Raw genomic sequence first — 55,728 nt, forward strand, 5'->3', positions numbered from 1 at the left:
ATAAGAAACATGAGCATTGCTTTTACGCCCTGGCCGGAGGTCTTTGCCCGGCGTTATCGTGAGCGCGGTTATTGGCTTGATCTGCCCCTGACCGACATCCTCGCCCGCCAGGCTGATAACGACGATATCGCGTTGGTGGATGCGGTCGCCAGCCTCAGCTATCGCCAATTGCACCAGCGGTCGGATCGTCTGGCGGCGGCACTGCTGCGCCGTGGCGTACAACCCGGCGAAACCGCGCTGGTGCAGTTGGGCAACGTGGTTGAATTTTACGTCACCTTCTTTGCCCTGCTGAAAATCGGCGTGGCGCCGGTAAATGCGCTGTTCAGCCATCAGCGCAGCGAGCTGCATGCCTATGCGTCGCAGATCAAGCCGGCAGTGTTGATCGCCGATCGCCTGCACGGTCTGTTCGCCAACGATGATTTCCTGGCCGAGTTCCGTCAGCAGCATCCGTCGCTGCGCGTGGTGGCGTTGCGTAATCAGCCGCACGGCGCGCAGGCGTTGTCGCAGATGCTGGCCGAAGACAGCGCAGGCTTTTGCGCCACGCCGTCTGCCGCCGATCGGGTGGCGTTTTTCCAGCTTTCCGGCGGCAGTACCGGCACGCCGAAACTGATCCCGCGTACTCACAACGATTATTACTACAGCATCCGCCGCAGCGTGGAAATCTGCCATTTTGATCGGCACACGCGCTATCTGTGCGCGCTGCCGGTGGCGCACAACTATCCGATGAGTTCACCCGGCGTGCTGGGGGTGTTGTATGCCGGTGGGGTGGCGGTGTTTGCCGCCGATCCGGATGCGGCCCAGTGCTTCACGCTGATTGAACAGCACCGGATCAACGTTACTGCGCTGGTGCCTCCGGCGGTCACGCTGTGGCTGCAGGCGATCGAAGAGTGGGGCGGCAACCAGCAGTTGACCAGCTTGAAACTGTTGCAGGTTGGCGGCGCCAAACTGGGTGAAACGCTGGCGGCACGCATTCCCGCTGAAATCGGCTGCCAGTTGCAGCAGGTGTTCGGCATGGCGGAAGGGCTGGTTAACTACACTCGACTGGATGACGATCGGCAGCACATTCTTACTACCCAGGGCTGCCCGATGTCGCCCGATGACGAGGTCTGGGTGGCGGACGACGACGGCAATCCGTTGCCGGTTGGGCAGACTGGTCGCCTGATGACGCGCGGCCCTTATACTTTCCGCGGCTACTATCAAAGCCCGCAGCACAATGCCGAAGCCTTCGACGAGAACGGTTTTTACTGTTCCGGCGATCTGATTCGCCTGACCGAAGACGGCTATCTTTGCGTCGAAGGTCGGCAGAAGGACCAGATCAATCGCGGCGGCGAGAAAATTGCCGCCGAAGAAATCGAAAACCTGCTGCTACGTCATCCGGCGGTGATTAACGCCGCGCTGGTTTCCATGCCGGATGCGCTGATGGGCGAGAAAAGTTGCGCCTACGTTATTGCCAGCGAGACGCTTAAGCCGGTGGCGCTGCGGCGCCATCTGCGTGCGCAGGGCGTGGCGGAATTTAAATTGCCAGACCGTTTTGTCCAGGTGGAAAGCCTGCCGCTGACGCCGGTCGGCAAAGTAGACAAAAAACTGCTGCGCCAGCGCCTGGAGGCGCAGCAACCGACTCAGGTCCAGGGAGATTGAACGATGGCCATTCCTAAACTTAATGATTATGCGCTGCCAACGGCAGCTGAAATGCCGGCCAACAAGGTCAACTGGGCGTTCGAACCACAACGCGCCGCGCTGCTGATCCACGATATGCAGCAGTATTTCCTGAATTTTTGGGGCGAGGACAGCGCGCTGATCAAGCAGGTGGTGGACAACATCGCCAACCTGCGTCGCTATTGCAAGGCACAAGGTATTCCAGTGTTTTATACCGCACAACCCAATGAGCAGAGCGCCGAAGATCGCGCATTGTTGAATGACATGTGGGGGCCGGGGCTGAACAAACATCCGGAACAGCAGGCGGTGGTTGCCGCGCTGGCGCCAGACGCTGACGATACCGTATTGGTGAAATGGCGTTACAGCGCCTTCCATCGCTCGCCGCTGCAAGACATTTTGCAGGAGTCAGGCCGCGATCAACTGATTATTTGCGGTGTGTATGCGCACATCGGCTGCCTGACAACGGCAATTGACGCCTTTATGCGCAACATCAAGCCATTTATGGTGGCCGATGGGTTGGCGGACTTTTCCCGCGATGAACACTTAATGGCGCTGCGCTACACTGCCGGTCGCTGCGGGCGGGTGGTGGCTACCGCCGATCTGCTGCCGGGCATCGCCAGCAAGGATGCGCTGCGTCAGCAGATACTGCCGCTATTGGACGAAGACAGTGACGATATGGCCAACGACGAAAACCTGATCGACTATGGTCTGGATTCGGTGCGTATCATGGAACTGGCGACCCGCTGGCGCAAGATCCGCAGCGATATCGATTTTATCGCGCTGGCGAAAAGCCCAACCATCGACAGTTGGTGGGCGTTGCTTTCCGGGGAGAAGGCGTGATGAGCGGGTGGGATTTTAACGGCAAACGGGTGTGGGTAACCGGCGCCGGTGCCGGTATCGGTCTGCAAACCGCGCTGGACTTTGTTGCTGCCGGGGCGGAGGTGGTGGGGTTTGACCTGCGGTTTGATCAGCGGGAGTATCCGTTCCGCTGCGAAGTGCTGGACATTGCCGACGGTGAGGCGGTGGATGGCGTTTGTACCCGCCTGTTGGCAGAGCAAGGGGAGTTGGATGTGTTGGTCAACGGCGCGGGTATTTTGCGTATGGGGCTGACCGATGCAACCAGTTCGGCGGACTGGATGGCATGCCTCAATGTCAATGCCGGCGGAGCGTTTAACATGTTCCGCCATGCATTGCCGGTATTTCGCCGTCAGCGGCGCGGCGCGATCGTCAGCATTGCTTCCAATGCGGCGCATGTACCGCGCGTAGGCATGGCGGCATATTGCGCCTCAAAGGCCGCATTGCGCAGCCTGTGCCAAACCGTGGGTCTGGAAATGGCCGAGTTCGGCGTGCGATCGAACATGGTATCGCCGGGTTCAACCAATACGCCGATGCAGCGCGGCATGTGGCAGGATGAAACCGGCGAGCAGAAGACCATTCAAGGCTTCCCGCAGCAGTTTAAACTCGGTATTCCGCTGGGGAAAATAGCGCAGCCGCAGGAAGTCTCTAACGCGATTCTGTTTCTGGCGTCGGATCTGGCCAGCCATATTACCATGCAGGATATTGTGATTGACGGTGGCGCAACGCTGGCGGCCTGATGCCGGCGTGGTGATGGGATAATCAAGGCGCTGCGTGCAGCGCCTTATTGTTGTCTGGTGTATAAATGAAAAGAAGCGCCTAAAGAGAGCGGTTAGTAGGTCGGCGTTCGAGATTACGCCGAGCTCAAATGCAAAAAAAGCGCCTAAAGGCGCTTTTTTCTTAATTGGTGGGTCGTGCAGGATTCGAACCTGCGACCAATTGATTAAAAGTCAACTGCTCTACCAACTGAGCTAACGACCCGCAGAAGTGGTGGGTGATGACGGGCTCGAACCGCCGACCCCCTCCGTGTAAAGGAGATGCTCTACCAACTGAGCTAATCACCCACTTCAGGACTTCCGGATACTGCATCAGCGAGAGAATGATGGTGGGTGATGACGGGCTCGAACCGCCGACCCCCTCCGTGTAAAGGAGATGCTCTACCAACTGAGCTAATCACCCTCATTTTTCTCACTGCTTAACAAGATGGTGGGCGATGACGGGCTCGAACCGCCGACCCCCTCCGTGTAAAGGAGATGCTCTACCAACTGAGCTAATCGCCCCGTCTTGTTGGAGTCGCATTATAGGGATAGTTGAAAGTGAGTCAACGGTTTTTAAAATGATTTCAATCGTTCGCCGCAAATTTAAACAGGATGCGATATTTATCGCCAGCGCTGCCGTTTCTTTGCTCATTGTTATGTGAAAAACGGCGTAACATTGATGAAATAGCACCGGCTGATGCCGTGTCGGCGTTGAGGAATTAGCACGTGGTGATACAATGTTGCCCACTTTTTTCAATTCCGAGCAATCGTCGGCACCCGCTGACACGCGTTGCGTAATAAGGCAGTGATCCCAATGAAAATCAAAACCCGTTTTGCACCGAGCCCAACCGGCTACCTGCACGTCGGCGGCGCGCGTACTGCGCTTTATTCCTGGCTGTTCAGTCGCCACGCCGGCGGCGAGTTCGTTCTGCGCATCGAAGATACCGATCTGGAGCGTTCCACCCAGGATGCTATCGACGCCATTATGGATGGGATGAACTGGCTGAACCTGGATTGGGATGAAGGCCCGTATTATCAGACCAAACGTTTCGATCGCTACAACGGCGTGATTGACGAGATGCTCGAGCAGGGCACCGCTTACCGTTGCTACTGCTCCAAAGAGCGTTTGGAAGCGCTGCGCGAAAAACAGATGGAAAACGGCGAAAAGCCGCGTTACGACGGTCACTGCCGCGACAGCCAGTGCAGCCACACCGCCGATGAGCCACACGTGGTGCGTTTCCGTAACCCGCAAGATGGTGCGGTGATTTTCGACGATCAAATCCGCGGGCCAATCGAATTCAGCAACCAGGAACTGGATGATTTGATCATCCGGCGTACCGACGGTTCACCGACCTACAATTTCTGCGTGGTGGTCGACGACTGGGATATGGAAATCACTCACGTGATCCGTGGCGAAGACCATATCAATAACACGCCGCGCCAGATCAACATCCTGAAGGCGCTGGGTGCGCCAGTGCCGGAATACGCGCACGTATCGATGATCCTGGGTGATGACGGCAAAAAGCTGTCCAAACGTCACGGCGCGGTCGGCGTAATGCAATACCGCGATGATGGCTACCTGCCTGAAGCGTTGCTGAACTATCTGGTGCGTCTGGGCTGGTCCCATGGCGATCAGGAAATCTTCACCATTGATGAAATGAAGCAGTTCTTCTCGCTGAATGACATCAGCAAGTCCGCCAGCGCCTTCAACACCGAAAAGCTGCAATGGTTAAACCATCACTACATTAACCATATGCCGGCGGAACAGGTGGCAGTGCATCTGGCATGGCACGTTGAACAGCAGGGCATCGAAACGCGCAACGGACCGGAACTGAAGGATATCGTCAAACTGCTGGGCGAGCGTTGCAAGACGCTGAAGGAAATGGCCGCTGCCTGCCGCTATTTCTACGAAGACTTCAGCGAGTTTGATGCCGATGCGGCGAAGAAACATTTGCGGCCGGTGGCTCGCCAGCCGTTGGAAGCGGTGCGCGTCAATCTGGCTGCCATCACCGAATGGACGCCGGAAAATGTGCATAACGCCATTCAGGGCACGGCAGATCAACTGGGTGTTGGCATGGGCAAAGTGGGCATGCCATTACGCGTGGCCGTCACCGGCGCCGGTCAGTCGCCGGGCATGGACGTTACCGTTCATGCCATCGGCCAGGCGCGCAGCCTGAAGCGTATCGATCAGGCACTGGCCTATATTGCCGAGCGCGAAGCACAGGCCTGATAGCCGTATCTGGTGCCAGGCAGCGACTGGGTTGCCTTTTGCTCAGGCCTTTCGGCCGGGTGAGCTGGCAGTAATCAGACGTCTAGCCTGCGATTGCTCGTCCATACACAGCCCCGCGAGGAGATTCGCGGGGTTTTTTTATGCCGGATGATTGCCGAGTTTTTCAGCGCTTCAGGGCGTTTTGTAGCGATAAACGTGCTGATTTGGCGGCTTTTTCAGCGCTTGATCGAGTAATGCAAATTAGCCGTTGACAGGGTTTGCCGGGTTTCATATTATGCGCCCCGTTCACGGCACAAAGTGTTTGTGGAATGGGGCTATAGCTCAGCTGGGAGAGCGCTTGCATGGCATGCAAGAGGTCGACGGTTCGATCCCGTCTAGCTCCACCAACCTTTATCTCAGTAAGGTTGGTTGATACCGTAACGCCGGTTAATGCGTACCACATTTTGTGGGGCTATAGCTCAGCTGGGAGAGCGCTTGCATGGCATGCAAGAGGTCAGCGGTTCGATCCCGCTTAGCTCCACCACCATTTAAAAAGCCGACCTCTGGGTCGGCTTTTTGCTTTTCTGCTGTCTGACTCACGACGCTGGCGGAACGCGATGGCATCACGCGCCATTGCCTGCCGAACGGTTCAGGAATCTCAATCCTCTGCGACAGGCATAAAAAATGCCGCTCAGCGTCAACTGAGCGGCATGGGAGGCTTGACGGTGGGCTAGGCTTAGCCCAGAACCAGGCCGGCGATCGACGCGGACAGAATGCTCACTAGCGTAGAGCCGTACACCAGTTTCAGGCCGAAGCGCGAAACCACGTTGCCCTGATGCTCGTTCAAGCCCTTAATCGCACCGGCAACGATACCGATAGAAGAGAAGTTGGCGAAGGACACCAGGAATACCGACAGAATGCCCAGACTGCGTGGCGACAGTTCAGCCGAGACTTTCTGCAATTCCATCATCGCCACGAATTCGTTGGAAACCAGTTTGGTCGCCATGATGCTGCCAACCTGCAGCGCTTCGTGTTTAGGGATACCCATAATCCAGGCAAATGGATAGAAGAAGTAGCCGAGGATCTCCTGGAAGCTCAGACCGAAGATGGCGCTGAACAGGCCGTTGAGTGCGGCGATCAGGGCGATAAAGCCGATCAGCATTGCGGCAACGATTATTGCAACTTTAAAACCTGCCAGAATATATTCACCCAGCATTTCAAAGAAGCTTTGGCCTTCATGCAGATTGCCGAGGTGCAGTTCTTCTTCGCTACTGGTGTCGTACGGGTTGACCAACGACAGCACGATAAAGGTACTGAACATGTTGAGCACCAGCGCCGCTACCACGAATTTGGCATCCAGCATGGTCATGTAGGCGCCGACGATCGACATGGAGACCGTCGACATCGCGGTTGCCGCCATGGTGTACATGCGCTTTTCCGACATCTTGCCCAGAATGTCTTTATAGGCAATAAAGTTTTCCGACTGACCGAGAATCAGTGAGCTGACGGCGTTGAATGACTCCAGCCTGCCCATACCGTTTACCTTGGACAGGACGGTACCGATGATGCGGATCACAAATGGCAGCACCTTGATGTATTGCAGTATGCCAATCAGCGCAGAAATGAACACGATAGGGCACAGTACCTTCAGGAAGAAGAACGCCAACCCTTTGTCGCCCATACCGCCGAAGACAAAATCAGTCCCTTGTCCTGCAAATCCAAGGAGTTTATCAAACAGGGCGGCGAACCCTTTGACGAAGCCCAGGCCCGCTTCCGAATGCAGGAAAAAGTAGGCCAATAATACTTCGATAACCAATAATTGAATAACATAGCGAATGCGGATGCTTTTGCGATCGCGGCATACCAGCAATGCCAAAATCGTTACCACCACTAACGCCAACGCAAAGTGCGCAATATGGGACATGTTTGCTCCAAATTTGAGGCAGGCTGAATTTCGGTTGTCATTCTATGTAACGCTGCGTTTAAAAACGAGACTTCGATTGCAAATATAGAAACTGAGAGTGGGATTCTTCTTAAAGTAGTCCAGTAAAGCACTCCAAATCAAGATGTTAATAATTTCACCCATTGGTAGCATTTTTGTGCTAATTTGATTTTCAGGCGTACTTCGTTCTGTTTCTGGCCAACGCCAGCGGCAAGAAACTTGTTGAAATAGCTGCGATATGTTCGTAAAGCCTTCGTCGCCGTCTATCACAGGGATAAGCATCACCTCTCTAAATGCAATTGATAATTATTATCATTTTGTTATGATTACGGTAAGCTTAATATGAGTAAGGGCTAAACGATATGTTGAACAGCCGTGCGGTTACTTCTACCTCCACCAACCGCCCGTCCAGGAAGATCAAACTTTCTTTGATGGGCCCGGCGTTTATCGCCGCCATCGGCTATATCGATCCCGGTAACTTTGCCACCAACATCCAATCCGGCGCTTCCTTTGGCTACAAACTGTTGTGGGTAGTGGTGTGGGCCAACATCATGGCGATGTTAATCCAGCTATTGTCTGCCAAGCTCGGCATCGCCACTGGCAAGAACCTGGCCGAACATATCCGCGACCGTTTTCCGCGGCCGGCAGTATGGGCCTATTGGGTTCAGGCGGAAATCATCGCCATGGCTACGGATTTGGCCGAATTTATCGGTGCGGCGATCGGCTTTAAACTGCTGCTCGGCGTCACCCTGCTTGAAGGCGCGGTGCTGACCGGTATCGCCACCTTCCTGATCCTGATGCTGCAAAAACGTGGGCAGAAACCGCTGGAACTGGTGATCGGCGGCCTGCTGCTGTTCGTTGCCGCCGCCTACATCGTCGAGCTGGTATTCTCGCAGCCGCAGTTGAGCGGGCTTATCAAAGGCATGGCCATTCCCGACCTGCCTAACGGCGATGCGGTGTTTCTGGCGGCCGGCGTGCTTGGCGCCACCATTATGCCGCACGTGATCTATCTGCACTCTTCGTTGACGCAAACCGCCGGTAAAAATTCGCAGGCGGAACGTTATGCATCAACCAAGGTAGACGTGGCGATTGCCATGACCATCGCCGGTTTTGTCAACCTGGCGATGATGGCTACCGCCGCTGCGGCATTCCACTTTAGCGGCCATAGCGGCATCGCCGATCTTGATCAAGCCTACCTGACCTTGCAACCGTTGCTGGGGCACGCCGCTGCAACGGTATTCGGTCTTAGCCTGGTGGCGGCGGGACTCTCTTCCACCGTGGTTGGCACGTTGGCGGGGCAGGTGGTCATGCAGGGGTTCGTGCGTTTCTATATTCCACTGTGGGTGCGGCGCGTGGTGACCATGCTGCCGTCGTTTATCGTGATCCTGCTGGGTATGGATGCTACGCGTATCCTGGTGCTCAGCCAGGTGTTGTTGAGCTTTGGTATCGCGTTAGCGTTGGTACCACTGCTGCGTTTCACCGGTAACCGGGAACTGATGGGGGATCTGGTTAACAGTAGATCCATACAGAATATCGGGTGGCTGATCGTATTGATCGTGGTGGGGCTGAATGGCTATCTGCTGGTAAGCAGTCTGTTCTAACCGCTTGGCGCTAGCTGAAAGGGCGCGAAATCGCGCCCTTTTGCATTTAATCGTCGTCGTGGTCGTGATGACGGTGCTTGTGTTTATGATGCTTTTTATAATGGTGCTTATCGTATTTGCGATAGCGACCATCATGGTAATAGTAATTTTTGCGCCAGTAGTCGCCGTCACGCCAGCGATAGCCGTCCCAGTAATATCCCCGGCGGCTGCGTTCGCCCTGATAACGCCCACGGTGGTTTTCCCACCAGTCACGATCGCGCCAGTCATGGCCATCCCAATAATTGCCGCGTCGATCCTGATCGCCTATGCGTAATGAAACGCCGGGCATCAAATCAATGTTGAGGCCTTCGGCCTGCGCCTGTTGCGCCAGTGGGGCTGTGGTTGCCACTAAGATAGCGGCCAGTAGCAGAGGTTTAAACATGCTTTCTCCTGTTGGCGGCTCACCGTGCAAAAATTCCCGTATGCCCGTCACGCGTAGCCTGTGCTCGCTTGATGCCCTGCGGGGAGGTAAACCGGCCTTATAGTTAATCTGTCAGCATGTTATCGCTATCGACGTATAAAGAATCTGAGGGAGATTCTGAAAACCACGCTGTGGCAACGAATTAAGATTTATCTAAAGTAAAATCACACCCCGGCAGGCGTTAGAACGACGGGGTGTAATCGTTTACAGAAGAATGGCGTCGATTGCGGCGATTTCCTGTGGGCTGAAGTTGCGATTGGCCAGCATGCCGACCGCATCTTCTATTTGGCTGGTTTTACTGGCGCCGATCAACACCGAGGTCACACGATCGTTACGCAGCACCCAGGCCAGCGCCATCTGAGACAGCTTTTGTCCACGCTGCTCGGCCAATGCATTGAGACGGCGCACTTTTGCCAGCTTTTCTTCGGTCAGTTGCTCTGGCTGGAGGAACTTGCTGTCGCCGGCAGCCCGCGAATCTTGCGGTATGCCGTGCAAATAGCGGTCGGTCAGCACGCCGCCCGCCAGCGGAGAAAAGGCAATGGACCCCACGCCATGGTCAGCCAGCGTGTCCAGCAGCTCCGCTTCAATACTGCGCTCGAACATTGAGTATCTGGGCTGGTGGATCACACAGGGCGTGCCAAGCTGTTGCAGCAGGGCGAATGCCTCGCGTGCCCGTTCAGCCGGATAATTCGACAGGCCGACATACAGCGCCTTGCCTTGCCGCACCAGTAAATCCAGCGCCGCCATGGTTTCTTCCAGCGGCGTATCGGGATCCGGTCGGTGATGATAAAAGATATCCACATAATCCAGCCCCAGCCGTTGCAGGCTTTGATCGAGGCTGGCGACCAGGTATTTTTTTGAACCCCAGTCGCCATACGGGCCTGGCCACATGGTGTAACCGGCTTTTGATGACACGATCAGTTCATCGCGATAGGCGCGCAGATCGGCATGCAGGATGCGGCCAAAAACCGCTTCGGCAGAGCCGGGGGGCGGCCCGTAGTTATTGGCCAGATCAAAATGGGTAATGCCCAGATCGAACGCGCGGCGCACCAGGTTGCGAGCGTTGTCATACAGCGAGTTATCGCCAAAGTTATGCCATAAGCCCAATGATATCGCTGGCAATTTCAGTCCGCTGCGTCCGCAGCGTCGGTATTCCATGGTGTGATAACGGGAAGCATCTGCCTGATAAACCATATCAATCTCTGCCTTGAAGGGAGGGGGACATGTTTTAGTGTATGCGTTTTCACCACGATTGCCTGCGGTCCGGATCACGTTAACTTGCGCGGAGATAACGTGGATTAATGCTCAGGTCGTGCTGCCTGATGCCGGTGCAACCATGTAAAGTAGGGTTTCCAAGTGGTTATTTGCCATAAAGCTCGAAATTTCGCCGGGATATTCAATACTAAATACTAATATTCCTATCATCGGGCAGGTAAATATCATGAGTAAGAATTATACGGTGGCTAACTATCTTCTCGACCGATTGGCGCAGATGGGTATTCGCCATTTGTTTGGCGTGCCCGGTGATTACAATTTGCAGTTTCTCGATCATGTGATCGATCATCCGCAGGTGACCTGGGTTGGTTGCGCCAACGAGCTTAATGCGGCATATGCAGCGGATGGCTATGCCCGCTGCAAACCCGCTGCCGCGATGCTGACTACTTTTGGCGTGGGTGAACTCAGCGCGATCAACGGCGTTGCCGGCAGTTATGCGGAATATCTGCCGGTGATTCATATTGTCGGCGCCCCCACGCTGCGTTGCCAGCGCAGTGGGGAACTGTTGCATCATTCGCTGGGTGACGGCGATTTTGGCCATTTTGCCCGCATGGCCAAAGAGGTCACCATTGCGCAGGCCAGCCTGACGGCGGCCAATGCCGAAGCAGAAATCGATCGGCTGCTGACCACCGCGCTGTTTGAGCGTCGGCCGGTGTATCTGCTCTTGCCAAGCGATGTGGCGCAGGCTCCGCTGGCTTCACGCCCGGCGCCGTTGATGCTGCGACAGCCCAATCTGTCCGCCGCATCGTTGCAGGCCTTTGTCAAGGCGGCGCGCGTACAGTTGCAAGCCGCACAGCGGGTATCGCTGTTGGCGGATTTTCTCGCCGATCGTTTTGGCGCGCAGCAAGCTCTGAGCCAATGGATGCAGGAAGTTTCAATTCCTCATGCCACGCTGCTAATGGGCAAAAGCGTGTTGGATGAAACCCACGCCGCTTTTACCGGCACCTATGCCGGTGCAGCCAGTGCCCCGCCGGTCAAGCAGTTGATCGAAGGCGCTGATGCGATCATCAGTATCGGTGTGCGTTTAACTGACACCATTACCGCCGGATTTAGCCACAGTTTGCCAGCGGACAAATGCATTGATATCCAACCGTTTGAAGCACGCGTCGGCCAGCAGGTATTCAGTCAGATCCCGATGCGCGATGCGGTGATCGCGCTGCATCAGTTAACGCTGTCGCTGTGTCGGCACTGGACATTACCCGTCATTGCGCGCACGCCATTGCCACAATCGCATGGCGGCGGGCTCGATCAGCATGGTTTCTGGCAGCAGGTGCAGGATTTTCTGCGTCCCGGCGATATCGTGCTGGCGGAACAGGGCACCGCCAGTTTTGGCGCTGCGGCGCTGACGTTGCCACAGGGTTGCCATTTTATCGTGCAGCCGCTGTGGGGCTCGATCGGCTATACCCTGCCGGCGGCGTTTGGCGCGCAGACTGCGGAGCCGGAGCGTCGAGTAATATTGCTGATAGGCGATGGTTCAGCCCAGTTGACGGCTCAGGAGTTGGGGTCGATGCTGCGTGATGGGCAAAAGCCGATCGTCTTCCTGCTGAATAATGATGGTTATACCGTCGAGCGAGCCATTCATGGGCCAGAGCAGCGTTATAACGATATCGCCGCCTGGAACTGGACGTTGTTACCGCAGGCGATGGGCGATGGACAGCGCGTGAAGACGTTGCGCGTTAGTGAACCAGAGTCGTTACGCGCTGCGCTGAGTGAGGTGAACGACTGCGATCGGCTGGCATTCATCGAGGTGATATTGCCGAAGATGGACATCCCGGAACTGCTCGACAGCGTGTCTCGGGCCATTCAGGTGCGTAATGCCGCCGCCTGATCCTCGGCGCTTTCCTGCAGGCGCTCCAGTAGCCAAAACCCCGCCGGTCCCGGTGGGGTAAGACGTGACCACACCGCGTCGACCGAAATGCGCATTGGCCAGCCGCGCAACGGCAACGGCTGCAAACGCTCCTGACCGTACTGCCTGACCAGCCAGTGCGGCAAAATCGCCCAGCCGAAGCCTTGCTCCGCCATTTCCAGCAGCATCAGATAACTTGGCGCCGACCACACGCGTCCCTGCGGTTTGTTGGCATTGGCAGAATAGGTATTGAGATACAGCTGGCGGTCGCTGGCCAATTGTTCCTGCGAAACCGTCTCAAGCTGTGCCAAGGGGTGATCGCGAGCGACAAAAATCCCCATTTCGGTTTGCTCTGGCAGGCGGGCTACCGCGATATCCGGCGGGTAGGCCGGCTGTACCGCCAGCATGCCAAGATGCGCCCGGCCGCTCTGTAACAGCTCCAGTACGTCACCGCCTTCGGCAATCATGCACTCCAGCTCAATGTCCTGATAACGACGCTCAAAATGCCGCATCAAACTGTCGTGATGATTGGGTTGATAAGTGTCGGAAAAGACGATCGTCAAGCGGGGTTCAATGCGATCGGCCAGGCGGATACTTAACGCATCCAACCGTTCGCTGGCGGCGAGGATCTCTTGCACGTGACCCAGCACTTTACGCCCGGCGGCGGTAAGCACCGGCTGACGAGCCTGCCTGTCGAACAGCGTCAGGCCAAGGTCAGCTTCCAGATTGGCGATCGCGGTGCTGATGGTGGACTGGCTTTTGCGCAGCTTGCGCGCAGCGGCGGAAAACGACCCCAGCGCGGCTGCTTCGACAAATGCCTGTAATGCTTCCGGTGAATAATGCATGAAGTATCTATTTTATCGATGGAACCTATTTTTAATCTACGGTAAAAGTCGATGATAATCACCTGACTTTTTCATAAACAATCAATGTCAGGTGATATATGCAATTGCAAAACAAGTCTTTCGCTGAACGCGTGGTGCATGCGGTAGGGTTTGAGGCGATCGCGGTGATGATTTGCGCGCCGATCGGTGCATGGTTGATGAACCGTTCGATGATGCAGGTAGGGGCGCTGGCGGTGATGCTGTCCAGCGTCGCCATGCTGTGGAATATGATTTATAACACCGTCTTTGACCGTCTGTGGCCGGTAAACCGGGTGCTGCGTACTCTGAAGGTGCGTGCATTGCACGCGTTCGGGTTCGAAGCCGGCTTTGTGCTGATTGGCGTGCCGATTGCCGCGTTTATGCTAAACCTGACGCTGGTCCAGGCATTTATGCTGGAACTGGGTTTTTTCCTGTTCTTCCTGCCGTATACCATGGCCTATAACTGGTTGTATGACACTTTGCGTCAGCGTTGGGTCGACACTCGTCTGGCGGTGAAATAAGCTATCGTCAACGCGCTGCCGCGCGGATAAGGTTGGTCACATGTAGCGCGTAGCCGTGAGGAGAAACCAATGAAAGTGCTGGGTTTGCTGGGAGGAATGAGCTGGGAATCCACCATTCCGTACTACCGGATGATCAACGAGCAGGTCAAGCAGCAACTGGGCGGCCTGCATTCAGCCAGGCTGGTGCTGTACAGCGTCGATTTCCATGAGATTGAACGTCTGCAACATCAGGGAGACTGGCAAGGCGCCGGGCAACTGTTGGCGGCGGCGGCAGTCTCGCTGCGTGCTGCTGGCGCAGAAGCCATCGTCATCTGTACCAACACCATGCACAAAGTGGCAGATGTCATTGAGCAGGCCAGCGGCTTACCGCTGATCCACATCGCCGATGCCACCGCATTGCAGGTACGTCAACAAGATATGCGCCGCGTCGGGCTGTTGGGCACGCGCTTTACCATGGAACAGGATTTTTATCGTGGGCGTCTGCAGGCGCGTTTTGGCATCGAGGTGGTGACGCCGGTGTCCGCCGATCGCGACATTATCCACCGTATTATTTACGACGAACTGTGTTTGGGGAAAATCAGCGCCGCTTCGCGTGACGAATACCGGCGGATCATCGGCAATCTGGAGCTTCAGGGCGCACAGGGCATTATCTTCGGCTGTACCGAAATCGGCCTGCTGGTTAATGCACAGGACGCCTCGGTGCCGGTATTCGACACCACGGAAATTCATGCCCGCGCGGCGGCGGATTACGCGCTGGCCTGAGCGCACCTATTCATCGTGCTCGCGCGGCGGGCGCGGCTGCGAGATCAGCATCAGCGGCTTGCCCGCCAGTATCAGCCAGGCGGGCAGCATAACCATGCACAACACCGGCAGCAGATGCAGATCCGGTACCACTGCCGCAGCCATAAACAGGCTGAGCCATCCGTCACGTGAAACCACCAGCACCAGCCCCATAATAGCGCAGGAAACGGTGATGGCCGCCGGCACCGCCGGTACGTGTTGATGCAGCATCAGGCCAAGCGCAACGCCGATAAACACCGCGGGGAAGATCCGTCCGCCGCGAAAACCGCTGGCTGCGGCAATCACCAACGCCGCCAGCTTGGTCAGAGTGACGATCAGCAGCGTGCTGACGGTAACATCGTCGCCGGCCGCCAGACGCTTCATTTCGTCTACCCCTTTGAACAGCGTAACGTCGCCGCCGATCAGTCCCAGCATGCCCAGCAGAAAGCCAGCCAATCCCAGCGCCAATACCGGGTGCTTCAACGAATGGAACATCCGATGCAGATGCGGGAAGCACCATAGCGCCGCCATACCGAGCGCGATGGCGATCAGCGCCACCACTGCGCCGCTGAAGATATCCGCCAGGCGCGTGACGTCATAGGGTGCCAATTGCAGAGAAAAATCGGGGGTGAAGAACAGTTGCGTAGTCACTGCGCCGGCCGCTGCCGCCATTAGCGGGGCGAACAGCCGATCCCACAACGGAACATCGCCGCTGCTGGCCAACATTTGCGAGAAAACCAGCGCCGCCGCCACTGGCGTGCCGAACAGGGCGCCGATAGTGCCGGCCGCCGCCAGGATAATCCAGTCCACCTGCGGGACTTTTGGCAGCAGGCGAGCGCCGAGTGCCGCTGCCAGTGCAATATTGATGGCGGTGATCGGGTTTTCCGGCCCCAGACTGACGCCGCCGGCCAAACCCGCCAGCAACGCCAATAGCAGCCCGGGAATGGCCGACAACGGGATCGGCAAGCCGATCAGCGATTCGGTGGCCGGATCCGGGCCGGCATGGCCGGGCATATAGCGAATAATCAACCCGACGGCAACGCCGGTGAGCGTCAGTACGCCAAGGGTCCACCATGGCGAATGCACATCCACGTTAAGCAGGGCGGGCAGCCGTGACCACAGGGTATTTTGTAGCGCGGCGGCCACTCTCATCACCAGAATAAGCACCAGACTGGCGGCAGAGCCGATAATAATGGCAGGCAGAGCAAAGGTCAGCATTGTCGTGGCGCGCGGATGCAGCATGCAGGGATCCCTTGTCAATAAACCCTGCGTCGCAGGGGGAGATGATTGGGTGCACCAGCCTTCGCTGTGCGCAGCAAGCAGCGTCAGCGGATGGTTATATAGGCTGTTTTCAGGCATTTTGCCAACCCCGGTCGCCGCTGAACAGCCGCCAAGACGCGTTTTTTGCCGCAATTTGTTTCAACGTGCAGGAAAGTCGGCCAAACGGCCTGGCTGAAACGTTTTTTGTGATCAAGATCGCTATTGGCCGGTTAGCGTAACGATGACGATTGTTGTTTTCTCGGCGGGATTTTACAGTGAGTGCAGTTTGCTATTTGCCCTTAAATTTTGCGGAGAAAACACTGATGACCTATGCCCTCGTAGGTGATGTTGGCGGTACCAATGCCCGCCTGGCGCTGTGCACTGTCGCGACGGGTGAAATTACCCAGGCGAAAACCTATTCCGGCCTGGAGTTCGACAGCCTCGAAGCGGTGATTCGCCAATATCTGGTCGAACACCAGGCCGAAGTACAGGATGCCTGCATCGCCATAGCCTGCCCGGTGACCGACGATTGGGTGGCGATGACCAACCATAGCTGGGCGTTTTCCATCAAAGAGATGAAGGCCAATCTGGGGCTGAACCATCTGGAAGTGATCAACGATTTTACCGCAGTCTCAATGGCGATCCCGATGCTGACCGCCGACGACGTGATGCAGTTTGGCGGCGGTCAGGCGCAGCAGGACAAGCCGATTGCGGTGTACGGTGCCGGTACCGGGCTGGGCGTGGCGCACCTGGTACAGGTTGACCGCCGTTGGCTGAGCCTGCCGGGTGAGGGCGGCCATGTCGACTTTGCGCCCAACAGCGAAGAGGAAGACATCATTCTGGAGGTATTGCGTGCCGAAGTGGGCCATGTTTCTGCCGAACGGGTGCTGTCTGGACCGGGGCTGGTCAATTTGTACCGCGCGATCGTCAAGGCGGACGATCGTATGCCGGAAAATCTGGCGCCGAAGGACGTGACCGAGCGCGCGTTAGCCGACAGCTGCACGGATTGCCGCCGCGCGTTGTCGCTGTTTTGCGTGATCCTTGGGCGCTTTGGCGGCAACCTGGCATTGAGTCTTGGCACCTTTGGCGGCGTGTATATCGCCGGCGGTATCGTGCCGCGCTTTATGGAATTTTTCAAAGCGTCCGGCTTCCGTACGGCGTTTGAGGATAAGGGGCGCTTTAAGGACTATGTGCACGACATTCCGGTGTTTATGATCACCCACGCACAGCCGGGGTTGCTGGGTGCTGGCGCTCACCTGCGGCAAACGCTGGGGATGCGTCTGTAGTCACAGGGGCTGACAGGTTCCTCCTGGTGTTATCCTCTATCAGCAAACAGCCGGTCAGCATCACTGACCGGCTGTTTGCTGTTGATATGAATCAGGCGTGTTCTGCTTTTGCCAGCTCCGGCGTTGCGGTGTCGTCGGTTGTTGCTGTTGCCGTCTGCGGCGCGCTGATAAACAGCGTAATCAGCAGCGATACCAGCGACAGTACGCCAATCACCATGAAGGTGGCATGGAAGCCGCCAAAGTATTTGGCGATAAACGAACCGGCCAGCGCACCCAGACCAAAGCCCTGATAGATGATGCCGTAGTTTTTGCTGTGGTTTTTCAGACCGAAGAAGTCGCCGACAATCGCTGGGAAGACGGTAATATTGCCGCCGAAACAGAAGGCAACCGCGCCGACGCACAGGAAGAACAGGGTGTGGCTCAGGGTAAAGAAGCTCAGTGCGACAATCGCCAGCACGGTAACCAACATGGTGAAGCTGATAACGCGCATGCGGCCAACTTTATCCGACAGGGTGCCCAGAATGATGCGGCCTGCGGTGTTAAAGATAGCCACGGCGGAAACGGTGTTGGCGGCGGTAGCCAAATCCATCCCCGCCAATTGCACTCCCATGTCCTTGACGATGCCAATCAGATACAGGCCGCTCATGCAGGCAGAGAAGAAAATCGCGAACAGCAGGTAGGCTTCTTTGGTGGCCAGCATCTGGCGCACGCTGTAATTGTTACCCAGGCCGGCGGCGGTATTGGTCGATGTGCTGGCGGCGGGTTCTTTGAGCAACATTGAGCCGAACACGATCAGCGCCATGACGATCGCACCCCAGTAGAAGAAGGCGGCAGACACGCCAACGTCAGCGATCAACGTGGCGTTGACGTATTTGAACAGCAGGCTGCCGCTGCCGAAAGCGCCGACTGAAATACCGGAAATCAACCCTTTGTTGGCCGGGAACCATTTGATCAGATTCGACAGCGTGGAAATATAGGCAATACCGACCGCGAAACCCACCACGACCCCGGCCAGCAGATAAATCATGTCCAGCGAGCTGACGTGAGCGCTGGCAATCAGACCCAGCCCTACCAGGATGCCGGACGCCAGCGTCAGGTTGCGAATGCCGAAGCGTTCCTGCAATTTACCGGCGAACAGAGTGGCAAACGCCAGAAAGAAACTGGTGATGGAGAAGGTGGTGGCGACATCGGCCAGGCCCCAGTGGAACTTATCGACCAGCGGCTGGTTGAATAAACTCCAGGTGTAGATGGTGCCAAGGCCCATTTGGCAAACGATGGTGCCAAAAACGATGAAGCTGCGATTTACCGGTTTGTTGGTCATGGCCGGTTTCTCCTGTGTGCGTTGCCCGTAAATTTGCGGGTATGCTGTGCTCCCGCGGAATGGGCTTAGTATAAGTCTGGCAATATCCCGGGTTGGCGGATCGGGAATGAGTTGCACCAGCAAAGGAATGAAATGCACCAGGAGATGCTTGAGTTGCCGATTTAGCGCCCAAAAGGGGGTGAAATGCCGCGTTTGTAATGTGATCTACATCAAACATCGCGACGATTTTTGTCGACCAGCACGCTGGCGATAGGGGCTACAGGGGGGATTGGCCGCGGGGAGACCAGCGCAGCGTCGAGGCGGCTGCGCCGGCAAACATCAAAGACGCATCAGTTTGCGGAATTCCTTGACCTTGCTGCGGCTGACCGGAACTTCAAATTCCAGATCGCTCAGCCGCAAAATATAGGTGTTGTTAAACCACGGCACGATTTCGCGGATCTTCGACAGATTGACGCAATAGGAACGGTGGCAACGGAAGAAGTGCTCTTCCGGCAACCTGCTGTAAAATTCGGTAATGTTCATCGGCATCACGAACTCTTCGCGGCGAGTGTAGACGCGCGTCACTTTCTCATCGGCGGCGGCGTAGTAAATCTCGTTAATATCGGTGACGATAATCCGCTCGTCTTTGATCAGATTGATGCTGGAATTGCTGCGCCCGGCCGGCGCTGTCTGTTCCGGCGCCGTTACCGTCGCGGGGCGCTGATGCAAGGCTTCGAGTTTTTGCAGCATGGTAATGATGCGCGCTTCGTGATAGGGCTTGAGAATATAGTCAAAGGCCTCGATCTCAAACGCTTCTACCGCGTGTTCCTTGTAGGCGGTGATGAAAATAATCGAGGGGCGGTGCGCGAATTTGCTGATGTTTTGCGCCAGCAGCACACCGTCGAGCGACGGAATGTTGATGTCGAGGAAAATGGCGTCCACCTGGTGATTCTGCAGGTATTTCAGCACGTCCAGCCCGTCCTCGAAGGTCGCTTCGATGCTGATGTTGCTGTGTTTCTTGATCAGATAATGCAGCTCTTCCTGTGCCAGAAACTCATCTTCGACAATTATGGCTTTCATCAATGTTCCCCGGCCGGTAATACGGCAGCGTCGTGATGCAGCTTGTTGCCGTTTTTAGTGATGACAAACGAAATTTCGGTGCCCGGCTCCAGACGCCGGATCTGCAAGCCTTCACCATACAGCAGCGATACGCGATGATGTACGTTGAGCAGGCCGATATTATGGCCAGGCATTTCGTTGCGCGCCACGCGGTCGATGACCTCCTGACTGATGCCGTTACCGGTATCCTTTACCGAAATCCTGACTCGGTCAGCCAAATCTTTTACCGCGATCACCACCACACCCTTGCCTTTGCAGGGCTGTATGCCGTGCACAATGGCATTTTCCACCAATGGCTGGATCAGCAGGCTGGGGATGCGCACCGCAATATCGTCGTCCACGTCATAAATCACCGTCAGCTTGCTGCCGAAACGCGCCTGCTCGATGGCGATATAATCCTGGATCTGGTGCAGTTCCTTGCGGATATCAATCAGTTCGTCGCTGAGCTCCAGATTGTAACGCAGATAGCGCGACAGGTTGATGATCAACTGACGCGCGATGTCCGGGTTGATGCGAATCGATGACGAAATGGCGTTCAGCGCGTTAAACAGAAAGTGCGGGTTGATCTTGCTTTGCAGTGCGCGCATTTCGGCTTTGTCGGCCATTTGGCGCAGCTGTTCAATGCGTGATACTTCCATTTGGGTCGAGATAATCTGCGATAGCCCGACCGCCATCACCTTCAGCGTGTTGGTGATCTGGTGGGCGTGGCAGTAGTAGATTTTCAACGTGCCGCTGACCTCGCCCTTTTCCCAGAGCGGGATCACCAACTGTGAATGTATCTGCGGCGTCGCCGGGTTCTCCAGGTTGTTTTTTATGATGATCTTGCCGTGGCGCAGGCTTTCACGCGTGACGCGGCTCAGGCTCTCACGGCCAACCGGATAATGTTCTTCGCCAATGCCAACGTAGGCCAGCACGCGTTGGGTATCGGTCATCGCCACCGCATCAGCCTGAATATCGCGGCGGATGATTTCACAGATGGTGGTCAGCGATTCACTGTTGAAATTACGAAAGTACGGCAGCGTTTTACGGGCGATATCCAGCGCCAGCTTGGCCTGCCGCGCGGCGATCACCTCTTTTTCATCTTCGACGCTTTGCACCAGCAGCACGATCAGACCAATACAGACGGTGCCGAGGATCATCGGCAGGGCGATTTTCGCCACGATATCCAGCCCGAGCTCGGTGGGTCTGGCCCACAGCACGATCAACAGCATGGTCAGACTTTCGCACAGCATGCCGCCGAGGATACCCACCCGCCAACGCTGTTGCTTGTTGATCTTCAAGTGAATGTACGCCGCGCAGATACCGGCGATGATGCTGGTGATCAGGCAGGGAACCGAGGTAATGCCGTCGATATCGATCAGATAGCGGTGGGTGCCGGCGATGATGCCGGTGACGATCCCCACCCAGGGGCCGAACAGGATGCCGCCCGCCATGATGGCGATAACGCGCACGTTGACCAGCGATCCTTCGACGTTAATACCGGAATAGGTGCTGAAAATGGCGAACAGCGAAAAGATGGCGGTGACCGCCGCCAGTTCCAGCGGCGTATGGTCCTCTTTTTGCAGCAATTGCCGGAACTGCCGGGTGCGGGTGAGGAAAAACAGGCAAATCAACATCAGCGCGGCGCGATCGAACACCGCTAACAGCATTTCAAAAACTGAGTGCACAACGGGTACTCGCTGCGGCGAAAAGATGCGGCAAGTATATCACAGCGCGGGCGACGCCCAGAACCGCCACGGCCTGTCAGGGCTGAAGCGGCACGTGCCGCAGCGGGTGGATACGCGGCCGGCCGCCAGAGGGGAAAACCGCGCGCCGGCTGGCAGTCAGCGCGCGGGTGCGGTTATTTGAAGCCCAGTTGCGCTCTGCCCAACGGCGTGAGCAATGCCTCGGTTGCCCGACCGACAAAGTCCACCTCGAAATCATCCGGGGCAAAGTCTGGAGGCGTGCGGCCCGCCAGGAAGCTTGGCAACTGGCGTTGCAGATAGGCGTCGTTTTTCTCACAGCCTGGCGCGGCGGCGATGTACATCACGTTGCTGTCGAATTCACCGTTGTGCTGGTTTTCCACCGCATGGATCACGTCACAGTGCCAGAATACCGTATCACCGGGCTCTAAATCGGGAATAGGGGAAATCCCTTGCAGTAAAAGAGGATGCCATTTTTCGGCAATCGACAAGGCACGGCCCGGCGCGGCGTCGCACAGATCGTCGTCGGCGACGTCATCTTGCAGGGCGCGCAGCAAGATATAGGCCATGGCATTGGCGATCGGCACCAGATTCAGCGTGCCGGCATTGGTGCGCTGCGGTGTCAGCGCGGTCCAGCCCTGGAAGGTGCGGAACATCGAACAGACCGCCGGCGAGGCGATTTCACGCACTGCGGTGCGGCCGTCGGCGGCAAACGGATCGTATTGTTGCCAATCGCCGGAAAAAACGTGGCGGTAAACGTAGCGGAAATTTTCATCCAGCCAGCGTTCGATAGTGCCGCTGTCGACGTGCGGCGACAGGCCGAGTGAGGACGAATTGGGTGGGCGGCGGCGCGTGCGATCGGCGTAGGTAACGACGCGCTGCGGATCAAAATGTTGTTTGCCGTTGCTTTCGGTTTCCCACAGGCTGTTGAGGAACACTTGCACCGCATGCATACGTTGATCCTGACGTGCTTCGACCTGCGGCTTCGACCAGTAAATGCCGTAAATTTGCGGTTTACTGGCGGCCAGCTTGCCAAAGTAGTTGTCTTCGGCGGCGTTTTTCAGTCGTTCGACGAAGTTATTGTGCTCGAGATAGTCACCAATGTCGCGGTTCCACCCAGCGGCCTGCTCGCGAGGAAAAACGCCGCGAATGGCGCAGGCGCCGCGTTGCTTGATCAAGGCTATCTGCCGTTGGCTGACGCGCTGTTGCAGAATGTCTTCCGCGTCTAGCTGCGGTACCGGATTCTGCCCGGCGGCCAGTTCACTGCGGATCTGTTCCACCTGTTGGCGGATGTTATCCTCCAGCGTCAGGAAAACCTCGTGATAGTTGGGCAAAGCCTGACGCAATTGCTGTTTGACGTGTTTAATGGCGGTTGGAATATCGTCAATGACCAGTGTTGCCATGATGTTCTCCTCATGTCGCCAGCGACGGCGACAGGTATTGTCGGATACCGGGGTAAAGGGTTATGGTTTTGTTGTTTTGACGTTAACGATTATCTAAATTTAATTGCGGAAAATAAAGGGTTAGCTTTCATTCGTAACTTCCTCTTTTTCGCATTTCGGAGGTGTAGCATGAAACTGGAAACAGAACGGCTGACGCTGCACAGCCTGACTGAAGAGGACTGGCCGCTGTTCTTGCAGCTGTATCGTGATCCACAGGTGATTCGTTATTTGGCCGATCCGCTGGATGAGGCGGAAATCCATGCGCGCTTTGCCGGCCGATTACCGGCCTGGAACAAACACAGCCAACACTGGCTGTGTCTGGTGATGCGTGAAAAGGCCAGCGGCGCTGCGCTGGGGCTGACCGGCTTTCGTGCCGAATGGTTGCCGTTTCAGCAGGCGGAGGTGGGCTTTGCCAGCCTGCCGGCGGGTCAGGGCAAAGGCTACGGTAAGGAATTGCTGCGCAAGCTGATGGACTTTGCGTTCAACGCCTGTGGCTTTCACAAGCTCAACGCCACGGTAACCGAAGGCAACATGGCGTCACGACGTCTGCTGGAAAGCTGTGGTTTTCAGCTTGAAGGCACGCTGCGTGATAATTTCCGTCTGGCAGGGCAATGGTATAACGACTGGCAACTGGGCTTGCTGGCCAGCGAATACGCCGTTGCCAAAAAGTAAAAAAATTGCGCAAGGAGACTCGACAGCCTGTCGGCGCTGCGATATGTTCGTCGTCAGGCCAAAAATTGGCCAGCGTCGCTCGGACGGTCCGGGCGCTAACGTATCTTCGAGGATCCTATGGCTGACAATAACAGTCCACGCCGCTTTACGCGTATTGAACGTCTTCCCCCTTATGTATTCAACATCACCGCCGAATTAAAGATGGCCGCACGCCGTCGCGGCGAGGATATTATCGATTTCAGCATGGGCAACCCCGATGGCCCGACGCCGCCGCACATCGTTGAGAAACTGTGTACCGTGGCGCAGCGTGACGATACCCATGGTTATTCAACGTCGCGCGGCATTCCGCGTCTGCGCCGTGCTATTTCACGCTGGTATGCCGAACGCTATCAGGTGGAAATCGATCCGGAAGACGAAGCCATTGTTACCATTGGCTCGAAAGAGGGGCTGGCGCACCTGATGCTGGCGACGCTCGATCACGGCGATACCGTGCTGGTGCCGAACCCAAGCTATCCGATCCATATTTACGGTGCGGTGATCGCCGGCGCGCAGGTGCGTTCGGTGCCGCTGGTGGAGGGCGGCGACTTCTTTGGCGAGCTGGAACGCGCGATCCGCGAAACCATTCCACGGCCAAAAATGATGATCCTCGGTTTCCCCTCCAACCCGACCGCGCAGTGCGTGGAGCTGGATTTCTTTGAGCGGGTGGTGGAACTGGCGAAGCAGTACAACGTGCTGGTGATCCACGATCTGGCCTACGCCGACATCGTTTATGACGGTTGGAAAGCGCCATCGATCATGCAGGTGCCCGGCGCCAAGGACATTGCGGTGGAGTTCTTTACCCTGTCGAAAAGTTACAACATGGCCGGTTGGCGTATCGGCTTTATGGTCGGCAACCCGGAATTGGTGAGCGCGCTGGCGCGTATCAAGAGTTATCACGACTACGGCACCTTTACGCCACTGCAGGTGGCGGCGATTGCCGCGCTGGAAGGCGATCAGCAATGCGTGCGCGATATTGCCGAACAATATCGTCAGCGTCGCAATGTACTGGTCAAAGGCCTGCACGAAGCGGGCTGGATGGTGGCTAACCCGAAAGCGTCCATGTACGTGTGGGCGAAAATCCCGCAGCCTTATGCGCACCTCGGATCGCTGGAATTTGCCAAGCGCCTGCTGGCGGAGGCCAAAGTCTGCGTATCGCCGGGCATTGGTTTCGGCGACTACGGCGACGATCACGTGCGGTTTGCCCTGATCGAAAATCAGGATCGGATCCGGCAGGCGGTGCGGGGCATCAAAGCGATGTTCCGTGCCGATGGGCTGATTGCGCCATCGGTCAAGGCGGCGAAAAGCGTAGTGAAATAAACCGCCAGGCGGCGGTAAAACAACAAAGGGGCGCATCAGCGCCCCTTTGTCTATGTTCCCGGTACGGTTACCGTTAGGCAACCATCAGCATGAAAGTGCCGACCCATGCAACCAGCATGAATGATACACCCATCAGAAAATATTTCACAAATCACTCCCCTATGGAGTTCCTCGCAAGCCAACGATCCCGATTGTTGTGCTGAGTATTATAAGGAATGCCAATCAGCATCAGCGGGTTGTTTATCAATAACAACAACGGCTTGAATTAGCGGCATCCCGGTCGTCGCGTTTCTCTTGCTGCAGACAGGGCTGCAACCACGACAGGATCGGCGCTAATGTACTCCCAATTCACGCTTGATTTCAATACTGTGTTTTTGATCACACTTTTTGCGCATTATTTAACCACTACTTGCTGTTTTTAAACGCTTTTTATTTTTATCCGCTTTTTTCAACCACAGGCAATAAAGCCCGCAATGCGGGCTTTGTCATGTTTGCAGATTGGGTGGGGAAGGCTTAGGCGACGGCGTTGAGGCCGACTAGCAGCATGACCCAGAAGACAAGGCACGTCAGCAGAATAACGCACCAGATATTACGGCGGCTCCACTCCATTTTGGCCTTAACTACCTTTATTGTTATTGGGTAGCGATTACATCGGCGTAAAACGGAGAATATTTAGCCCGCCGCGAGAATATTTATTTTCCGCTGATTGCGGTTACCGCCAGCCGGACTTCATGGCCCAGCAGGTACAGCGCTTGCTCCAGCGCTTCCACCTTGGAGGCGTAGCTAATATCCAGCAGGCGATCGATCTGCGCCGCGTTGTAACCCAGTTTGCGCGCCAGATCGGCTTTGGAGGTCGTTTGCGCCAGCATGATATTGTGCAGTTCCAGTTTCAGCGCCACCAGCACCGGCAGATGAATGGCGATCTCGTCGAGCCGTGGGGGGGAGGCAGGCGGTAACGGGCGGCGCTCGGCCATTTCGTTGGCGATGGCGATCAGCAGGCTTTCTTGCGCCTCCAGCTCAATGTCATCATGGCTATAGCAAGCCGCCTGCTGCTGTGGGAAATCGCGAAAGGTAATGTGCCAGGCATCGCTTTCGTCGTCGAAGGCGTAGCTGGCAGGGTAATCATGGGTCATGGCGTATCCAAATGGGAAACTGCGGCTGAAAGGACGGTGCGGCGACCGCGTGACATGTTGGCATTAGGGTACAGGAAGTGATGTAACGATGGGAATGGAATTCAGAAAATGCATAAATACATAAGCTATAGTAGGTAACACGATCGGACAAAGGAATGCGAATAATGTCGAAGTGGCATTGGTTATTTAGCCAGTTAACGCGCAAGTTATGGTTCCGTACCTGCTTATTTGCTCTGCTTGCCGTGATTTCGGCATTAGTTTCCATTGTGCTTAAACCGATTATTCCCGCCAGTATCGGTGGGGTGGTTGGAGCCGATGCGGTTGATAATATTCTCAACATATTGGCGTCCAGTATGCTGGCGGTAACCACGTTCTCACTGAATATCATGGTATCAGCATACAGTTCGGCAACCACCAGCGTTACGCCTCGTGCGACACGTTTGGTGATGGAAGACAGCACCACGCAAAACGTACTGGCGACCTTTATAGGCTCCTTCTTATTCAGCCTAGTGGGCATTATTGCACTCAGCATGGGAGCCTATGGAGAGCAGGGCCGTGTGGTTCTCTTTGTGGTGACACTGGCCGTTATCGCTCTGATCATCATCACGCTATTACGCTGGATCCAGCATCTCTCGCTGCTTGGACGCGTTGGTGAAACGACTTCACGGGTAGAAGATGCTACGCGAAAAGCACTTGAAAGCCGTATAAACATACCGTATCTGGGTGCCAATCCCTGGTCTTCACATATTCACCTCCCTCAGGATGCACTGGCGATATATCCGCAGGACATCGGCTATATACAACATATTGATATGCAGATACTTGATGATTACGTTCAGAGTATTGAAGGTGAACTCTATTTAGCATGTCAGACCGGGGCGTTTGTGCATCCGGGGCAACCGGTGGCTTTGCTGTGCTCGTCTCATCGAAACATCGAGACGGAAGCATTCTTGCGCGCCATCACTATCAGTACGGAGCGTTCATTTGATCAAGATCCCCGCTTTGGTTTGTCGGTGTTGGCCGAAATAGCCTCAAGAGCATTGTCCCCAGCGGTTAATGACCCTGGAACAGCAATTGATGTCATTGGCCGTGCCGTGAGGCTGTTAGCGATGTGGGGTGATAAAACGCCACAACGGGAAGAGGTCATCTATCCGAACATCTACGTAAAGCCGATTTTGACCGCAGACCTGTTCGATGACATTTTTAATCCTGTAGCACGTGACGGGGCGGCGCTTATCGAGGTACAACTCCGCTTGGTAAAAGGCCTGTTGGCTCTTTATCAGATCAATAAAGCGATATTTTCCGCTGACGTACACAGATATGTCTTGATAGTAAAAGCATTGGCAGAGAGTCAGATGGTATCTCAAACGGATGGCGATAAACTCAATGAATGGATACGGCAGTCCGGCCTGCTGGCTACAGATAAGAGTGACTAGGGAGCAGTAAACAGCACAATGTTTGGCGCCCGACGCACAGGCTACTGCGGTTGACTCATGAGCGGCATTTTTTATCGCGGGTCGGCGTGAACGTCAGTGATTACCGGTACTCATTCGACGACCTGTAGTTCTCCGGGGCAGCGCTTGCCGTCAATAAATCCCGCTTGCAATTGATGACTGGTATGGGCCAGAAGACCGTTGCCGCAGGCGGTGGCTCAACAGGGGGAGTCGGCGGCAAAGATTGGTAAAGCAGAAAATGGTGTCCCCGACTGGAATCGAACCAGTAACTAGCCCTTAGGAGGGGCTTGTTATATCCGTTTAACTACGGAGACGCCGCGAGCGGGAGTATTATACCCTTTTTTCGTCGCAGAATAAGCGCTTAGCGGTTCGTTTGCTCAATCCCTCACCAATTGGCCATGTTTTTGCCGCTTGGCGAGGGAGGGCGTCAGGGTTTGTTGGCCGGGTCGGCGTCTCGCTGTGCCTTTGCCCGTTCGGCTTCACGCCTGGCTTTGGCTTTGTTGCTCATGTCGTTACGGATCTGCGCGTGGCTGATCAGCGCAAAGATAAACGATCCGCCGATGATGTTGCCCGCCAGCGTCGGGATCGCGAACGGATAGAAAAAATCCTGCCAGGGGAGAGCGCCGCTGAACACCAGATACAGTATCTCCACCGAGCCCACCACAATGTGCGTCAGATCGGCGATGGCGACCAGATAGGTCATCAGCACGATCACCCAGATCTTGGCGGCGCCAGACGACGGAAACATCCAGACCATGGTGGCGATGATCCAGCCGGCCAAAATGCCGTTGGCAAACATTTCTTCGGGACTATTTTGCATTACCTCCTTGGCGAGGTCGGTAAACGCCTGACGCGTGGCGTCGTCGAACAGCGGAAGCTGGATAAACGCTTCAGCGGCCAGCCCGGTGCCAATCAGGTTGCCCAGCAGCACCACGCTCCATAACCGGAACAGGATCAGGAAGTTTTTCGGCGTGGGTTTATGCATGATTGGCAACACCGCGGTGACGGTATTTTCAGTGAACAGCTGCTGGCGCGCCATGATCACGATGACAAAACCGAAGGTGTAACCGATATTCTCGATGAAAAATCGACTGGGATCGTCCGGCAATCGGGCGTGGAAGATGCCCTTGGCCATTAACGACGCCCCCATCGACAGTCCGGCCGCCACCGCTGACCATAACAGCGCCAGCCAATCGCGCTCCAGCTCCTTTTCCCCTTCCATGCGGATTTGCTCATGCACGGCCGCAGCGCGTGACGGCAGTTTTTCCTCATCGACTTCTATTTCTGCCTTGCCCTGTTCCTGTTCTTTGCTTTCGACCTTGACCTCACCTTTGTCGCCGCGTTTCTCATCATCCAATCCGAGATTCGGTTTATCGCTCATCTTCAGTTCCCTCAGGCAGCAAAAATCACGTTGATGATTCAAGCGTAGTTGCCGTTGCGTGCGGCTGAAAGTGACAGTCGCTATTGCAATAAAAAGTAACAAGATTTTAACCGAGGCGTTTTTTTCTACGCATTATTGATCTGGTACAGGATATTACCCCCATTGGAGTAGTTGAGCGGGCTTTGGCAGGCTACGTGCGCTCTGTCGCTTATGCTATGATTCGCATTCCCAACGAAAACTGTCGAGTCACCTGATGCTGGAAGTCAGAAACCTGAGTTGTGTCCGCGATGAACGCGTTCTGTTTAGCGGGCTGAGTTTTTCGCTAAGTTCGGGAGAAATTGTCCAGATTGAAGGTGCCAACGGCGCGGGCAAAACCAGCCTGTTGCATATTCTCGCCGGGTTGGCGCGGCCTGACGGCGGTGAGGTGCTGTGGCGCGGTGAAAGCACGCTGCGCAGCCGCGAACGTTATCACTGGGAGCTGCTGTATCTGGGGCACCATCCCGGCATCAATGCCATGCTGACGCCGTTTGAAAACCTGCGTTTTTATCAGCAGGTACGGCGCGCTACCGACGGCCAGGCTATCTGGCAGGCGCTGGAGCAGGTGGGCTTGGTGGGGTACGAAGACTTGCCGGTTGGGCAGCTTTCTGCCGGTCAGCAACGGCGAGTCGCGCTGGCGCGACTGTGGTTGAGCGACTGCCCGTTGTGGATCCTCGATGAGCCGCTGACGGCTATCGACAAGCAGGGTGTAACTGAATTGATTCGCCTTTTTGATCAACATGCGCAGCAGGGGGGCATGGTATTGTTGACCTCCCATCAGGATGTGGTCGGTACTACCCAGGCGGTAGAGAAAATTCGACTGGTTGATGCGGGCGGGGAGCACGTCTGATGTTTTTGACCCTGGTACGCCGCGAATTGAAAATCGCCTTTCGCAAAGGCGCGGAAATAGTTAACCCGCTGTGGTTCTTTTTGATCGTCATTACGCTGTTTCCGCTGGGCGTTGGCCCCGAACCACAGTTGCTGGCGCGGATTGCCCCGGGGATCATCTGGGTGGCGGCATTGCTGGCTTCGCTGCTGTCGCTGGAAAGGCTGTTTCGTGATGACCTGCTGGATGGTTCACTAGAGCAACTGTTGCTGTTGCCGACGCCGCTGCCGATCGCGGTGTTAGGCAAAGTATGTGCTCACTGGGTAGTGACCGGCCTGCCATTGTTGATTTTGTCGCCCTTGGTGGCGTTACTGCTGTCGCTGGACTTCAATAGTTGGCTGGCGGTGGCCTTGACTTTGTTGTTGGGCACCCCGACGCTCAGCCTGATCGGCGCCATTGGCGTAGGCCTGACCGTGGGCTTGCGTAAGGGAGGAGTGCTGCTCAGCCTGCTGGTGCTGCCGTTATATATTCCGGTGCTGATTTTTGCCACCGGCGCTATTGATGCCGCTGCGATGAACATGCCGATTGACGGTTATCTGGCGATCCTCGGTGCGATACTGGCGGGCAGCATGACGTTGGCGCCTTTTGCCACGGCGGCGGCGCTTCGGGTTAGCGTGCACTAGCCAACCGTATGATGCGCTGAATAACGTCGCCAAGAACGTTGCAGCCAAGATGCTTTTTCACCGCTTTGCCGGCGCAAGGCGGACCGGATTTTCATTTATCGTGAGCAATGACAACAATGTGGAAATGGTTACATCAATTTGCCAGGCCTGAGCGGCTCTACCATGTCTGCGGGCGCTTTGTCCCCTGGCTGGGCATGGCCGGCGCGGCATGTCTGCTGATTGGCTGGGTGTGGGGCTTTGGCTTTGCGCCCAAAGACTATCAGCAGGGCGACAGCTTTCGCATCATGTATATTCACGTACCTGCCGCCATGTGGTCGATGGGCATCTATGCCTCAATGGCGGTGGCGGCATTTATTGGCCTGGTATGGCAGATGAAGATGTCGGACAGCGTGGTGGCGGCGATGGCGCCGGTGGGCGCGGTGTTCACCTTTATTGCCCTGGTCACCGGCTCCGCCTGGGGCAAGCCGATGTGGGGCACCTGGTGGGTCTGGGACGCGCGCCTGACCTCGGAACTGGTGTTGCTGTTCCTTTATATGGGTATCATTGCCCTGTATAACGCCTTTGAAGACCGCCGTCTGGCAGGCCGGGCAGCCGGAATCCTGGTGTTGGTCGGCGTGGTCAATATTCCGATTATCCATTTCTCTGTCGAATGGTGGAACACGCTCCACCAGGGTTCGACCAATATGCAGCAAAGCATCGCACCCAGTATGCGCACCCCGCTGCGCTGGGCGATCCTCGGTTATCTGCTGTTCTTCGTGACCCTGACGCTGATGCGCCTGCGTAACCTGATTCTGCTGCAGGAACGCCACCGTCCATGGGTCGCCAACCTGGTGAACAAGGAGCGTCAGCCATGAGTTATAGCGCATTCGATTCCTGGCAGGCCTTCTTCGCCATGGGCGGCTATGCCTTCTACGTCTGGTTGGCGGTGGCCGCTACCCTGATCCCGTTATTGGCGCTGATGCTGCATACCTGGTGGCAGCGTCGGCAACTGCTGGAGGATGTCAGCCGTCGTCAGGCGCGTGAGCGCCGCATTCGCCAATCGCAACAGCAGCATAACAACGCCATCGCGCCATCCGCCAAGCCGCGGGAGAAATCATTGTGAATCCACGTCGTAAAAGTCGCCTGTATCTGGCGATTGTCGTCCTGATCGGCGTTGCGTTGACCGCAGCGCTGGCGCTGTATGCGCTGCGATCGAATATCGATCTGTTTTATACCCCGAGCGAAATTTTGCAGGGCAAGGGTGAAAACCACCAGAAGCCGGAGGTCGGCCAGCGCCTGCGTATCGGCGGTATGGTGATGCCGGGCTCGGTTAAACGCGATCAGCAAACGCTACAGGTCAGTTTTAAAATCTACGACGCGCGCGGCGCTATCGACGTCACCTACGTCGGCATCTTGCCGGATCTGTTCCGTGAAGGGCAGGGCGTAGTGGCTCAAGGAGTGCTGGCTGCGGGCAACGTGGTGCAAGCTAAAGAGGTGCTGGCGAAGCATGATGAAAAATACACGCCGCCAGAAGTGGCCGACGCGATGAAAGAAAATCACCAGGGCCCGGCTTCGGCCTACGCCGCTCCGCAGGAGGGCAGCAAGTCATGATGCCGGAAATCGGGAGTTTTCTGTTATGTCTGGCGCTGGCGGTATCGCTGCTGCTGAGTATTTATCCACAGTGGGGGGCGTCGCGGCAGGATCGGCGCATGATGGCGGTGGCTCGTCCACTGACCTATGGCATGTTTGTCGCCATCGGTCTGGCGTTCTTCTGCCTGGTTTACGCGTTTGTGGTGAATGACTTTACCGTCGCCTATGTCGCGGCCAACTCCAACAGCCAGTTGCCGGTGTATTACCGCATCGCCGCCACCTGGGGGGCGCACGAAGGTTCACTGCTATTGTGGGTGCTGCTGCTGAGCTGCTGGTCACTGGCGGTGGCACTGTTCAGCCGTTCGATGCCGCAGGATGCGGTGGCGCGCGTGCTGTCGGTGATGGGGATGATTACCGCCGGTTTCCTGCTGTTTATCATCATGACCTCGAACCCCTTCACGCGCACCTTGCCAGACTTCCCGATTGACGGGCGCGACCTCAATCCGCTGTTGCAGGATATCGGGCTGATTTTCCACCCGCCGTTGCTGTATATGGGTTACGTCGGTTTCTCGGTGGCGTTCGCCTTTGCCATTGCCTCGCTGATGGCCGGGCGGCTAGACACCGCCTGGGCACGTTGGTCACGTCCGTGGACTACCGCGGCGTGGGTATTCCTGACCCTCGGTATCGTGCTGGGCTCCGCCTGGGCCTATTACGAACTGGGCTGGGGCGGCTGGTGGTTCTGGGACCCGGTGGAAAACGCCTCGTTCATGCCTTGGCTGGCCGGCACCGCGCTGATTCACTCGCTGGCGGTGACCGAAAAACGCGGCACCTTCAAGGCCTGGACCGTGCTGCTGGCGATTACCGCATTCTCACTCTGCCTGCTGGGCACCTTCCTGGTACGCTCCGGCGTGCTGGTCTCGGTGCATTCGTTCGCATCGGATCCGGCGCGCGGCATGTTTATCCTTGCTTATCTGGTGATCGTTATTGGCGGTTCGCTGCTGCTGTACGCCTTCAAGGGCGGGCAGGTGCGCAGCCGGGTACAGCATGAGACGTTTTCACGCGAGACCTTCCTGCTGGGCAACAACGTATTGCTGATCGCCGCAATGCTGGTGGTGCTGCTCGGTACGTTGTTGCCGTTGGTGCACAAGCAACTGGGGCTAGGCAGTATTTCGATCGGCGAACCGTTCTTCAACACCATGTTCACCTGGCTGATGGCGCCGCTGGCGCTACTGCTGGGGATTGGGCCGTTGGTGCGCTGGCGTCGCGATGAGCCGAGCAAACTGTGGCGCCGCCTGGGCATGGCGCTGCTGGTCACATTGGTGCTGTCGATCGCGCTGCCGTGGTTGCTGCAGGACAGCATCGCCGGCATGACGGTGGTCGGGCTGATCATGGCCATTTGGGTCATCGTGCTGACGTTGATGGAGTTGCATGAGCGCGCCACTCACCGTCACGGTTTCTGGCGCGGTCTGGCGCAGCTTTCCCGCAGCCACTGGGGGATGGTGCTTGGCCATCTCGGGGTGGCGGTGACGGTGATCGGCATCGCCTTCAGCCAGAATTACAGCGTTGAGCGCGATGTGCGCATGAAGGCTGGCGATAGCGTGGACATCCACAACTACCACTTTGTATTCCGCGATGTGTATGACATTCGCGGGCCGAACTACACGGGTGGCGTCGGTATCATCGATGTCACGCGCAACGGCAAGCCGGAAGCCACGCTGCACGCCGAAAAACGCTATTACAGCGTGGCGCGCAGCATGATGACCGAGGCGGCAATTGACGGCGGCTTTAGCCGCGATCTGTATGCCGCACTCGGCGAAGAGCTGGACGATGGCTCATGGGCGGTGCGTCTGTACTACAAACCGTTTGTTCGCTGGATCTGGTTCGGCGGGGTGTTTATGGCGATTGGCGGCCTGCTGTGCATTGTTGATCCACGTTACCGCATGAAGAAGAAATTGGCGCGTGAAGGCAAACGGGAGGCGCAGGCATGAAGCGCAAACTGCTGTTTATTCCTCTGATTCTGTTTCTGCTGCTGGTAGCGGCCTTTATGGTGCAGCTAACGCGCAATGCCGGCGGTGAGGACCCGACTATGTTGGAGTCGGCGCTGATCGGTAAGCCGGTGCCGACCTTTACGTTGGAATCGCTCGAGCAGCCAGGCAAAACCTACGATCAGGCGGTGCTGCGCAACGGCAAACCGATGCTGCTGAACGTATGGGCCACCTGGTGCCCGACCTGCCGCGCCGAACATCAGTATCTCAATACGCTGGCTGCCAAGGGTGTGCGGGTGATTGGCTTGAACTACAAGGACGATCGCGCCAAAGCGGTGACCTGGCTGAACACGCTGGGTAACCCGTATGCGCTCAGCCTGTTCGACGGCAACGGCATGCTGGGCCTGGATCTGGGGGTCTACGGCGCACCTGAGACTTTCCTGATCGACGGCGACGGCATCATTCGCTATCGCCACGCCGGTGACATGAATCAACGCGTTTGGCAGCAGGAAGTGTTGCCGCTGTACCGTAAGTACGGAGGGGACGCATGAGGATTGTGATGCTGATATTGGTCGCGTTATTCAGTTACAGCGCCGCGGCGGCCATTGATACCTACAGATTCAATTCGGTAGAGCAGGAGCAGCAGTATCGCGAGTTGACCGAACAGCTGCGCTGCCCGAAGTGCCAGAACAACAGCATTGCCGATTCCAACGCCATCATCGCGGCGGATATGCGTACCAAAGTGTATGAATTGATGATGCAAGGGCAAAGCAAACAGCAAATCATTGATTATATGGTGGCTCGCTATGGCAATTTCGTCACCTATAAACCGCCGGTGACGCCGGCAACGCTGATCCTGTGGCTAGGGCCGTTGCTGTTTGTGCTGATTGGCGGCGCGGTGGTGATTATGCGCAGCCGTCGTCGGGGCGGCGTCGGGAGCAATGAGCAATTCTCCGAGCAGGAGCAACGGCGTCTGGCGGCGCTGCTGAAAGAGACTGACAGGAAGAAACCCTAATGGCTTTTTGGCTGATTATAATTGCACTACTGATCGGCGCCGCGGCGTTGCTGGTGGTGCCGGCGATGCGGCAGGGCAAGGCGGATGCCGTCACCAGCCGTGATGCCTTGAACGCGGTATTTTATCGCGATCGTCTTGGTGAACTGGAAAGAGACGAGCAACAGGGCGTGGTAGCCGAGCGGCCGGAGCTGGTCAAAGAACTGCAGCAGAATTTGCTGGACGACATTCCCGGCCAGCAAGACGCGCAGACGCGGCCGATTAATCGTTGGGCGCTGGTACCGGGCGTGGTGGTATTAGTGGTGGTGGCGGTTGGTTTTTATCTGAAAACCGGCGGGTTGGCGCAGGTGGCTGCCTGGCACCAGGTCGAAGCGCAGATGCCGGAGTTGCGTGAGCGGGTGGCGAATGAGCGCGCCAAGCCGCTGAGCATGGAAGAGATCGCCCGCCTGGGCTTGGGGCTGCGTACCGCGCTGCAACAGGACGATCGCAATATCCATGACTGGATGATGCTCGGTCGGGTCGGCATGGCGCTGAATAACGCCACCACCGCGACGCAGGCATTTGCTCATGCTTACCGGTTGGATCCGAATAATCTGGAAGTACGGCTCGGTTATGCCGAGGTCTTGACGCGCTCCAGCGATCCGGAGGATAACAAACAGGCGACCGCAATGTTACGCAAGATGATCGCCGAAGATCATACCGATCTGCGCGTACTGAGCCTGCTGGCGTTTAATGCCTTTGAACAGGGTGATTATAAACAGGCGATAGGTGCCTGGCAGGTGATGCTCAAATTGATGCCTGCCGACGATCGACGTGTCGAAGTGTTAAAGCGCAGTATTGAACAAGCAAAAATACAGGCAGGCGAGGAAACTGTTAAACTTGCTGTCAATGTGACGTTGTCTCCAGAGGCAGCGAAGGCATTACCACAACAAGGAACGCTGATTATTTCGGTTACCGACGGCAACAGCCCGGTACCGGTTGCCGTAAAACAATTGCCCCTGAGCCGCTTCCCGCTGTCATTCTCGCTGGATGACAGTAATGCCATGATGCCGGAACGTCTGCTTTCGGCGTTGCAGCAGGTGAAGGTACGCGTACGCATCTCTCACGACGGTCTGGCGACGCCGCAGGCCGGAGACTGGTTTGGTGAAAGCGCCGTGCAGGGCTTTAGCGGTAAAGGGCAGGTTGGCGTTCAGATAGACAAGCAAGTTCCTTGATAAGAAGACTGAACGTATTTGTGTTTATGGAGAAAAGTATGAACTTTCGCCTGACTGGGCTGGCTTTCGCAACGGTATTGCTCGTCGGGTGCGCCAGCACCCCTGAGAATGAACCTCAAGGGCGTTCCGATCCTCTGGAAGGGTTCAACCGCACCATGTTCGATTTTAACTACAACGTACTGGATCCTTATCTGCTGCGTCCAGTGGCGGTCGCCTGGCGTGATTACCTGCCGATGCCGGCGCGTAACGGTCTGAGCAACTTCACGTCGAACCTTGAAGAACCGGCCAGTATGGTCAACGAATTCCTGCGTGGCGAACCGTACCGAGCCATGATTCACTTTAACCGCTTCTTCCTCAATACCCTGCTTGGCATGGGTGGGTTGATTGACGTGGCTGGCATGGCCAACCCGAAACTGGCGCGTGAAGAGCCGCGTCGCTTCGGCAGTACGCTGGGTTATTACGACGTTGGTTACGGCCCTTACGTGCAGTTGCCGGGATACGGCAGTTGGACCCTGCGTGAAGACGGCGGCGAATGGGTTGATAAGCTCTATCCGATGCTGAGCTATCTGACCTTCTGGATGTCGGCCGGTAAATGGGTAGTCGAAGGCATCGAAACGCGTGCTCAGCTGTTGGATTCTGACGGCCTGCTGCGCAACTCTTCCGATCCGTACCTGATGATGCGTGAAGCCTACTTCCAGCGTCACGACTTCCTGGCCAACGGCGGCGTACTCAAGCCGGAAGAAAACCCGAACGCCAAGGCGATTCAGGGCGATCTGGATGAAATCGATTCAGCCAATTGAGTGTCGAACGAATAAAGAAAAACCCGCCGATTGGCGGGTTTTTTATGCCGTTCGCGCCAGCGATCAGAAGGTATAGTTGAAGTTGGCGCCGTACAGCCAGGCCTTGCCTTCGGATTCGAAGGTATATGGGCCTTCCTTGACCGTGACATGCTGGCCGTGCATGTAGGACACGCCGACATCAACCGAGGCATTTTTGTTGAACGCGTAGGTGGTACCGGCGCTCAGCCAGAAGCGGTCCTGATCCGGAATGGAAATCGAGCGGTTCTGTGCTGGAACCGGGCTGTCATCGAAGGCAATACCGGTACGGAAGGTCCAGTTATCATCGTAGTAATAAGTGGTACCCAACGCGATGCGGTAAGCGTCTTTGAAGCCTTCATGTTTTTCGAACAGCGTCTGGCCATTGCTGCCGGTAGCGCGCAGCTCCTGGAACTGGCTCCAACTGGTATAGGCCAGGCTGTAGTGGATAGCCCACTGCGGCGCAACCTTGTTATACCCTGAAATTTCCCACATTTCCGGCAGGTGCAGAGTCAGAGAGCCCGGAATGGTATTGCCGTCGGTACCCCACGGCAGGCCGGTTCTGCCCTGCAGCGGATTGTACTGTGAAGGAATGCTGCTTTTGTAATCGCCGTCGAAGTCGATTTTGATTTCAGAGCGGTAGGTGAGGCTATAACGGTTATTGTCGTCAACTTCGTACAACAGGCCAGCGTTCCAACCGTAGCCCCACTCGTCGCCTTTCAGGTGCGAGATCTGGGTATCGGCCGGCATGCCGAGAGCAGGACCGCTTTCACCGGCGTAACGTTCCAGTTTGGCCTTGGCATAAACCGCGTCAAAACCCAGACCGAAGCTGAAGTGTTGATTCAAGCGGTAGGCGGCACTCAGGTTGAGGTTGACCGTGGTCAGATCGGTTTTACCGCCGTACGGGCCTGCGGTATAACCATCGTTGAATTCGGTTGCCAGGCCATAGTTACTGGTCACGGAACCGCCAACTGCCCATTGATCGTTCAATGGGTGAATATAATGCAGGTTCGGGATCCACTGGGCTGGTGCAATGTTTTTCGAGTTAAGGCTGGCACCGGAAGATGACGTGCCGGAAATATCAACGTCCGGATCGACGAAGATCGCACCGACGGAAAGCGCTGGGCTATCAAACATCATCATGGTAGCAGGGTTGCGGCTTGCCGCCGTGGCATTATCCGCGACTGCGCCTTCGCCAGAGAAAGAACGGCCTAAACCAGATGAAGAGTACTCATTCAGCTGGAATCCTGCGGCATACACGTTTGATGAAATAATTGCCACTGCAGCTGCGAGAGCTGATTTAGTAAATAGGTTTTTCTGGCTCATGACCAAAACCTCATTATGTGTTTATTATTTAAACTATGTTACACAAGGTAACAAGGAGCGCGGGATTGTAGGGTCCGTTATCCATCAGACAAATCAGACCAGTGGCTGAATTATAGGTCTGACCTGTGAAAATGTTGCAACTATGTTTTTCAGATATTTCAAAATTGATATCAAAAAAGAGATCTGCTTAACAAAACACCGACGGTAAATAACAAAATTCTGACGCTTCATTAGCAGGCAACCATTTTCGTTTGTGATTTCCATCGCTTAAAACACCTACTAACAGTAAGTGCTAGTGCTGCGCGCCACGGGGGAGTAAAATAGCCCTCAGATTATTGTGATTATGCGCCCGATCAAATTTGGCACTTTAGGCGGTATTGACGCTGCCCGGTGAGGAGAATTGAACATGTCAGATGCAATAAACAAATGCAGTGCGCAAGAAACGGCAGCCTGCTGCTGTGTGGATGTCGGCACCGTGATGGATAACACCGATTGCACCGCATCCTATAGCCAGGTCTTTACAGATCAACAACAGGCACAACAAGCGCTGGCGGCATTGACCGACAAGGCCCGCGCGGTGGAATCCGATCCCTGTGACATCAACAGTAGCATTAATCCGGTTGACGGCGGCTTCCAACTGGATGTCGACTTTATCTTCTGCTGCCAGGCGGAAACCCTGATCTTCCAGCTTGGCTTGCGTTAAACAGCGCGAGTCGACGTCGCTGCGCGGGTCTGCCGCGCAGCTTTTCCTGCCTCCAGCCTCTCCTGGGTTACCGTTAGAAAGTTGCTCCTGCTCGCAGATTTCACCTCTGCCGGTTTGCCAAATATCAACATCTGGTTAACAATGGCCTCATCAGGTCAGACCTGTTTTGATGGTTGCGCTGACGTCTTTTCCTTCAGGAGCGTTTATGAGTAAGGCACTGCCGCTGGTTACCCGACAGGGTGACCGTATTGCAATTGTAAATGGACTGCGTACCCCCTTCGCCAAGCAGGCGACCGCTTATCACGGTATTCCGGCGGTGGATCTTGGCAAAATGGCGGTAAGTGAATTATTGGCGCGCAGCGGTATTGACCCGGAATTAATCGATCAACTGGTGTTTGGCCAGGTGGTGCAAATGCCGGAAGCGCCAAACATCGCGCGTGAAATCGTGCTGGGTACCGGCATGAGCGTGCACACCGACGCCTACAGCGTTTCCCGTGCCTGCGCCACCAGTTTCCAGGCCATAGCCAACGTGGCGGAAAGCATCGTCGCCGGCAGTATCGGTATTGGTATTGCCGGCGGTGCAGACTCCTCTTCGGTGCTGCCGATAGGCGTCAGCAAAGCGCTGGCGCGCACTCTGGTCGATCTCAACAAAGCGCGTACGCTGTCGCAACGCCTCAAGCTGTTCAGCAAGCTCAGATTCCGCGACCTGCTGCCGGTGCCGCCGGCGGTGGCGGAGTATTCTACCGGCCTGCGCATGGGCGATACCGCCGAGCAGATGGCCAAGTCGCATGCCATCAGCCGTGAGGACCAGGACGCGTTGGCGCATCGTTCGCACCAGTTGGCCGCCAGGGCGTGGGAGCAGGGGCTGCTGCGCGCCGAGGTGATGACCGCCTATGTGCCGCCGTACCAGGCGCACATTGCCGAAGACAACAACGTGCGCAAGGATTCCAGCCTGGCGTCATACGCCCGATTGAAGCCGGCGTTCGATCGCCAGCATGGCAGCGTTACCGCCGCCAATAGCACGCCATTGACCGACGGCGCCGCCGCGGTGCTGATGATGAGTGAATCGCGTGCCAAAGAATTGGGGCTGCAGCCGCTGGGTTATTTGCGCAGTTTTGCCTTTGCCGCCATCGATGTCTGGCAGGATATGCTGCTTGGCCCCTCCTATGCCACGCCGCTGGCGCTCGATCGCGCGGGTATTACCCTGGCGGATCTGGCGTTAATCGATATGCATGAAGCCTTTGCGGCGCAGACGCTGGCCAACCTGAAAATGTTCGCCAGCCGCGAGTTCGCCCAGCAAAAACTGGGGCGCAATGAAGCGATTGGCGTGGTCGATATGGATAAATTCAACGTGCTGGGCGGCTCGATTGCTTACGGGCATCCGTTTGCCGCAACCGGCGCACGCATGATTACCCAGACGCTGTACGAGCTGAAGCGCCGCGGCGGTGGCTTGGGGTTGGCTACCGCCTGTGCGGCCGGCGGTTTGGGCGCAGCGATGGTGGTGGAGGTGGAACAATGAGCGTCACAAATGCCTTGCATGAACAGCGTGCCACGCCGTCGGCTTTTCGGCTGACGCTGCGACCGGACCATATTGGTGTGATCACCATCGACGTCCCGGACGAAAAGGTGAATACGCTGAAGGCGGAATTTGTCGATCAGGTCAATGAGGTGCTGAACAAGGCGCAGCAATATGCCGCACTGGAGGGGCTGGTGATCGTGTCAGGCAAGCCGGATTCGTTCATTGCCGGCGCAGATATCACCATGATCGCCGCGTGCAGCAACGCCAAGGAGGCGGAGGATCTGGCGCGCAAAGGTCAAAGTACGCTGGCGAAAATTGCCGCATTCCCGGTGCCGGTGGTGGCGGCCATTCACGGCGCCTGTCTCGGCGGTGGCCTGGAACTGGCGTTGGCATGCCACAGCCGTGTCTGTTCGTTGGACGACAAAACCGCGCTGGGTCTGCCGGAAGTGCAACTGGGGCTGCTGCCCGGCTCTGGTGGTACTCAGCGTTTACCGCGGTTGATTGGCGCCAGCAAGGCGCTGGACATGATGCTGACCGGTAAACACATTCGAGCGCGCCAGGCGTTGCGCATGGGGCTGGTCGATGATGCGGTGCCGCAGGCTATCTTGCTTGATGCGGCGATCGCACGGGTCAAACAGGGCTGGAAGAGCAAGCCGACGCTGCCCTGGCAGGAGCGTCTGATGAACGGGCCGCTGGGGCGAAGCCTGCTCTTCAGCGTGGTGCGTAAGAAAACGCTGGCAAAAACCCACGGTAATTACCCGGCGGCGGAGCGCATTATTCAGGTGGTGCGCGCTGGTCTGGAGCAGGGCAGCGGCCATGGCTATCAGGCCGAGGCGCGCGCGTTCGGCGAACTGGCGATGACGCCACAGTCCGCCGCGTTGCGCAGCCTGTTCTTTGCTTCTACCGCGTTGAAAAAAGAGCGTGGCGGCGACGCACAGCCGCGTGAACTGCAGCGCGTAGGTATTTTGGGCGGTGGCTTGATGGGCGGTGGCATTGCCTGCGTTACCGCCATGCGCGGCGGTTTGCCGGTGCGCATCAAGGATATCAACGAGCAGGGCATCAACCATGCGCTGAAGTACAGTTGGCAGGTGCTTGGCAAACGGGTACGCAGCAAGCGCATGCGCTCAGCCGAACGGCAAAAGCAGATGATGCTGATTTCCGGCACCACCGATTACAGCGGTTTTGACCGGGTGGATATCGTGGTGGAAGCGGTGTTCGAGGATCTGGAACTGAAACAGCGCATGGTGGCCGAAGTAGAACAGCACACCGCACCGCACACGGTATTTGCCTCCAATACCTCGTCACTGCCGATTGGCCAGATTGCCGCCAAGGCGCAGCGGCCGCAGCAGGTGGTCGGCCTGCATTATTTCAGTCCGGTGGATAAAATGCCGCTGGTGGAAGTGATCCCGCATGCCGGCACCCGTGAGGAAACCATTGCCACCACCGTTGCCCTGGCGCACAAACAGGGCAAAACGGCGATAGTGGTGGCCGATCGGGCCGGATTTTACGTCAACCGCATTCTGGCGCCCTATATCAATGAAGCTGCCCGTTGCCTGCTGGCCGGCGAGCCGATGGAATCCCTGGATAAGGCGCTGGTGGATTTCGGTTTCCCGGTTGGGCCGATTACGCTGCTTGATGAGGTCGGCATCGATGTCGGCACCAAAATCATCCCGGTGCTGGTCAACGAACTGGGCCCGCGTTTTGCCGCACCGGCGGCGTTTGATGCGCTATTGAAGGACGGCCGCAAAGGGCGCAAAAATGGGCGTGGTTTTTATCTCTACCCGAGCGAAGGCCAGCAGCGGCAGCGCGGCAAACGCGCCGACAGCGAGGTGTATTCCCTGCTGGGCGTGACGCCAAAGGCGCATCTCGAACCGGCGCTGATTGCCCAGCGCTGCGTGATGATGATGCTGAACGAGGCGGCGCGATGCCTGGACGAAGGGGTGATTCGCAGCGCGCGCGACGGCGATATTGGTGCGGTGTTCGGCATTGGCTTCCCGCCATTCCTTGGCGGGCCGTTCCGTTATATCGATCGGCTTGGCGCGGAAAAGGTGGTGAAAACCCTGCACTATCTGCAACAGCAATACGGCGAACATTTTGCGCCCTGCGAGCGCTTGCAGCGTATGGCACAGCAGGGAGAGCGCTTTTATCCGCGCTAAAATACCCGGCGGTTAACGGCATGGCCGCCCGATTTGCACTACAGTAGCAATAAGGCTGCAATGTGATCCTCATCACTCCTTGCAACAGCGTCAATTCCGGACGCTGTACAGGGAGATTAGGGCGAGGTAACGTAACCGCGTGGTGATGAATGTGGCATCACGATAAAAAACTTTTATCAGGGGTTGGCTAAAATTCAACCCGTTGAATTGGTTGTCAAGTGAGCGATGGATTCACGCTACGCTGCCGTTGGTGCAAAAAACAGCGTTTTCTTTACGTGAACTTTCAGGCAAAATGCCCGGCCGCCATAGAGAGACGGCGCGTTATCGTTTTGAAGCACTTGTGCTCTTGAGCTATAGGTATTCGGCGATACAGCACGCTCTGCGTTTCTGTATAGCGTTATTTTGTCAACAACAGCGGTGCAATATGCAAGTTTTGATTATGCGTCACGGAGAGGCGGCACTCGAGGCGGCCAGCGATGCGGTAAGGCCTCTTACCGTTTGTGGCCGTGATGAGTCTCGTCAGATGGCGGCCTGGCTAAATGCCAAGTCAGTGGATATTGAACGCGTGCTGGTCAGCCCTTACCTGCGAGCCGAACAGACGCTGACAACGGTGCGTGAAGCGTTGACGCTGCCGGAAGGCGAAGAAGTGCTGCCGGAACTCACCCCAGGTGGCGATGCCTCACTGGTGGGGAGTTATCTGCAACTGTTGGCGCAACAAGGGGTAGGCGCGGTGTTGATCGTCTCGCATCTGCCGCTGGTGGGCTACCTGGTGGCGGAACTCTGCCCGGGCGAATGCCCGCCAATGTTTGCCACGTCGGCGATTGCCAACGTTGAACTGGCCGCCGACGGCAGCCAGGGGAAACTGGAATGGCAGGTCAGCCCGTCGCAGCTGATGGCGAAAGTCTGACGCGGACAATGCGACGATGAACCCCAAGGGCGATGCTAAACATCGCCCTTTGTCATTCTTGCGCTGAATTATTCAGCCAGCTCGACCAACACCAGCAGCGCCGCGCTGCCACCCCATTCTTTCGGTGCCTGATGGAACGCCAGCACGTCTGGGTGCTGTGCCAGCCATAACGGCGTCTGCTGCTTGAGAATATGCTTACCGTGGCCGTGCATCACACAGGCGCAGTGCACATGCTCGCGTTTACAGGCGGCGATGAGCGCCCCCAGTTCCTGTTTGGCCTGCAGCTGCGTCAAACCGTGCAGATCGAGGAACAGATCTGGCAGGTAATCGCCACGCCGCAGTTTTTTCAATTCAAAATGGCTATAGCCGGGGCGCACGTAGCGCGCTGGGCCTTCGTCATCCAACTGCGGCTGGAATTCATCAGAAAAATAAAAACTGGCATCGACCTGCTCCTGCATCAGCCGCTGCGGTGCGGCCTGCCTGGCGGTAGGTTTGGGCTGCCGGTGGACGATGGTGTCCTGACGCAGCTTCTTGGCGCCTGTCACCGACTCTCTGAAGAGCTGCAATTCATCTTTGCTCAGAGGGTGTCTGTTTTTCATTAATTCATTCACCGGAAATTATTCATCGCGACAGTTTAGCCTGTGCCCGTGGTCTGGCGAAGCAAAACCGTCATCGGTAGTGACGTAGGCCGATATGCTGCCTGCCATCTCGCCGTTGGCGGCGCATGCGCTCCGCCAGAGCGGCGGCGACAGGGCGTTTGCCTGCCGCCGGATGTTGCGCCAATTATTTAGGGTATCGAAGCTGATTTGTCGCGGGCTTCATGGCAAACTATGCGGCTATCTCATGAATCACAGCCGCCTGCCGGAGGGCACATTGGACAAAATTTTCGTCGACGAAGCAGTGAACGAACTGCATACCATTCAGGATATGCTGCGTTGGACCGTAAGCCGTTTTAACGCCGCCAATATCTATTATGGTCACGGAACCGATAATCCGTGGGACGAAGCGGTGCAGCTGGTTCTGCCGAGTTTGTACCTGCCGCTGGATATTCCTGAAGACATGCGTTCAGCGCGCCTGACCTCCAGCGAGCGCCACCGTATCGTTGAGCGCGTGATTCGCCGCGTCAACGAGCGTATTCCTGTCGCTTATCTGACCAATAAGGCCTGGTTCTGCGGCATGGAGTTTTACGTCGATGAACGCGTATTGGTGCCACGCTCGCCAATCGGCGAATTGATCAACGACCGTTTCAGCGCATTGATCCCACACCCACCACGCCATATCCTGGATATGTGCACCGGCAGCGGCTGCATCGCCATCGCCTGCGGTTACGCCTTCCCAGAAGCGGAAGTGGACGCGGTTGATATCTCCAGCGAGGTGCTGGCGGTTACCGAGCGCAATATTCAGGCGCACGGCGTCGAGCATCAGGTGATCCCGATCCGCTCCGATCTGTTCCGTGAAGTCCCGCCGATCCAGTACGATCTGATCGTCAGCAACCCGCCATACGTCGATGCCGAAGACATGTCCGATCTGCCACAGGAGTTCCGCTTCGAGCCGGAACTGGGCCTGGCTGCGGGCAGTGACGGCCTGAAACTGGTGCGTCGCATTCTGGCCTGTGCGCCGGATTTCCTCAGCGACGACGGCGTGCTGATTTGTGAAGTGGGCAACAGCATGGTACATCTGATGGAGCAGTATCCGGATATTCCCTTCACCTGGCTGGAGTTTGAAAACGGCGGTGACGGCGTGTTCATGCTGACCAAACAGCAGTTGGTTGACTGTAAAGACCATTTCAGCATGTACCGCAGCTGATGATTTCCCCAGGCCTGCCCAGCGGGCCTGATAATAAAAATGAGTATCCCTCAGCGTTTTCACGTCGCCGCCGGGCGTCGGGTTTGCCGGACCCACGGACGAGCCTGAACCGCCCCTCGCCAGGCGGCGTGAAAGCGGCAGGGAAGTAAGGAGCCGTGATGGCAGGCAACAGTATTGGACAGTTATTCCGCGTCACTACATTCGGTGAATCGCACGGTGTGGCGCTGGGATGTATCGTTGACGGCGTGCCACCGGGCATTCCGCTGACCGAAGAAGATTTGCAGCATGACCTGGACCGCCGCCGTCCGGGCACCTCGCGCTATACCACCCAACGTCGCGAGCCGGATCGGGTGCGCATTCTTTCCGGCGTGTTCGACGGCGTCACCACCGGCACCAGCATTGGGCTGCTGATCGAAAATACCGACCAACGCTCGCAGGATTACGGTGCTATCAAGGATCTGTTCCGTCCAGGGCATGCGGATTATACCTATGAACAAAAATATGGCGTGCGCGACTATCGTGGCGGCGGCCGTTCTTCGGCACGAGAAACCGCGATGCGCGTGGCGGCAGGGGCGATCGCCAAAAAATACCTCGAACTGAAGTTTGGCGTAAAAGTTCGCGGCTATCTGGCGCAGATCGGTGACGTAACCTGCGAGCTGAAAGATTGGGAGCAGGTTGAGCAGAACCCGTTCTTCTGCCCGGACCCGGACAAGCTGGAAGCGTTGGACGAACTGATGCGCGCACTGAAGAAAGAGGGGGACTCCATCGGCGCCAAAGTCAGCGTAATGGCCGAAAACGTGCCTGTCGGCCTTGGCGAGCCGGTGTTTGACCGTCTGGATGCCGATCTGGCGCATGCGCTAATGAGCATCAACGCGGTGAAAGGCGTCGAAATCGGCGACGGGTTTGCCGTGGTCAGCAAGCGCGGCAGTGAAAACCGCGATGAAATTACCCCGCAAGGCTTCCAGAGCAACCATGCCGGCGGCATCCTCGGCGGCATCAGCAGCGGTCAACCGGTTATCGCGCATCTGGCGTTGAAACCCACCTCCAGCATTATGGTGCCGGGCCGCACCATCAACCGCCAGGGTGAAGCGGTCGAAATGGTGACTCGCGGTCGCCACGATCCCTGTGTCGGTATTCGGGCGGTGCCGATCGCCGAGGCGATGATGGCGATCGTGCTGATGGACCATCTGCTGCGCCAGCGGGCGCAAAACGGTGACGTGGTGTCCGACGTACCGCGTTGGTAACACGGGATTTCGCAATCGGGTGACGATAACAATGAAAAAATGGATGTTGGGCCTGGCGGCCCTGATGGCATCGGGGTCCGCGCTGGCCTTGACACCGTGGCAGCAAATCTCGCATCCGGTGGCCGGTTCGGCGCAGGCGATCGGCGGCTTTGCCAATGGGTGCATTATCGGCGCGCAGCCGTTGCCGTTGAACGCGGCGGATTATCAGGTCATGCGTCAGGACCAGCGACGTTATTTCGGTCACCCGGATCTGCTGGCGTTTATCCAGCGTCTCGGTAATCAGGCCAGCCAGCAACGGCTGGGCACGGTATTGATCGGCGACATGGCGATGCCGGCCGGCGGGCGCTTCAGCAGCGGCCATGCCAGCCATCAGTCGGGACTGGACGTCGATATCTGGCTGCAATTGCCACGCCAGCGCTGGAGTTCGCAGCAACTGCTCAAACCGCAACCGATCGATTTGGTGAGCGGTGACGGCAAGCGCGTACGCGACAGCCAGTGGCAGCCGCAAATCGCCTCGTTAATTAAACTGGCGGCGCAGGACAGAGAAGTGACGCGCATCTTCGTCAACCCGGCGATCAAGCAGCGGTTGTGCGACGACGCGGGCAGCGATCGCGCCTGGCTGCACAAAGTGCGTCCGTGGTTCGGCCATCGTGCGCATATGCACGTGCGCTTGAGTTGCCCGCCGGACAGTCTGGAATGCAAGGATCAGGATCCGCCACCGGCCGGAGATGGCTGCGGCGCTGAATTAGCCAGTTGGTTCGAGCCGCATCAGCCAAGCGCGAAGCCGGGTAAACCGGTAGTGCCGCCGTTGCCGCCGTCTTGTCAGGCGTTGTTGGATAATCATTTCGCTGCGGAATAAAAAATGGATTGGTTTATGGTCGGCCCCGAAATGCTCGGGGCGTTGTTTGCCGTGGCATTACTGGCAGGGTTTATTGACTCCATCGCCGGCGGTGGCGGTCTGCTGACCGTACCGGTGTTGCTGGCGGTGGGGGTTCCCCCGGCGGAAGCGCTGGCCACCAATAAATTGCAGTCGGTGGGCGGGTCGTTCTCCGCCAGTTTGTATTTCATCCGCCGCAAAGCGGTCAATCTGAACGATCAGAAACTGACCATTCTGCTGACGCTGCTCGGTTCGATAGCGGGCGCGATCCTGGTACAGCATATGCGTGCCGATCTGCTGCGCCAGATGTTGCCACTGTTGGTGATTGGCATCGGGCTGTATTTCCTGCTGACGCCACGTTTGGGGGAAAGCGATCGTCAGCGCCGCCTGAGTGCGCTGCCGTTTGGGCTGGTGGCGGGCGGCTGCGTCGGTTTTTACGACGGCTTTTTCGGCCCTGGCGCCGGCTCGTTCTACGCGCTGGCTTACGTCACGCTGTGTGGTTTCAATCTGGCGAAATCCACCGCACATGCCAAAGTGCTTAATTTCACCTCCAACTTCGGCAGCCTGATATTTTTTATCATGGGCGGCAAAGTACTGTGGGGGATCGGCCTGGTGATGCTGGTCGGGCAGGTGCTGGGCGCGCGCATTGGCGCACATATGGTACTGACGCGCGGGCAGAAGCTGATTCGGCCAATGATCGTTATCGTTTCGCTGATTATGAGCCTGAAATTGCTGTACGATAATCACGGCGTGGAAATCCAGCGCTGGTTGTCGATGCATTTTTAACAAGCCAAAACAGCACTGAAGTGGAATAATTACCACTCTATTTTTGTGGTTATCGGGTTTTACCTATGTCAGACGTACAAAACACACACCAATATACTGACCTGATTGATATTTTTAACCGCTGTTTCAGCGACGATTATCAAACGCGCCTGGTCAAGGGCGACGACGAGCCGATCTATCTGCCGGCGGACCAGCAGTTGCCGTATCACCGTATCGTATTTGCCCACGGCTTTTACGCCAGCGGCCTGCACGAGATTTCCCACTGGTGTATTGCCGGTGACGAGCGGCGCAAACAGGTGGATTTCGGCTATTGGTATTGCCCTGATGGGCGCGACGCGCAGACGCAAAGCGAATTTGAAGCGGTAGAAGTCAAGCCACAGGCATTGGAATGGATGTTCTGCGTCGCCGCAGGCTTTCCGTTCAACGTCAGCTGCGACAATCTGAACGGTGATTGCGAGCCGGATCGGATCGCGTTCCAGCGAAAAGTGCGTCAACGGGTGCTGGAACTGCTGGAAAAAGGCATACCCACACGACCGGCGCGCTTTATTCAGGCGTTACAATCGTTTTACAATACGCCACCGCTGGTGGCAGAGCATTTTCCGTATCCGGAAGATCTCAACTGATGTTGCCGCTTTAATTGAATGAGGAAAAGCAATGATCGCTGAATTCGAAGCGCGCATTTTGGCGCTGATTGATGACATGGTAGACCACGCCAGTGACGATGAACTGTTTGCCGGTGGCTACCTGCGCGGTCATCTGACCCTGGCGGTGGCTGAAGCGGAAGAAAACGGTGAGCATAGCGCCGAAGGGCTGAAAGTCCGGGTGGAGCACAGCCTGCACCAGGCGATTCGTGCCGGTGAGCTTTCGCCACCGGATCAGGCGCTGGTTGAAGGCATGTGGGAAAACCTGTACCAGACCGCGCTGGCCAACGCCTGACCGGCGCTTTCCTCTCACGCCCGGTCTGCCAGGGCGTGAGAGGAAGGGGAGACAATAGCCCTTATACCGGACGCCCCTTCAGTAATTTTCTCACCCACATGCGGTTTGGATTCAACGCCGCCAGCACGTCACCCTCACCCGGCAACGGTTCGCCAAACATCTGCGCCACCAGAATCTCCGCCGCCAGCGGTGCGGAACACAATCCCCGTGAACCCAAAGCGCCCAGCATAAACAGATTTGGGTAGCTCGGTGCTTCGGCAATACTTTCTGCGCGTTGGCGCTGGCGTTGCAAATGCTGATACTGGGTCAGCGTTTGCGCATAATCCGGCACCGCGCCGACCATTGGCAAATGATCGCGTGACGCGCAGCGTACCCCGCAACGTGCCTGTCGATCGCTGACGTCTACCTGTTGCGTCCAGCTTTGTTCGGGCAGACAGCGCAGCAGACGTGCGCGATTTTCCTGTTGTTCCGTTTCACGATAGTCGCTGGCAGTGTCGCCGCGTTGATAACTGGCGCCGATGCAATGTTGCTGATTACGCGGGTTCAGCGGTGTCAGATAGCCCTCATAACACAGTACCTGTTTCAATTGACCGAGCGCTGGCGCAGTGGGGATATGCGACACCTGTCCACGTACGGCGACAACCGGCAGCGCGGCGGTAAACGGCAAATTGGGCAGTTGATGACCGTTGGCCAGGATCACGCTGGCATGCTGCGACGTCACGCCGTTACCGAAGGCCAGTTGCCAGCCGACGCTGGACGGCGTCAGACCGTCGAGCCGGTGGCGATAGTGACACACCAGCCCCTGCTGCTCGGCAAAGGCAATGGCGTTGCGGGTCAGTTCGGCCGGGCACAGCCAGCCGCCTTGCGGATAGTTGATACCGGCAAACCCGCTATCCACGCCGCACAATGCGCTGAGCGTGGCGCGGTCGGCGGCAAATGCCAGTGCGTCTGGCCACTCGGTCGCCAGCATGTTGGCGATTTTGCCGGCGCTTTTGTCGTCATAGCCCAACTGGGTGACGCCGCACCAGTGATGATCGAATTCAATGCCCTGTTTGGCCAGCATGTCATACAGTCGGCGTGCGAATGGGAAAGCGGCGCTGAAAAAACGCTCCAGTGGGTCATTGCGGCCATTGAGCAATGGGTACAGCGCACCCTGGCGATTGCCGGAGGCACCTGCCGCCGGCGCGTCGTCGGCGCAGTACAGCGTGACCCTGGCACCGCGGCGCAGCAGGGCCAGCGCGATGAGGGCGCTGGCGATGCCGCCGCCGATCAGCGCAACGTCGTCGACCCTTGCGGCTGCGGGGCGACTGTACCAGGGCGTCGGGTTGCTGGCGGAGGGCGTTTCGGCCGCCAGTGTGCCGATCAGCATTTCGCGTTTTTGGCCAAAGCCCTTGCTGCGCGTCACTTCAAACCCGGCCTGTTGCAAACCGCGGCGCACAAACCCGGCGGCGGTGAACGTGGCAAAACTGCCCTGCGGGCGGGCAAAACGCGCCATGGCATCAAACAGTTGCTCGCTCCACATCTCCGGGTTTTTGGCCGGCGCGAAGCCATCAAGGAACCAGGCGTCTACCTGATTGTCCATGCTGTGGTCAAAATGCGGCAGCAGCGCGTTGACGTCGCCAAACCACAGATCGAGCGTAACGCGGCCGTCGGCCAGCAGCAGCCGGTGACAGCCGGGCAACGGCAGCGGCCACTGGGCGCGCAATTGCTCGGCATACGGCGCCAACTCCGGCCAGCGCGCGTGTGCCGCGGCGAGATCCGCCGGTTGCAGCGGGAACTTTTCAAAACTGATGAAGTGCAGACGTTGCAGCGTGGCGTCCGGCGCGGCGCGGTGGAAGCGGTCAAATGCCTGCCACAGCGTCAGGAAATTAAGCCCGGTGCCAAAGCCGGTTTCCGCAACGATAAACAGCGCGCGCGGGTGCTCGGCGAAACGGGCAGGCAGCCGATTGCCGTTAAGAAAGACGTAACGGGTTTCTTCCAGCCCATCCTGATTGGAAAAATAGACGTCATCAAACTGTTTCGAAACAGGTGTACCTTGTTCGTTCCAGGATAATGCGGCGGTTTGGATGGGGGCGTGGCTCACGGTCAGTTGCTCATAATTCAAGGGGGTGACGCGATTCTAACGGCGCTGGCGCTGCGGCGCAAACTGGATCAGAATTACACTGAAAAACGCTGATCGGACTTGTTCGGCGTACAACTGTACGCTAGAGTGCGATGCAAAATCCCGAAAGCAACAATTGTGGAAGAGGTATTGAATGAAACGTGCAGTGATTACTGGCCTGGGAATCGTCTCCAGCATTGGTAACAACCAGCAGGAGGTCCTGGCGAGCCTGCGGGAAGGACGTTCTGGGATCACTTTCTCCCAGGAACTGAAAGATTCCGGCATGCGTAGTCACGTATGGGGTGATGTTAAACTGGACACGACCGGTCTTATCGATCGTAAAGTGATGCGCTTCATGAGCGATGCGTCAGTTTATGCCTTTCTTTCCATGGAAGAAGCCATCAAGGATTCCGGCCTGGCCGCCGATCAGGTTTCTAACGAACGCACCGGCCTGGTAGTAGGTTCTGGCGGTGGTTCGCCACGTAACCAGGTTGCCGGTTCCGACGGTATGCGCGCCAAGGGGCTGCGCGGCGTGGGGCCGTATATGGTGACCAAGGCCATGGCATCCGGCGTTTCTGCCTGTCTGGCGACGCCGTTCAAAATCCGTGGCGTTAACTACTCGATCAGCTCTGCCTGCGCCACTTCGGCACACTGTATCGGCCATGCGGTTGAACTGATTCAACTGGGCAAGCAGGACGTGGTGTTTGCCGGCGGCGGTGAAGAACTGTGCTGGGAAATGGCTTGTGAGTTCGATGCGATGGGCGCACTGTCCACCAGCTACAACGACACGCCAGAAAAAGCCTCCCGTACCTACGACGCAGCGCGTGACGGTTTCGTCATCGCCGGCGGCGGCGGCATGGTAGTGGTTGAAGAACTGGAACACGCTCTGGCGCGCGGTGCGCATATCTATGCGGAAATCGTCGGCTATGGCGCGACCTCCGATGGCGCCGACATGGTTGCTCCATCAGGCGAAGGCGCGGTGCGTTGCATGCGCATGGCAATGCAGGATCTGGACACGCCGATCGATTACATCAACGTACACGGCACCTCTACGCCGGTTGGCGATGTCAAGGAACTGGGCGCGATCCGTGAAGTGTTCGGCGACACCACCCCGGCCATCTCGTCCACCAAGGCGATGACCGGTCACTCGCTGGGTGCGGCAGGCGTGCAGGAAGCCATCTACAGCCTGTTGATGGTTGAGCATGGCTTTATTGCGCCTAGCATCAACATCGATAATCTGGACGAAAAAGCGGCTGGCATGGACATCGTGACTCAGCCAACCGAGCGTGCGCTGACTACCGTCATGTCTAACAGCTTCGGTTTTGGTGGTACCAACGCCACGCTGGTGATGCGTAAACTGGCTAAATAAGCCGTTACAGCATCAATTGCCGATCAAGCCCGCGATAACGCGGGCTTTTTACTTTTCCCCCCGTCGGCGGGCGGTTCAGAGTTTTCCCAAATCACCGCGCTAGCCGCATCATCGATTCGTTCCCGTCATATTTGCGCATACAATAGGCAGGTAGCGTGATTATCGCTCGGCGTAGCGTTTACTAGTGATCGAACATTGAGGCAAAAAAGTATGAAAAAGTTAATTGCGGTTGGGTTACTGTCGGCCGTTTTGGCCGGTTGCGCCACCAACTCACCGTGCGTCCCGGTTTATGACGATCAGGGGCGGCTGGTGCATACCAACACCTGCATGAAGGGCACCACGCAGGACAACTGGGAAACCGCGGGCGCAATCGCCGGTGGTGCCGCGGCCGTTGCCGGTCTGACGCTGGGTATTATTGCGTTGACCAAATAAGGGCTGTCAGCAGCGTTCAATCCGGCATCGCAGGATTGAACGCTGCGTTATCGCCACCGCGGCATGCCCATCGTTACCAAAAAGCGAGATAGACGGCGCGCCAGGCGATATACCAGACTACTGCACCAGGAACGCCTTGAACTGCGGCGTCATCACGGCAGTGAAGCCGTTATCGGTTTTACCGATCAAATACACCGCCAGACCTTTCTCTTGCGCCAGTTTCAGCGCTTTTTCCGTTCCCAGTACCATCAAGCCGGTATCCCAGCCGTCGGCTTCCAGCGCGGTCGGTGCAATCACCGTGGCTGACACCAGTTGATGAACGATTGGCCGGCCGGTAGTCGGATCGATGACGTGCGAATAACGCTGGCCTTTCTGCTCGAAATAGTTGCGGTAACTGCCGGCGGTACTGATGCCGTAACCGTGCAAGTCCACCAGCGCCTGCACCGCGTTTTCGCGATCGGTCGGCTTCTGGATCGCCACCCGCCACGGCTTACCCTGGCCGTTCACCCCGCGAGACGATACCGCACCACCCACGGACACCAGATAATTGGTAATGCCCTTGCGCGCCATCAATTTGACCAACTGGTCAACGCCGTAGCCTTCGCCGAGAGTGGAAAGGTCAACGTAGAGATCCGGCAAATCCTTTTGCAGCCATTCGCCGCGCTGGTCAGCGATCAGTTTCAGGTGTTGCAGCCCGATGTCGTTCTTCGCCGCATCGATTTGCCGTTGGCTGGGGATGGTTACCGGTCGCTTGTCCGGGCCGAAGCCCCACAGATTCACCAGCGGGCCGACGGTGATATCCATTGCACCGCCGGTGTCACGGCCGATACGCTGGGCGGTGAGAATGATGTCGGCCATCCCTCGGGGGATCGGCTGAGGCTCGGCGCTGCGTGACTGGTTAAAGCGCGACAGCACCGAATTGGCACGATAGGTGGAGATGTCGTCGTTGGCCTGTTCCAGCAGGGCGTCGATTTCCTGTTGCAACTGTTGGCGGCTTTCGCTCAACTGACCGCTGATTTTGACGCTGTAAAATGTACCCATCGTTTTGCCGTCAATATCGAGCTGCGGGCGGGTTTCGGTGTCGTTACAGGCAGTCAGCAGGCCAAATGCGACGCTCAATAACAGGCCTTTGGCAAAAAAGTTGGCCATCGGAAAATCCTTTAACGTAAACAAGGGCGCTACAAATAGAGCAAAGCATGGCAAATGAAAAGGGCTGGCGGCAAAAAATGTCTTTTGGCATCACCAGCGGTGCCGCCGAGCGTCCTGGACTACCTGGCTGCCAGCAGGCAAATGCTGCGGGTGACCTGATAGGATTTCACGAACGCGTTGACCGGCAGGAATTCGAAGCGCGAATGGAAATTGTGTGCACCGGTAAAGTAGTTCGGTGTCAGCACGCCACGGCTGGACAGCGCCGCGCCGTCGGTACCGCCGCGCATCGGGATCACCTTGGGCGGGATGCCGTGGGCCGCCAACGCGCCAAAAATCAGGTTTATCGCCCGTTTATCCTCGCCAATCGAATTGCTGATGTTGCTGTAGATATCGCTAACGGCACAGCTGACTTTGGCGCGCGGGTAATTGGCCGCCACCTGCTGTACTACTGCGGCGAGTTTCGCTTTGCGGGCGTTGAAGGCGATTAAATCAAAGTCGCGGATCGAGACTTTCAGCGTGGCGTGGTTGGCATTGGCGGTAATATCGTTGAACCAGAAATAGCCTTCGCGGCCGTCGGTATGCTCCGGCGTGTCTTTGCTGTCAAAGTGATTGATGATGTCGGTTGCGACGCGGATCGGGTTAATCAGCACGTTTTTGGCCGACATCGGGTGGGCCGGGACCCCTTCGATATCAATCACCGCCGCGGCGGCATTAAAGTTCTCATACACCACTTCACCCAGTTCACAGCAGTCTATGGTATAGGCGAAATCCACTTCAAATCGCGCCAGATCCAACGCCTTGGCACCACGCAGACCGATCTCCTCGTCGGGCACAAACGCCACCACGATATCGCCGTGACGATCGGCGCTGGTCAGATTTGCCAGTAGCGTCATCACTACCGTCACCGCAGCCTTATTGTCGGCACCCAGCACGCTGGTGCCGTCGCTGAAAATGATCTGCTGATCGCGATAGGGCAGAATTTCAGGGTGTTCGGCGGTACGCAGCCAGATGTCCTGCGTGGCGTTGAGGCACAAATCGTCACCGGTGAAGCGCAGCACCTGCGGGTGAATGTCCGGCGACAGGCCGACATCCACGGTATCAATATGCGTAATGAAACCGATGCGCGGCGCGCCGGGCTGATTGCCGGGTTTGCGCGCGGTCACGGTGGCATGCTGGTCGATCTGCACCTGTTCCAACCCCAGTTGCGTCAGTTCTTCCGCCAGCAGCTGCGCCATATGATGCTGACCCGGGCTGCTCGGCAAGGTGGTTGCGGCGGCATCGCTCTGGCTGGAAATGGCCAGATAACGGAAAAAACGTTCGGTCAGTTGGTCGGCAATGGCACGGGTCATGAGAGGTCCTCGCTGTGGATGTATTATGGTTTTAAAGCGAAACGGCGGCGTTGTCCATTCAATCGCGGGGCTTGAGC

General features: G+C 56.9%; 54 protein-coding genes and 7 tRNA genes (2 of these 61 only partly in view). 38 read left to right on the top strand and 23 right to left on the bottom strand.

The window, feature by feature from the left end; all coding sequences use genetic code 11:
- The 4 genes in view from AC2AXP_RS14270 to dhbA are tightly spaced (at most 5 nt apart) and all read left to right on the top strand, a layout consistent with a single transcriptional unit that may run on beyond the window.
- Positions 1-4, top strand: partial view of an isochorismate synthase gene (locus AC2AXP_RS14270; protein ID WP_004960202.1) — the 3' end only. 1,199 nt of this gene lie to the left of the window's left edge; only the last 4 of its 1,203 coding nucleotides appear in the window; its start codon lies off the left edge, out of view; the stop codon is at positions 2-4.
- Positions 5-9: 5 nt separating this feature from the next.
- Positions 10-1,638 carry a (2,3-dihydroxybenzoyl)adenylate synthase gene (locus tag AC2AXP_RS14275; RefSeq protein ID WP_004960203.1) on the top strand — a complete coding sequence of 543 codons (1,629 nt, stop codon included), beginning with the start codon at positions 10-12 and terminating at the stop codon, positions 1,636-1,638.
- A gap of 3 nt (positions 1,639-1,641) precedes the next feature.
- Positions 1,642-2,496, top strand: a complete 855-nt coding sequence (locus tag AC2AXP_RS14280) for an isochorismatase (protein WP_004960204.1) — start codon at positions 1,642-1,644, stop codon at positions 2,494-2,496.
- Positions 2,496-3,251, top strand: coding sequence for a 2,3-dihydro-2,3-dihydroxybenzoate dehydrogenase (dhbA, locus tag AC2AXP_RS14285; protein ID WP_198773497.1), 756 nt, complete (start codon positions 2,496-2,498; stop codon positions 3,249-3,251). The genes AC2AXP_RS14280 and dhbA overlap by 1 nt, the downstream gene beginning before the upstream one ends.
- 165 nt (positions 3,252-3,416) lie before the next feature.
- On the opposite strand, the gene AC2AXP_RS14290 is transcribed toward dhbA, so the two are convergent.
- The 4 genes from AC2AXP_RS14290 to AC2AXP_RS14305 all read right to left on the bottom strand — a co-directional run bounded on the left by AC2AXP_RS14290 (position 3,417) and on the right by AC2AXP_RS14305 (position 3,791).
- Positions 3,417-3,492, bottom strand: a tRNA-Lys gene (locus tag AC2AXP_RS14290).
- A gap of 7 nt (positions 3,493-3,499) precedes the next feature.
- A tRNA-Val gene (locus tag AC2AXP_RS14295) sits at positions 3,500-3,575 on the bottom strand.
- Between the two features lie 39 nt (positions 3,576-3,614).
- A tRNA-Val gene (locus tag AC2AXP_RS14300) sits at positions 3,615-3,690 on the bottom strand.
- A 25-nt stretch (positions 3,691-3,715) separates the two neighbouring features.
- Positions 3,716-3,791 (bottom strand) — tRNA-Val (locus AC2AXP_RS14305).
- 292 nt (positions 3,792-4,083) lie between these two features.
- Here AC2AXP_RS14305 and gltX point away from each other — a divergent pair.
- The 3 genes from gltX to AC2AXP_RS14320 all read left to right on the top strand — a co-directional run bounded on the left by gltX (position 4,084) and on the right by AC2AXP_RS14320 (position 6,022).
- Positions 4,084-5,499, top strand: a complete 1,416-nt coding sequence (gene gltX / locus AC2AXP_RS14310) for a glutamate--tRNA ligase (protein WP_198773496.1) — start codon at positions 4,084-4,086, stop codon at positions 5,497-5,499.
- 310 nt (positions 5,500-5,809) lie between these two features.
- Positions 5,810-5,885, top strand: a tRNA-Ala gene (locus tag AC2AXP_RS14315).
- A gap of 61 nt (positions 5,886-5,946) precedes the next feature.
- A tRNA-Ala gene (locus AC2AXP_RS14320) sits at positions 5,947-6,022 on the top strand.
- A 192-nt stretch (positions 6,023-6,214) separates the two neighbouring features.
- Here AC2AXP_RS14320 and AC2AXP_RS14325 read toward each other — a convergent pair.
- Positions 6,215-7,402, bottom strand: coding sequence for a NupC/NupG family nucleoside CNT transporter (locus AC2AXP_RS14325; RefSeq protein WP_004960209.1), 1,188 nt, complete (start codon positions 7,400-7,402; stop codon positions 6,215-6,217).
- A gap of 380 nt (positions 7,403-7,782) precedes the next feature.
- On the opposite strand from AC2AXP_RS14325, the gene AC2AXP_RS14330 reads away from it, so the two are divergent.
- Positions 7,783-9,021, top strand: coding sequence for an Nramp family divalent metal transporter (locus tag AC2AXP_RS14330; protein WP_004960212.1), 1,239 nt, complete (start codon positions 7,783-7,785; stop codon positions 9,019-9,021).
- Positions 9,022-9,067: 46 nt separating this feature from the next.
- Here the strand turns inward: AC2AXP_RS14330 and AC2AXP_RS14335 are convergent, their stop codons facing one another.
- Positions 9,068-9,442, bottom strand: coding sequence for a DUF2502 domain-containing protein (locus AC2AXP_RS14335; RefSeq protein WP_004960215.1), 375 nt, complete (start codon positions 9,440-9,442; stop codon positions 9,068-9,070).
- A gap of 243 nt (positions 9,443-9,685) precedes the next feature.
- Positions 9,686-10,675, bottom strand: a complete 990-nt coding sequence (gene mgrA, locus AC2AXP_RS14340; RefSeq protein ID WP_004960218.1) for an L-glyceraldehyde 3-phosphate reductase — start codon at positions 10,673-10,675, stop codon at positions 9,686-9,688.
- Between the two features lie 247 nt (positions 10,676-10,922).
- Here mgrA and AC2AXP_RS14345 point away from each other — a divergent pair, with 247 nt between their 5' ends.
- Positions 10,923-12,584 (top strand): alpha-keto acid decarboxylase family protein, encoded by a 1,662-nt coding sequence (locus AC2AXP_RS14345; protein ID WP_198773495.1) that lies wholly within the window; start codon positions 10,923-10,925, stop codon positions 12,582-12,584.
- Here the strand turns inward: AC2AXP_RS14345 and AC2AXP_RS14350 are convergent.
- Positions 12,560-13,447 carry a LysR family transcriptional regulator gene (locus AC2AXP_RS14350; protein WP_004960227.1) on the bottom strand — a complete coding sequence of 296 codons (888 nt, stop codon included), beginning with the start codon at positions 13,445-13,447 and terminating at the stop codon, positions 12,560-12,562. The genes AC2AXP_RS14345 and AC2AXP_RS14350 overlap by 25 nt on opposite strands.
- 98 nt (positions 13,448-13,545) lie before the next feature.
- On the opposite strand from AC2AXP_RS14350, the gene AC2AXP_RS14355 reads away from it, so the two are divergent.
- Together AC2AXP_RS14355 and AC2AXP_RS14360 are read left to right on the top strand one after the other, a co-directional pair.
- On the top strand, positions 13,546-13,986 hold the full coding sequence (locus tag AC2AXP_RS14355; RefSeq protein WP_198773494.1) for a multidrug/biocide efflux PACE transporter: 441 nt from the start codon (positions 13,546-13,548) through the stop codon (positions 13,984-13,986).
- 69 nt (positions 13,987-14,055) lie between these two features.
- Positions 14,056-14,748: an aspartate/glutamate racemase family protein gene (locus AC2AXP_RS14360; protein ID WP_004960232.1), complete on the top strand. Its 693-nt coding sequence runs from the start codon at positions 14,056-14,058 to the stop codon at positions 14,746-14,748.
- A 6-nt stretch (positions 14,749-14,754) separates the two neighbouring features.
- Here the strand turns inward: AC2AXP_RS14360 and AC2AXP_RS14365 are convergent, their stop codons facing one another.
- Complete coding sequence (locus AC2AXP_RS14365) at positions 14,755-16,008, bottom strand: ion channel protein (protein ID WP_198773493.1); 1,254 nt, start codon at positions 16,006-16,008, stop codon at positions 14,755-14,757.
- A gap of 338 nt (positions 16,009-16,346) precedes the next feature.
- Here AC2AXP_RS14365 and glk point away from each other — a divergent pair, with 338 nt between their 5' ends.
- Complete coding sequence (gene glk, locus AC2AXP_RS14370) at positions 16,347-17,312, top strand: glucokinase (protein WP_198773514.1); 966 nt, start codon at positions 16,347-16,349, stop codon at positions 17,310-17,312.
- A gap of 91 nt (positions 17,313-17,403) precedes the next feature.
- On the opposite strand, the gene AC2AXP_RS14375 is transcribed toward glk, so the two are convergent.
- The 3 genes from AC2AXP_RS14375 to AC2AXP_RS14385 form a co-directional block, all read right to left on the bottom strand.
- Positions 17,404-18,633 carry an L-lactate MFS transporter gene (locus tag AC2AXP_RS14375; RefSeq protein ID WP_484381772.1) on the bottom strand — a complete coding sequence of 410 codons (1,230 nt, stop codon included), beginning with the start codon at positions 18,631-18,633 and terminating at the stop codon, positions 17,404-17,406.
- 318 nt (positions 18,634-18,951) lie between these two features.
- Complete coding sequence (locus AC2AXP_RS14380) at positions 18,952-19,692, bottom strand: LytR/AlgR family response regulator transcription factor (RefSeq protein ID WP_371901676.1); 741 nt, start codon at positions 19,690-19,692, stop codon at positions 18,952-18,954.
- The gene (locus AC2AXP_RS14385) at positions 19,692-21,380 is read right to left on the bottom strand and encodes a sensor histidine kinase (protein WP_004960249.1); all 1,689 of its coding nucleotides are present in this window, start codon (positions 21,378-21,380) and stop codon (positions 19,692-19,694) included. Before AC2AXP_RS14385 ends, AC2AXP_RS14380 begins: the two co-directional genes overlap by 1 nt.
- A 43-nt stretch (positions 21,381-21,423) precedes the next feature.
- On the opposite strand from AC2AXP_RS14385, the gene AC2AXP_RS14390 reads away from it, so the two are divergent.
- Positions 21,424-21,579: a hypothetical protein gene (locus AC2AXP_RS14390; protein ID WP_004960252.1), complete on the top strand. Its 156-nt coding sequence runs from the start codon at positions 21,424-21,426 to the stop codon at positions 21,577-21,579.
- Here the strand turns inward: AC2AXP_RS14390 and AC2AXP_RS14395 are convergent.
- Positions 21,572-22,816, bottom strand: coding sequence for a DUF1479 domain-containing protein (locus tag AC2AXP_RS14395; protein WP_004960256.1), 1,245 nt, complete (start codon positions 22,814-22,816; stop codon positions 21,572-21,574). The two genes, AC2AXP_RS14390 and AC2AXP_RS14395, sit on opposite strands and share 8 nt — an antisense overlap.
- A gap of 168 nt (positions 22,817-22,984) precedes the next feature.
- Here AC2AXP_RS14395 and AC2AXP_RS14400 point away from each other — a divergent pair, with 168 nt between their 5' ends.
- Both AC2AXP_RS14400 and alaC read left to right on the top strand, forming a co-directional pair.
- On the top strand, positions 22,985-23,527 hold the full coding sequence (locus tag AC2AXP_RS14400; protein ID WP_484381773.1) for a GNAT family N-acetyltransferase: 543 nt from the start codon (positions 22,985-22,987) through the stop codon (positions 23,525-23,527).
- A gap of 117 nt (positions 23,528-23,644) precedes the next feature.
- On the top strand, positions 23,645-24,883 hold the full coding sequence (gene alaC / locus AC2AXP_RS14405; RefSeq protein ID WP_004960262.1) for an alanine transaminase: 1,239 nt from the start codon (positions 23,645-23,647) through the stop codon (positions 24,881-24,883).
- Between the two features lie 73 nt (positions 24,884-24,956).
- Here the strand turns inward: alaC and ypdK are convergent, their stop codons facing one another.
- A complete protein-coding gene (gene ypdK, locus AC2AXP_RS14410) occupies positions 24,957-25,031 on the bottom strand; it encodes a membrane protein YpdK (protein WP_099782600.1) in 75 nt (24 codons plus the stop codon).
- A 544-nt stretch (positions 25,032-25,575) separates the two neighbouring features.
- Complete coding sequence (locus AC2AXP_RS14415; RefSeq protein ID WP_004960265.1) at positions 25,576-26,016, bottom strand: type II toxin-antitoxin system HicB family antitoxin; 441 nt, start codon at positions 26,014-26,016, stop codon at positions 25,576-25,578.
- A 164-nt stretch (positions 26,017-26,180) separates the two neighbouring features.
- Here AC2AXP_RS14415 and AC2AXP_RS14420 point away from each other — a divergent pair, with 164 nt between their 5' ends.
- A complete protein-coding gene (locus tag AC2AXP_RS14420) occupies positions 26,181-27,452 on the top strand; it encodes a DUF2254 domain-containing protein (protein ID WP_227745700.1) in 1,272 nt (423 codons plus the stop codon).
- A gap of 257 nt (positions 27,453-27,709) precedes the next feature.
- Here the strand turns inward: AC2AXP_RS14420 and AC2AXP_RS14425 are convergent.
- Both AC2AXP_RS14425 and AC2AXP_RS14430 read right to left on the bottom strand, forming a co-directional pair.
- Positions 27,710-27,784: transfer RNA gene (locus AC2AXP_RS14425), tRNA-Arg, on the bottom strand.
- Between the two features lie 113 nt (positions 27,785-27,897).
- Positions 27,898-28,851, bottom strand: a complete 954-nt coding sequence (locus AC2AXP_RS14430) for a formate/nitrite transporter family protein (protein WP_004960275.1) — start codon at positions 28,849-28,851, stop codon at positions 27,898-27,900.
- 253 nt (positions 28,852-29,104) lie between these two features.
- Here AC2AXP_RS14430 and ccmA point away from each other — a divergent pair, with 253 nt between their 5' ends.
- From ccmA to mlaA, 10 genes are all read left to right on the top strand, one after another.
- The gene (gene ccmA / locus AC2AXP_RS14435; RefSeq protein ID WP_484381774.1) at positions 29,105-29,737 is read left to right on the top strand and encodes a cytochrome c biogenesis heme-transporting ATPase CcmA; all 633 of its coding nucleotides are present in this window, start codon (positions 29,105-29,107) and stop codon (positions 29,735-29,737) included.
- Positions 29,737-30,396, top strand: coding sequence for a heme exporter protein CcmB (ccmB, locus tag AC2AXP_RS14440; RefSeq protein ID WP_004960282.1), 660 nt, complete (start codon positions 29,737-29,739; stop codon positions 30,394-30,396). The genes ccmA and ccmB overlap by 1 nt, the downstream gene beginning before the upstream one ends.
- A gap of 116 nt (positions 30,397-30,512) precedes the next feature.
- Positions 30,513-31,250, top strand: coding sequence for a heme ABC transporter permease (locus tag AC2AXP_RS14445; RefSeq protein ID WP_039991865.1), 738 nt, complete (start codon positions 30,513-30,515; stop codon positions 31,248-31,250).
- A complete protein-coding gene (gene ccmD, locus AC2AXP_RS14450) occupies positions 31,247-31,498 on the top strand; it encodes a heme exporter protein CcmD (protein WP_004960287.1) in 252 nt (83 codons plus the stop codon). Before AC2AXP_RS14445 ends, ccmD begins: the two co-directional genes overlap by 4 nt.
- Positions 31,495-31,986 carry a cytochrome c maturation protein CcmE gene (gene ccmE / locus AC2AXP_RS14455; RefSeq protein WP_004960289.1) on the top strand — a complete coding sequence of 164 codons (492 nt, stop codon included), beginning with the start codon at positions 31,495-31,497 and terminating at the stop codon, positions 31,984-31,986. The genes ccmD and ccmE overlap by 4 nt, the downstream gene beginning before the upstream one ends.
- Positions 31,983-33,953 carry a heme lyase CcmF/NrfE family subunit gene (locus AC2AXP_RS14460; protein WP_198773488.1) on the top strand — a complete coding sequence of 657 codons (1,971 nt, stop codon included), beginning with the start codon at positions 31,983-31,985 and terminating at the stop codon, positions 33,951-33,953. The genes ccmE and AC2AXP_RS14460 overlap by 4 nt, the downstream gene beginning before the upstream one ends.
- Positions 33,950-34,501 carry a DsbE family thiol:disulfide interchange protein gene (locus tag AC2AXP_RS14465; protein WP_004960296.1) on the top strand — a complete coding sequence of 184 codons (552 nt, stop codon included), beginning with the start codon at positions 33,950-33,952 and terminating at the stop codon, positions 34,499-34,501. The genes AC2AXP_RS14460 and AC2AXP_RS14465 overlap by 4 nt, the downstream gene beginning before the upstream one ends.
- Complete coding sequence (locus AC2AXP_RS14470) at positions 34,498-34,965, top strand: cytochrome c-type biogenesis protein (protein ID WP_004960297.1); 468 nt, start codon at positions 34,498-34,500, stop codon at positions 34,963-34,965. Before AC2AXP_RS14465 ends, AC2AXP_RS14470 begins: the two co-directional genes overlap by 4 nt.
- A complete protein-coding gene (gene ccmI / locus AC2AXP_RS14475; RefSeq protein ID WP_004960300.1) occupies positions 34,965-36,176 on the top strand; it encodes a c-type cytochrome biogenesis protein CcmI in 1,212 nt (403 codons plus the stop codon). The genes AC2AXP_RS14470 and ccmI overlap by 1 nt, the downstream gene beginning before the upstream one ends.
- A gap of 38 nt (positions 36,177-36,214) precedes the next feature.
- Complete coding sequence (gene mlaA, locus AC2AXP_RS14480; protein ID WP_039991866.1) at positions 36,215-36,976, top strand: phospholipid-binding lipoprotein MlaA; 762 nt, start codon at positions 36,215-36,217, stop codon at positions 36,974-36,976.
- 63 nt (positions 36,977-37,039) lie between these two features.
- Here the strand turns inward: mlaA and fadL are convergent, their stop codons facing one another.
- On the bottom strand, positions 37,040-38,317 hold the full coding sequence (fadL, locus tag AC2AXP_RS14485) for a long-chain fatty acid transporter FadL (RefSeq protein WP_004960307.1): 1,278 nt from the start codon (positions 38,315-38,317) through the stop codon (positions 37,040-37,042).
- Positions 38,318-38,723: 406 nt separating this feature from the next.
- Here fadL and AC2AXP_RS14490 point away from each other — a divergent pair, with 406 nt between their 5' ends.
- From AC2AXP_RS14490 to sixA, 4 genes are all read left to right on the top strand, one after another.
- Positions 38,724-39,020 carry a YfcZ/YiiS family protein gene (locus tag AC2AXP_RS14490; protein WP_081445075.1) on the top strand — a complete coding sequence of 99 codons (297 nt, stop codon included), beginning with the start codon at positions 38,724-38,726 and terminating at the stop codon, positions 39,018-39,020.
- A gap of 205 nt (positions 39,021-39,225) precedes the next feature.
- Complete coding sequence (gene fadI / locus AC2AXP_RS14495; protein WP_198773486.1) at positions 39,226-40,539, top strand: acetyl-CoA C-acyltransferase FadI; 1,314 nt, start codon at positions 39,226-39,228, stop codon at positions 40,537-40,539.
- Positions 40,536-42,695: a fatty acid oxidation complex subunit alpha FadJ gene (fadJ, locus tag AC2AXP_RS14500; RefSeq protein ID WP_004960319.1), complete on the top strand. Its 2,160-nt coding sequence runs from the start codon at positions 40,536-40,538 to the stop codon at positions 42,693-42,695. The genes fadI and fadJ overlap by 4 nt, the downstream gene beginning before the upstream one ends.
- A 424-nt stretch (positions 42,696-43,119) precedes the next feature.
- Positions 43,120-43,602 carry a phosphohistidine phosphatase SixA gene (gene sixA, locus AC2AXP_RS14505; RefSeq protein ID WP_004960321.1) on the top strand — a complete coding sequence of 161 codons (483 nt, stop codon included), beginning with the start codon at positions 43,120-43,122 and terminating at the stop codon, positions 43,600-43,602.
- A gap of 68 nt (positions 43,603-43,670) precedes the next feature.
- Here the strand turns inward: sixA and smrB are convergent, their stop codons facing one another.
- Positions 43,671-44,201, bottom strand: coding sequence for an endonuclease SmrB (gene smrB / locus AC2AXP_RS14510; RefSeq protein WP_004960326.1), 531 nt, complete (start codon positions 44,199-44,201; stop codon positions 43,671-43,673).
- Positions 44,202-44,475: 274 nt separating this feature from the next.
- Here smrB and prmB point away from each other — a divergent pair, with 274 nt between their 5' ends.
- From prmB to AC2AXP_RS14540, 6 genes are all read left to right on the top strand, one after another.
- Positions 44,476-45,408, top strand: a complete 933-nt coding sequence (gene prmB / locus AC2AXP_RS14515) for a 50S ribosomal protein L3 N(5)-glutamine methyltransferase (RefSeq protein ID WP_198773485.1) — start codon at positions 44,476-44,478, stop codon at positions 45,406-45,408.
- A 158-nt stretch (positions 45,409-45,566) separates the two neighbouring features.
- Positions 45,567-46,652 carry a chorismate synthase gene (gene aroC / locus AC2AXP_RS14520; protein WP_004960335.1) on the top strand — a complete coding sequence of 362 codons (1,086 nt, stop codon included), beginning with the start codon at positions 45,567-45,569 and terminating at the stop codon, positions 46,650-46,652.
- A gap of 31 nt (positions 46,653-46,683) precedes the next feature.
- Positions 46,684-47,511, top strand: a complete 828-nt coding sequence (mepA, locus tag AC2AXP_RS14525; RefSeq protein WP_004960337.1) for a penicillin-insensitive murein endopeptidase — start codon at positions 46,684-46,686, stop codon at positions 47,509-47,511.
- A 3-nt stretch (positions 47,512-47,514) separates the two neighbouring features.
- Positions 47,515-48,315: a sulfite exporter TauE/SafE family protein gene (locus tag AC2AXP_RS14530; protein WP_004960340.1), complete on the top strand. Its 801-nt coding sequence runs from the start codon at positions 47,515-47,517 to the stop codon at positions 48,313-48,315.
- Positions 48,316-48,380: 65 nt separating this feature from the next.
- Positions 48,381-48,938 carry an elongation factor P hydroxylase gene (locus AC2AXP_RS14535; RefSeq protein ID WP_004960343.1) on the top strand — a complete coding sequence of 186 codons (558 nt, stop codon included), beginning with the start codon at positions 48,381-48,383 and terminating at the stop codon, positions 48,936-48,938.
- Between the two features lie 31 nt (positions 48,939-48,969).
- Positions 48,970-49,251 (top strand): YfcL family protein, encoded by a 282-nt coding sequence (locus AC2AXP_RS14540; RefSeq protein WP_004960346.1) that lies wholly within the window; start codon positions 48,970-48,972, stop codon positions 49,249-49,251.
- A 61-nt stretch (positions 49,252-49,312) separates the two neighbouring features.
- Here AC2AXP_RS14540 and mnmC read toward each other — a convergent pair whose 3' ends face one another.
- Positions 49,313-51,334, bottom strand: a complete 2,022-nt coding sequence (gene mnmC, locus AC2AXP_RS14545; protein ID WP_484381775.1) for a bifunctional tRNA (5-methylaminomethyl-2-thiouridine)(34)-methyltransferase MnmC2/FAD-dependent 5-carboxymethylaminomethyl-2-thiouridine(34) oxidoreductase MnmC1 — start codon at positions 51,332-51,334, stop codon at positions 49,313-49,315.
- Positions 51,335-51,506: 172 nt separating this feature from the next.
- On the opposite strand from mnmC, the gene fabB reads away from it, so the two are divergent.
- Both fabB and AC2AXP_RS14555 read left to right on the top strand, forming a co-directional pair.
- The gene (fabB, locus tag AC2AXP_RS14550; protein WP_004960351.1) at positions 51,507-52,721 is read left to right on the top strand and encodes a beta-ketoacyl-ACP synthase I; all 1,215 of its coding nucleotides are present in this window, start codon (positions 51,507-51,509) and stop codon (positions 52,719-52,721) included.
- 210 nt (positions 52,722-52,931) lie between these two features.
- A complete protein-coding gene (locus AC2AXP_RS14555) occupies positions 52,932-53,153 on the top strand; it encodes a putative periplasmic lipoprotein (RefSeq protein WP_004960354.1) in 222 nt (73 codons plus the stop codon).
- A gap of 117 nt (positions 53,154-53,270) precedes the next feature.
- Here AC2AXP_RS14555 and apbE read toward each other — a convergent pair whose 3' ends face one another.
- The 3 genes from apbE to pdxR all read right to left on the bottom strand — a co-directional run.
- Positions 53,271-54,302 carry an FAD:protein FMN transferase ApbE gene (gene apbE / locus AC2AXP_RS14560; protein WP_004960358.1) on the bottom strand — a complete coding sequence of 344 codons (1,032 nt, stop codon included), beginning with the start codon at positions 54,300-54,302 and terminating at the stop codon, positions 53,271-53,273.
- A gap of 119 nt (positions 54,303-54,421) precedes the next feature.
- Positions 54,422-55,651 carry a peptidase T gene (gene pepT, locus AC2AXP_RS14565; RefSeq protein WP_004960361.1) on the bottom strand — a complete coding sequence of 410 codons (1,230 nt, stop codon included), beginning with the start codon at positions 55,649-55,651 and terminating at the stop codon, positions 54,422-54,424.
- A 58-nt stretch (positions 55,652-55,709) separates the two neighbouring features.
- Positions 55,710-55,728, bottom strand: the final stretch of a protein-coding gene (pdxR, locus tag AC2AXP_RS14570; protein ID WP_004960364.1) for a MocR-like pyridoxine biosynthesis transcription factor PdxR. It continues 1,475 nt past the right edge of the window; 19 of the gene's 1,494 nt are visible here — the last part of the coding sequence; its start codon lies beyond the right edge, outside the window; its stop codon occupies positions 55,710-55,712.

Source organism: Serratia sp. Sp408, from assembly GCF_057180665.1.

Coding starts and splice junctions, on each gene's coding strand:
- AC2AXP_RS14275 (WP_004960203.1), top strand. CDS start 10: ATGAGCATTGCTTTTACGCCCTGGCCGGAGGTCTTTGCCCGGCGTTAT.
- AC2AXP_RS14280 (WP_004960204.1), top strand. CDS start 1,642: ATGGCCATTCCTAAACTTAATGATTATGCGCTGCCAACGGCAGCTGAA.
- dhbA (WP_198773497.1), top strand. CDS start 2,496: ATGAGCGGGTGGGATTTTAACGGCAAACGGGTGTGGGTAACCGGCGCC.
- gltX (WP_198773496.1), top strand. CDS start 4,084: ATGAAAATCAAAACCCGTTTTGCACCGAGCCCAACCGGCTACCTGCAC.
- AC2AXP_RS14325 (WP_004960209.1), bottom strand. CDS start 7,402: ATGTCCCATATTGCGCACTTTGCGTTGGCGTTAGTGGTGGTAACGATT.
- AC2AXP_RS14330 (WP_004960212.1), top strand. CDS start 7,783: ATGTTGAACAGCCGTGCGGTTACTTCTACCTCCACCAACCGCCCGTCC.
- AC2AXP_RS14335 (WP_004960215.1), bottom strand. CDS start 9,442: ATGTTTAAACCTCTGCTACTGGCCGCTATCTTAGTGGCAACCACAGCC.
- mgrA (WP_004960218.1), bottom strand. CDS start 10,675: ATGGTTTATCAGGCAGATGCTTCCCGTTATCACACCATGGAATACCGA.
- AC2AXP_RS14345 (WP_198773495.1), top strand. CDS start 10,923: ATGAGTAAGAATTATACGGTGGCTAACTATCTTCTCGACCGATTGGCG.
- AC2AXP_RS14350 (WP_004960227.1), bottom strand. CDS start 13,447: ATGCATTATTCACCGGAAGCATTACAGGCATTTGTCGAAGCAGCCGCG.
- AC2AXP_RS14355 (WP_198773494.1), top strand. CDS start 13,546: ATGCAATTGCAAAACAAGTCTTTCGCTGAACGCGTGGTGCATGCGGTA.
- AC2AXP_RS14360 (WP_004960232.1), top strand. CDS start 14,056: ATGAAAGTGCTGGGTTTGCTGGGAGGAATGAGCTGGGAATCCACCATT.
- AC2AXP_RS14365 (WP_198773493.1), bottom strand. CDS start 16,008: ATGCTGCATCCGCGCGCCACGACAATGCTGACCTTTGCTCTGCCTGCC.
- AC2AXP_RS14375 (WP_484381772.1), bottom strand. CDS start 18,633: ATGACCAACAAACCGGTAAATCGCAGCTTCATCGTTTTTGGCACCATC.
- AC2AXP_RS14380 (WP_371901676.1), bottom strand. CDS start 19,692: ATGAAAGCCATAATTGTCGAAGATGAGTTTCTGGCACAGGAAGAGCTG.
- AC2AXP_RS14385 (WP_004960249.1), bottom strand. CDS start 21,380: ATGCTGTTAGCGGTGTTCGATCGCGCCGCGCTGATGTTGATTTGCCTG.
- AC2AXP_RS14390 (WP_004960252.1), top strand. CDS start 21,424: ATGCGGCAAGTATATCACAGCGCGGGCGACGCCCAGAACCGCCACGGC.
- AC2AXP_RS14395 (WP_004960256.1), bottom strand. CDS start 22,816: ATGGCAACACTGGTCATTGACGATATTCCAACCGCCATTAAACACGTC.
- AC2AXP_RS14400 (WP_484381773.1), top strand. CDS start 22,985: ATGAAACTGGAAACAGAACGGCTGACGCTGCACAGCCTGACTGAAGAG.
- alaC (WP_004960262.1), top strand. CDS start 23,645: ATGGCTGACAATAACAGTCCACGCCGCTTTACGCGTATTGAACGTCTT.
- AC2AXP_RS14415 (WP_004960265.1), bottom strand. CDS start 26,016: ATGACCCATGATTACCCTGCCAGCTACGCCTTCGACGACGAAAGCGAT.
- AC2AXP_RS14420 (WP_227745700.1), top strand. CDS start 26,181: ATGTCGAAGTGGCATTGGTTATTTAGCCAGTTAACGCGCAAGTTATGG.
- AC2AXP_RS14430 (WP_004960275.1), bottom strand. CDS start 28,851: ATGAGCGATAAACCGAATCTCGGATTGGATGATGAGAAACGCGGCGAC.
- ccmA (WP_484381774.1), top strand. CDS start 29,105: ATGCTGGAAGTCAGAAACCTGAGTTGTGTCCGCGATGAACGCGTTCTG.
- ccmB (WP_004960282.1), top strand. CDS start 29,737: ATGTTTTTGACCCTGGTACGCCGCGAATTGAAAATCGCCTTTCGCAAA.
- AC2AXP_RS14445 (WP_039991865.1), top strand. CDS start 30,513: ATGTGGAAATGGTTACATCAATTTGCCAGGCCTGAGCGGCTCTACCAT.
- ccmD (WP_004960287.1), top strand. CDS start 31,247: ATGAGTTATAGCGCATTCGATTCCTGGCAGGCCTTCTTCGCCATGGGC.
- AC2AXP_RS14460 (WP_198773488.1), top strand. CDS start 31,983: ATGATGCCGGAAATCGGGAGTTTTCTGTTATGTCTGGCGCTGGCGGTA.
- AC2AXP_RS14465 (WP_004960296.1), top strand. CDS start 33,950: ATGAAGCGCAAACTGCTGTTTATTCCTCTGATTCTGTTTCTGCTGCTG.
- AC2AXP_RS14470 (WP_004960297.1), top strand. CDS start 34,498: ATGAGGATTGTGATGCTGATATTGGTCGCGTTATTCAGTTACAGCGCC.
- ccmI (WP_004960300.1), top strand. CDS start 34,965: ATGGCTTTTTGGCTGATTATAATTGCACTACTGATCGGCGCCGCGGCG.
- mlaA (WP_039991866.1), top strand. CDS start 36,215: ATGAACTTTCGCCTGACTGGGCTGGCTTTCGCAACGGTATTGCTCGTC.
- fadL (WP_004960307.1), bottom strand. CDS start 38,317: ATGAGCCAGAAAAACCTATTTACTAAATCAGCTCTCGCAGCTGCAGTG.
- AC2AXP_RS14490 (WP_081445075.1), top strand. CDS start 38,724: ATGTCAGATGCAATAAACAAATGCAGTGCGCAAGAAACGGCAGCCTGC.
- fadI (WP_198773486.1), top strand. CDS start 39,226: ATGAGTAAGGCACTGCCGCTGGTTACCCGACAGGGTGACCGTATTGCA.
- fadJ (WP_004960319.1), top strand. CDS start 40,536: ATGAGCGTCACAAATGCCTTGCATGAACAGCGTGCCACGCCGTCGGCT.
- sixA (WP_004960321.1), top strand. CDS start 43,120: ATGCAAGTTTTGATTATGCGTCACGGAGAGGCGGCACTCGAGGCGGCC.
- smrB (WP_004960326.1), bottom strand. CDS start 44,201: ATGAAAAACAGACACCCTCTGAGCAAAGATGAATTGCAGCTCTTCAGA.
- aroC (WP_004960335.1), top strand. CDS start 45,567: ATGGCAGGCAACAGTATTGGACAGTTATTCCGCGTCACTACATTCGGT.
- mepA (WP_004960337.1), top strand. CDS start 46,684: ATGAAAAAATGGATGTTGGGCCTGGCGGCCCTGATGGCATCGGGGTCC.
- AC2AXP_RS14530 (WP_004960340.1), top strand. CDS start 47,515: ATGGATTGGTTTATGGTCGGCCCCGAAATGCTCGGGGCGTTGTTTGCC.
- AC2AXP_RS14535 (WP_004960343.1), top strand. CDS start 48,381: ATGTCAGACGTACAAAACACACACCAATATACTGACCTGATTGATATT.
- AC2AXP_RS14540 (WP_004960346.1), top strand. CDS start 48,970: ATGATCGCTGAATTCGAAGCGCGCATTTTGGCGCTGATTGATGACATG.
- fabB (WP_004960351.1), top strand. CDS start 51,507: ATGAAACGTGCAGTGATTACTGGCCTGGGAATCGTCTCCAGCATTGGT.
- AC2AXP_RS14555 (WP_004960354.1), top strand. CDS start 52,932: ATGAAAAAGTTAATTGCGGTTGGGTTACTGTCGGCCGTTTTGGCCGGT.
- apbE (WP_004960358.1), bottom strand. CDS start 54,302: ATGGCCAACTTTTTTGCCAAAGGCCTGTTATTGAGCGTCGCATTTGGC.
- pepT (WP_004960361.1), bottom strand. CDS start 55,651: ATGACCCGTGCCATTGCCGACCAACTGACCGAACGTTTTTTCCGTTAT.